Consider the following 55319-nt stretch of genomic DNA (forward strand, 5'->3'; position numbering starts at 1 on the left):
GAATCGCGATCTTCAAGGTTGTTCGCCTCGTCGTCGGGGAATTGAGCAACCAGGATATCAAGTATGGCGCGGTTGCTCAGGGTATACCGCCAAGTACATTGTAAGCTTTGCGCTTCGATGTGCGGCCAGTTGTGGGTGGAGCCATGCAGCGGGAAACCACGATTTTCCTTGTCAACGGCGATCGCCTTTTCCGCGAGGCTATGGGGGCGCTGGTCGCGTCGTGGCCGGGTTATTCGCTTGTGGGCGAAGCCGCCAACGTCAATGATGCACGTACGGCATTGGATGCGATAGATGTCGACGTCGTGCTGCTCGAAATCGATCTTCCCGGCGAGTCAGGCTTCTCGCTCTTGCAACACCTGGCGAACGGTCATTGCACCGAGCGTGTGGCTGTTCTCACCCGTGAACTGCATCCGGACTACATACGGGAGGCCTTGCGGCTGGGTGCCTGTGGATACCTCTCTCATGGTGCCGGTTCGGAGCAGATGCGAACTGCCTTGTGCGCGATTGGTGAGGGCAGGACAGTGATGGATCCGCTCGCGTGCAAGGCGCTGGCGGAAGACCCGATACGCGACTGTGTTACCGATCGGGAGTGTCAGGTGTTGGCGCTGATCGCGGAAGGTGCCTGTAATGCGGAAATTGCTCAGCGTCTTGGCATCACGGAGAAGACCGTGAAAACCCACGTGAGCAGTCTGCTGGACAAGCTGGGCATGTCGAGCCGGGTTCACCTGGCTGTGTACGCTCAGGCCACCTCACTGCTCGAACCGCCCCTCGCGGAGCAGCGCGCCAGCCCCGACGGTTAGTCCCGCCAACACGCAGGGTGGTTTTCTGCATCGGTCTTTGGACCGATGTGTCGACGTTATGGATCCTTCACGCTCCTCCTCGCTACAGCCCGATCGGGGCTGATCGATTGAATTCCATGCGCTACGCGAGGGGGTTCCCGTGTTCTTGTTATTCGGGTTGTTGACTGCGATCAGTTTCGGGGTCGCCGACTTTCTTGCTGGGCTGGTGGGGCGAAAGATGGCCCCGCTGACTTTGGTTTTGTACTCGCAGTCCATTGGCGCTGTGGTCATTACCATAGTCGCGATCTCCCTCGGTGGTCGCCCAAGCGTTGCCGAACTTGCCTGGGGTGGTGCGGCAGGTGTCGTTCTCGGGCTGGGCTTCATTCTCTACTATCGTGCGCTTGCCAACGGCAAGATGGGCATCATCGCGGCCGTCACAGGCGTATGGACGGCGGCGGCGCCGTTTGCGATTGGCTTATCGCTGGGTGAACGGCCCTCGACAATCGCTCTCATTGGAATCGCGCTGGTTGTGGTTGCAATCGCCTTGGTGAGCGGCGGCGCAAAGTCCGTAGAGCAAGGGCCGGCGGAGCAGGGCGGCCGGCGTGGGGGGCGTTCTCCTGGCCGTCGATTTCAGCGCGGATTCCTGGCCTGTGATAGCGGTATCTTCCAGGCCACTGTGGCCGGCCTTTGGTTGGGCCTGTTCTTTGTGTTCCTGGATCAGCCACAGTCCGGCAGCCCGCTGTGGCCGGCAACGGCCGCCACCGTGGCATCGGCGCTTGTTGTGGGTGTCCTGGTCCCGGCGCTGCGGCCACGCCTTCGAGTAGACTTGAGGAGTCTGTGGGTCGTGGGCATTGTCGGTCTGTGCCAGACGCTTGGTACGCTCACCTTTGTGATCGCTGCACGCGAAGGCATGTTGTCGGTTGTCGCCGTGGCCGGTGCGTTGACACCTGTGCCAACCGCAATCCTGGCCTTTCTCATTCTTCGTGAACGGGCCACGCTGTTGCAGCTGGCGGGGATAGCCGCCGCTCTGGCCGGTATCGTGATGATGATGCAAGCCTGACACGGGCATTTGCGCTCTTGCGGCCGGAAAGCGGCAAGAGCGCGTTCCTCAGTCGGGCTCAGCCCAACGCTGCGAGGGCGTTATTCACCAGCTCCCGCCAGTCGTTGCCAGATAGGCGCTGGTGCCCCGCATCGCCGGTAAACGCACTGGAAATCACCACGTCTGGTGACAGGGTGCGCAACATCTGCAGGCTGCTCCGCAGCTGTGAACGATCGCTGTATCCATCAATCATTCCGGCTCGCCATTCGCCGCGCTTGGCCCGATACAGGGTGTCCCCGGTGAAGAGGTAGCGCAATCCACCCTGGCCGACAACCTGAAAGCAGGTGCTGCCGGGGGTATGGCCGGGGCTCGGGATGATTTCCACGCCATCGGGCCGCGGGCCAGGTTCACCGAACAGCAGGTCCGGTTCGCAGAATTCGGCCGCCATCTCACGCTCGCTCTTGTGGATGCCCAGTCGTGCTCCAAAGCGCTCGCGGATCGTCTGTAGCGAACTGCCCACTTCATCCTGATGGCTCAGCAGTTGCCAGGCGAGACCACCCAATTCCTCGATCGCCGGCCATGCACTGGGGCGGCTGGTGTTATAGAACAGGATGTTTCCCTGTGGACGAGTGAACAGGTAGGCATGTGTGGTTAGCCCGGGGAATGGATGTTCAGTCTCGGTTTCCCAAAGATCCGGCAGTATCGGTTGCATGATGCGAGCTCCTTTTCCGCTTAGCGACTTGCCAGCATTCGTGGATGAGTGTGCGACCTCAAGTAAACTTGAGGTCAAGCGTTATTGGGTCGCAATAGGCAGGTGTTACGAGTCACGGAATCGGCAATGGAGAGCGAGAGATGCCGGAATCAACCAAGAGAATCCGTCAGCGGGCTGCGCTCAGTGTGGGCGATGTGGCAAGGCGCAGTGGCGTTGCCGTGTCCACCATTCACTTTTATGAAAAGCAGGGGCTGATACAGGGTTGGCGCAACAGTGGTAATCAACGACGCTTTCATCGCGACGTGCTACGTCGGATCGCGGTCATCAAGGTGGCTCAGCGATTGGGACTACCGCTAACGGCAATCTCTGAAGCACTGGCGACGCTGCCTACCGGGCGGACAGTCACCGCAGCGGACTGGCAGCGACTCTCCGCCACCTGGCACGATGAACTGAGCAACCGCATCACCCTGCTGACCCAACTGAGGGATCAACTAGGTGAGTGTATCGGCTGCGGCTGCTTGTCGCTGGAGGCATGCCAATTGCGTAACCCCGATGACAGACTCGCCCGCAAAGGCCCGGGTGCCCATTTGTGTTAATCGCCTTCTGTGTCCTGCGCTCTTACTTTGGTGTGTGCCTGCACTGACTGTGCCGGAACTAAGGCGCCCGGGTAAACTGAGAGTCGCATTGTCGGTGACTTTATTAACGTCGTGTGCCGTTCGCCGGTCGGCCCGGCCGGCATTTTTGCTGGCGATCCGAACCCGGCGGATTAAGCTGAAGGTGAGGCCGCATATCAGATGGCCATCTGCATCAACGCCGGGAGATTACCATGCCTGCCACAGCCCCGATCACCGACGCGAACCCCACTGTTGCTGAAATGGAAGCGCGCGTCGCCCGCTTCGGGAAACTCACGCCCACGAACGACTATGTCGATGCCGGTATTCCTGGCTGCGAACGAACAACCTATCGAGTGCTTGGTAACCAACCCGACGCACCCCTCCAGGCAGAGAGCTTCCACATGAGCCTGGTGCGCTGTGAACCCGGCAAGGCCGCACCACTGCACAACCATTTAACGCAGGAAGTGTTCGTCGCCCTGACAGGTCGATGGGAAGTATTCTGGGGGCCGGAAGGGCAACGAAGCCTGATACTGGAGCCCTGGGATACCGTGTCGATTCCTCCTGGCGTCTCCCGTGGGTTCAGGAACGTGTCCTCCGAGGTCAGCTACCTCATGGGCATGGCCAGTGGCCACGACCCGGGTAACATTAACTGGCCAGAAGCAGTGCGTTCGGCGGCCAGAGCAGCTGGCGTTGTGCTTCCTGATGCGAAGTCGTAGTGTCGGTCGGCGGCTGGCGCGTAGCTTTTCACCCGGACACCAGTTTGTGTTCCAGGAAGAACCGCAGCATCTCTGCTGACGCATCCGGTCCGCGACCATCGGTGTAGGTGCCGCTGGCGCTGCCACCCGACCAGGCGTGTCCTGCGCCATGGATCAACCAGTGTTCTGCCATCACCTTGCCCGCCGGATCCCGAAAGCTGGACTGGGTGTAGGTATGGCCGTTTGGCACCTGACCATGCTGTCTGCGCACGTCGAGAGCGGCGTCTGCCCCGTTTTCTGAATGTCCGCTGGATCGATGCGTACCCCAGTGCTCCGACACCGTATCGCTTTCGCCGGGGCGCACAGTGTGGTCCTGGTCGCCATGGAACATGATGTTGGGCACGAATGGCCTGCCAGGCCTTGCCGTCCGGCTCGTGGCTCCTTGCCGAAGTCCGAATGTAACGGTGCTGCCGTGCATGGCGGCGAAAGCCGATGGCAGATCGTGAGCGTTGGAATAGTCGGGTCCGGAATGTATGCCTACCGCTGCGAAAAGATCGGGGTAGGTGGCACCCATGATCGCGGCCATGGAGCCACCAGACGACAGACCTGCGACGTAGATCCGGCGTGAGTCCACAGCGTAGACCCTGGCTATCTCACGGGTGATACCGGCGATGACGGCGGGTTCGCCCTGGTCGCGCTGCTGGTCCGAGGGCTTGAACCAGTTCCAGCATCTGGAGATGTTCGCGCTCTGGTTCTGGGCGGGATAGGCCACCAGGCACGGCGTCGTCTCGGCCAAATGGTTCATGCGCGTGCCGGCGGCGAAATCGTCGGGGCTCTGTGTGCAGCCATGGAGCATGATCACCAGCGGCAGGGGTTGCTCGCGGTAGGCGGTGGGCACGTAGAGTTTGTAGTTCAGGGAGCCCCCCTTGTTGGAGAAAGTCCTCGCCAGGAATCGGCCCGGGGCCGGCGCTTCCTGGGGCTTCTGTCGCGGACTGGCCGGCCGCGCGCGAAACGCACAAGGCCCGTCTTTGCGGCCATGCGGTCGCCTGGACCCGTTGGAGCCCACCACATGAAAGCTGCCTTCGATGACATCTTCCTCGCGCCTTGCTGTCGAGTGCCCGGGGGCTGAGCGGCGAGTCTCGGTCGCGTATTCACTGGTGCTGCCGCCGCTTGTCGGCGCGGGATTTCCATTCAGGGCGCGCTGGATCATGGCGGTGGCTTCGGCCAGCTGGCCGGCGTTGGTCAGGCGGGTTGCTTCAAGCATCACTGCGTGCAATGTCTGGTTCATGGGTGTGTTCTCTTGTCCGTGACGTTATCGAATGCGGCCCGCAAGAGCGGCCTTGACCGCTGGGCTGGCCTGCAGGGCGCCGAGTACGTGGATTGACTCAATGGTGGCCAGAGCGAGTTCGGGTGGCACATCCTTGTCGATGCTGGCCAGGCCCAGGACGTGAATGTGCAGGGTCTGGCCAGCGGCCTGAAGCGCTTCCAGATCCTGGCGGCTGTATCGCTGCAGACCGAGCACGAAGGACTTGCGGGCCACCGTTTGCTGAATCACATCGGCATGCTTCGCCAACTGGTTGCGGATGGCGGTGCGAATCAGGTCGGTACGGTTGGAGTAGAAACCCTCCTGCACGAGCAGATCCACCTGGCCCAGATCCACCACCCCCAGGTTGATGGTGATTTTCTCGCTGTCCAGTGCCTTGGCTCTAGTGTCTTGCATACTTTTCACCATCTATCACCATCTAAAGGGAATCCAATTACCATCTGTATGGATGGTAAAACGATAGGCTCAATTGGGGGATATGTCACGCGCCAATGCACTGCCATTGAAAGCCGGGTGTTCGGCGTGAGGCGAGCGTGACGGGCGACGAGCAAGGAATCCGACCAGGCAACCTCCGGCCGTTTGACTGCAATTGTCGTACTGATCTTGATGACGCTGACGAAGAGGAAGCGCAAGAGGCGATCACCGAAGGCACATCCGCGGCCGACTGAGGTGTTAGAGAATCGTTGGGCAGGTCACTGTTGGAGGGGTGGAAGCGCGGCTCCATCAAGTTCGGTGTCGCACAGAAAGAAACAGCGCAGCTCGATAAGAGTGACAGGAAATCCCCCAGGCGTGACTCCTTATCGTGAGACTGCAACTCTTCAAGTACTGGAACCTCGTTCGTTCCAGTTTCTGGTTCGTGCCATCGCTGATGGCCAGCGGGGCAGTGGCGTTGGTCTTCGCGAGCGTCGCCGTTGACGAGCCGTTGACGGACTGGTTGGCTGTCAACCTGGGCTGGACGTTCAGGGGTGAAGCAGAAGCAGCCAGCGCCGTGATGGAGGTTATCGCCGGATCGATGATTACCATCGCTGGTGTGGTTTTCTCGATGACGTTGGTCGCGCTATCGCTCGCATCTTCCCAGCTAGGGCCTCGTCTGCTGCGGACGTTTATGCGAGATACCAGCACCCAGGTTGTTCTCGGCACGTTCATTGCCACTTTCGTCTATTGCTTGCTCGTCCTCCGACTGATCCGCCGCGCGGAAGAGGTCGAGTTCGTACCGAATCTGTCGGTCAGCCTCGGCGTTTTGCTGGCGGTGGCGAGCGTAGGCGTGCTGATCTACTTCATCCATCACGTATCGGTTTCCATCCAGGCCAACGAGATCGCCGGGCGAATCGGCAAGGAATTGATTCAGAAGATCGACCAACTATTCCCGGAGGAAATCGGGCAGGAGGGCCAACCGGGCAAGACTGACCTATCCAATGTGAAATTTATCGAGGCGTTCGATCGGGATGCGAAGCCAGTCGCTGCGGACAAGGATGGCTATCTTCAGAGTATCGACGGCGGCGCCCTGCTCGCGCTGGCGATGGAGAAGGACTTTGTTGTTCGACTGCAGCGAAAGCCTGGAAACTATATCGTCGCCGGTCTTCCGCTGTTGTTGATCTCGCCGGGGAGCCGGGTGACAGACGACCTGGCGAAAGAAGTCAATTCCTACTTCGTTATGGGCGACCAGCGGACCACCGGTCAGGACATCGAGTTCTCGGTGAACCAGCTTGTGGAGATGGCGGTTCGAGCGCAGTCAACTGGACTCAACGATCCGTTCACAGCCATCGCATGTGTGGACCTTCTCGGATCAGCTCTGTGTCGACTTGCAGCGCGAGACATGCCGTCACCATTTCGCCATGACTGCCGGAACCAGCTTCGGCTCATCGCGCGTGCCGATACCTTCGTGGACTTCGTGGATGCGGCGTTCAATCAGATCCGGCAATACAGCCGCTCCAGCGCCGCGGTGACTATCCGCCTGCTGGAGACGATCGCGGTGATCGCGGAATTCGTGCATCGTCCGGAGGATCGCGCCATTCTCCTGCTGCACGCAAGAATGATCGCCCAGGGAGCGAAGGAGGAGCTGCCCGAGAAAGAGGACCGTCGGGTGGTCGAAGAGCTCTGGCAAGCGGTAATCGAGTTGTACAGCGAACCCACAGAGAACCTCCGCTAATACGTAAGCACCTGCCGTCATTATCATTTAAGTAAGCGTTGAAGTATTCACGCCGCCACACACGCAGAGACAGTCCTCGCGAATGTTTCCGCTCCTTCATGTCCCAACGAAACCGTTCACGTTTCGTATGTTGGGCGGCGAACGGTCATCACAAAAAAATGAACATATGGTTCGCAGAGATCACCAATTTCCCCACAAATGAGGAAATTTATGCAAACCACCGCTGGAAACCATTATCCAGGTGTTTCCTGGGGCGCCATCCTGGCAGGTGCCGCGTGCGCTGCGGCGTTCTCTTTTATTTTGCTGATTCTCGGCTTTGGCTTGGGTTTGTCGAGTATTTCACCTTGGTCCAATAGTGGTGTTTCTGCCGCCGTCATTGGTGTTTCCAGCTTTATCTGGGTTGCCTTTACACAGATTACGGCGTCAGGCCTCGGTGGCTATCTGGCCGGACGCTTGCGGGTCAAATGGATCGATGTCGACAACAACGAAGTGTATTTTCGCGACACTGCTCATGGCCTTATCACTTGGGCAGTGGCGACGCTTTTTGCCGCCGCTCTGCTGACATCGACTGTCAGCGGCATACTCAGCGGCGGGGCAAAAGCCGGAGCTGAAATAGCCGGCGGTGCGGCCAGCGCAGCGGGCTCGTTAGTTGAAACGACAAACGGCAGCGCCGATCAGGATTCGAATTATTTCGTCGATTCACTGCTGCGCACCAGCCCGGGCGCCACTGGTGATCAACGCGCCAATGACGATATTCGTAGCGAATTGTCCACCATCATATTTCGGGATCTGATTAATGGTGATCTCAGCACAGAAGACTCTCGCTATGCAGCGCAAGTCGTTGCCAACCACACTGGGCTGACCGAGCAGCAAGCGCAGGAACGGGTTACGACAGTCGTGAATCAGGCGCGGGAATTGGCCACAGAGGCAAGACAGACGGCACTCGATACTGCCGAGGCAACTCGCAAGACTGCCGCCTACTCCTCATTGTGGATGTTTGTGGCACTGCTATGTGGTGCATTTTTCGCCAGCTTCATGGCCACCGTCGGCGGTCGTCAGCGGGACGCGTTGGCGTAGTAAAGGTCTGGATTTGCGCAGGTCTACATAGCGTTATTCTTAATTAATTCAGGAGGTCGACCATGCGATCAATTCTATTGCTTTTTCTCGGAGTCCCCATACCGATTGTGATTTTGCTTGCAATCATTCTTTGACGGTATTTCCGGGCGGCCCATCAGAATCCAGCGCGCTGCCTGACTGAAACCATTCACTGGCTCTTTTCAGGTAACCACCCAATGGCAAAGCGAAAAGTAACTCCTGACACGCAGGCGGAAGATACGCAGGATCTGGTTGCAAAGATCAAGCATAACGCCAATAAGGCACTCGAACATGGCCACGACAACGCCTTGGCGCCGCCTCCAGGCATAACAGCTGATCCGCCGTCGGAGGCCGTGACCGCGAGCACGCTCAGTGAGACCAATATCTCCGCCAAAACGGGGGCGGCGGCTTATCCTGGCAGCAATGAAACCATTGGCACACTCGTGCGGGTTCGGGCAGACGCAAGTGCTCAGCGGTTGACCACCAATCATGGGGTGCCCATAGGCGACAATCAGAACTCCCTGAAAGCCGGTTTGCGCGGTCCTGCGCTGCTGGAAGATTTCATCTTGCGGGAAAAAGTCACCCACTTCGACCATGAGCGCATTCCTGAACGAATTGTTCATGCGCGGGGCTCGGCGGCCCACGGAATTTTTACGGCCTACGACGAGTTGAGTGAGTTTACCCGCGCAGCACCCTTTACTGAAAAGGGAAAAGTAACGCCTGTATTCGTGCGCTTTTCCACCGTGGCTGGTGAGCGGGGCTCTGTTGATACAGCGCGGGATATTCGCGGCTTCGCCGTCAAATTTTATACCGATGAGGGCAACTGGGATCTGGTGGGCAACAACATCCCCGTGTTCTTTATCCAGGATGCCATGAAGTTTCCCGACCTTGTTCATGCCGTCAAACCCGAGCCACACAACGGTATGCCCCAGGCCGGCTCTGCACACGACACCTTCTGGGACTTCGTCTCGCTGATGCCCGAGTCCACCCACACCCTGATGTGGGCCATGTCAGATCGCGGCATTCCGCGCAGTTATCGCATGATGCAGGGCTTCGGCGTGCATACCTTCCGGCTGGTCAACGCGCAGGGGGTCTCACATTTCGTGAAGTTCCACTGGAAGCCATTGCTCGGCACCCACTCCCTGGTCTGGGATGAAGCCGCCAAGATTCAGGGGGCTGACAACGACTTCCACCGCCGTGACCTGTGGGATGCGATTGAAGCCGGTGAATATCCCGAATGGGAGTTGGGCCTGCAGATCTTCACCGAGGAACAGGCCGATGGCTTCAGCTTTGACGTGCTGGATTCCACCAAGATCGTACCCGAGGAGCTGATACCCGTTCGCCCGGTGGGCCGCATGGTGCTGAATCGCAACCCGGACAACTTTTTCGCTGAAACCGAGCAGGTGGCGTTTTGCACAGCCCATGTGGTCCCGGGCATCGATTTCAGCAATGACCCGTTACTGGCTGGGCGAATTCATTCCTATGTGGATACGCAGATCTCGCGCCTGGGTGGCCCCAATTTTCACGAGATACCCATCAATTCTCCCATCGCACCGGTCCACAACAACCAGCGTGACGGCATGCACCGCCAGACCGTGCACAGGGGGAAGGTCGCCTACGAACCAAACTCCCTCGGCGGGGGCTGCCCTTTCCAGACCGGCGAGATGGGTTTCGTTTCATTCCCGCAGCGCGTCAGCGAAGACAAGGTGCGCGGCAAGCCGGAGAAGTTCGCAGATCACTACACCCAGGCAACCCTGTTCTGGGAGAGTCAGACGGACTGGGAAAAAGACCACATCGTCGGCGGATTCCGTTTTGAATTATCGAAAGTGACGGTGCCTGCAATTCGTGAGCGCATGCTGTCCTCCCTGGTGAATGTGTCGAAAGATCTGGCAAAGGAAGTCGCGAAAGGACTGGGGCTTTCCGTGCCCAAAGCCATGCCAAAAGCACTGAGTGAAAAAGTCGATCCAGAGGTCACCCAGTCTCCGGCCTTGTCGCTGACGGCATTGCCGGGTACCGGCGAGGTACGTACACGCAAGGTCGCCATCTTGTTGGCCGATGGCATTGAGGGAGACTCCATCGCCCGATTGCACGCCATGCTGATCAAGGTGGGGGCAGTACCGGTGTTGATCGGCCCGCAACTGGGTGCGGTAAAGGCAGGCAATAAGCAGGCGCTGGAGGCGAAGGCAACCCTGGAAAACTCACCTGGCGTCTTGTTCGATGCCCTGATACTGCCCGACGGCGAGGCGGGCGTTGAGGTGCTGGCTGCACAAAAACAGACCAATGAGTTCATCGCCAATCAATACAACCATGGCAAGACGATTCTGGCTATCGGGGCATCAAGCAAACTGCTTGTGTCAGCCGGAGCCGTCAAATCAGCATCCGGCACCAAGATGGCTGATGGCCTCTTCATGGCAGCAGGCAAGGATCTGGAGAAGGTTGGAGCATCCTTTATCGACGCGCTGAGTAAACATCGTCACCCCCTGCGCGGAGGTGCCTAGTTGGCCGTTACGATCTGATGACGTCCCGGCGCGCCGTGACAAGCGGGTTGAAGGCAAGGCCAGAGGCTTGTGCAAGAAGGTAAGAAAACTCTTCCCTGATCTGTCATTGCGTCCGGCTTTTAGCTGGGGTGGTACCTTTGCTGCCATTGGAAGCACCCACAGAGGGCTGTGACAAGGGACTCGTCATGAACCAACCGTTATCGCGCAATCGTGACCAATTGTCCGACCACCAACGGAAGTTCGGCAGCCTGCAGGAAGACTGCCCGGTGCGGGCGGCCCCATGGCGCAGCTCAATTTTCTCGAGCCGCACCTGACTACCATGCTGGCATTCATTGGGCTGCGCAGCGTGGAATTTGTGCGCGTTGGCTATGAAGAGTTTCAGGATGAACGGTTGAGGAGTGCCGTGGAGGCGGCCGAGCAGGCGGTGGCGAGGAAGGCGGCTGCGGCGATCGGTTATAATCTCCAGTAACGATGTTCTCCAGGCTTGGCCTTATGCAACGGCCCAAAGCACCGTGATGTCATCACGGTGCGGAAGGCCTTTTCCTGCCTGGAGGTGGGTCATGACCATGCCTGTTCAGCAGACCATCAGAAGCCTCGATGTGCGGGCGGTTCAGGTTCCAATGCGGCTTCCGTTACAGACCAGCAGTGGAACCATTCGCATAGCGCCCCTTGCTCTGCTTGATCTGCACACCAATGAAGCGGTGACCGGGCGAACTTATCTGTTCTGCTACACGCCACTTGTCCTGAAACCTGTGTGCAATCTCCTGGCCAATCTGGAGTCGCTTGTCCAGGGAATGTCAGTCGCGCCGCTTGAGATCAATCGTGCACTTCACGCCCGGTTTCGCCTTCTTGGCACAACGGGGATCGTAGGCATGGCGCTGGCAGCTATCGACATGGCGGCCTGGGATGCTGTTGCGCGAATTGAGGGGCAGCCCCTGGCGCGTGCGCTCGGCGCTGAGCTTATTGATATCCCAGCCTACAACAGCTGTGGGCTCGGCTTGATCGGTGCTGACCTTGCGCCCGCGGAGGCGCAATCACTGGTCGCGACAGGCTTCTCCGCCATCAAGGTTCGACTGGGCTACCCGGATCTGAAAACCGACATCAAGGTGGTGAGGGCGGTGAAGTCTGCCATCGGTGATGAGGTTCACCTCATGGCGGACTACAACCAGGCACTGTCTGTTCCGGATGCCATGCATCGGGTGCGCGCACTGGCTGACGAGGGTCTCTACTGGATCGAGGAACCGTGCCTCGCGCACGATTACCAGGGTTACGCGCGTGTGCGGGACGCGTCTCGATGCCCTATCCAGATGGGAGAGAACTGGTGGGGGCCTGCCGAGATGGCCATGAGCCTTGGTTTCGGGGCGTCTGACCTCGGGATGCCCGATGCAATGAAGATCGGGGGCGTTAGCGGATGGTTGCAGGCGGCTGCCCTGGGGGATTCCGCGGGGATGCCTATCTCGACTCATCTTTTCCCTGAAGTAAGCGTGCACCTGATGGCTGCGACGCCCACACGCCACTGGCTGGAGTTTGTCGACTGGGCCTCGCCCATCCTGAACCAGCCCATGCAGGTGAGAAATGGACAGGCGGGTATACCAAATGCGCCGGGAACGGGAATCGACTGGGACGAAGCCGCCGTTGGCCGTTACCTGGTGCATTGATTCCCATGTGTAATCCAGCGCCAATGTTAACGTAGCGGCCTTCGTCAAACAGAAACCGAGGAGTGCATTCATGGAGCAGGTGCAGAGCCCCGCGCCGCCGAGCAAGGGCTGGCTGGATGTCCTGGGCCGATCCGAAATTCCGCTGGCGGTCTATGGGGTCATCTTTTCGACGATGGCGGTACTGTGGGTGTTCCAGAGTCTGCACCCGGACGTCACGCTGGGATTCTTCACCGAGTTGCTCGGTGCCGCCTTTACGCTTTTCATCATCGACACCTTGCTGGTCCGCTCGAAGGTAAAGCGGTGGAAGATCGTCCAGGAACACGTGGATTACCTGATTGCCCGGGATGTGAACCGGTTGCGGGACGGCCTGGCCATGCGGGCCTTCGGGTTCGATCCCGTCATCAAGGCGGGACGCTCGGAGGATCAGCTCCATGCAGTGCGTGAGCAGCGGGCCGCGTTACTGTCAGCCATGGAGGCAAAGTCGCTGGATGAACTGGGTGCGGCTCTCTCGACGAAGAGCCTCTTTACCGAGAACACATATGCCTATCTGGATGAAAAGGCGAATGCGCTCTGGAATATCTTCAACATGCGATATTCGGAGTACATGGATCCGGAGTTGGTGGCGACGCTGATTCGCCTGCACACGCACATCAAGGACCTGTGTGGGCATATCCGGCAGCATGGTCGGGCCGCCGCATTCCCGGAAGACGCCGAGTATTATCAGACAATCGGCCTGCAGGGGGCGCGTCTGAGCGTCCTGGAGATACTGAAGATGGTGAATGATCTCAAGCAGCAGGGTTATTCTAGGGAAGCGCTGAAGTATTGACGCCGCCGCGCTCGAGTCCGGTTTTCGTTCGTGGCTAGAAGCAAGGTGGCGCAGGTAGTGGTTCTACCTGCGGTGGCTTGCGACAACGCCATGGGCGAAAACCGGCCGAGCCCAATGGGGTTACACGCAGATTTTCCGCGCTGCGTTGTTGCGCCGCTTGGCCGTGGAACCACCACGCCGCTGCGCGCCGCGCCTAGCATCACGAAAAATCTGTGTGTAACGCGGCGGCGTGAATACTTCAGCGCTTCCCTAGGACGGCGAGTATCGCGACCGACAGGGATGATGACTGAGCGAGGCTGGCTCAGTCGATCTCAGGAGTGATGCAGTGAAGATTCATTACCTGCAGCATGTTCCTTTCGAGGGGCTGGCCAGCATCGAGTCCTGGGCAATCAAGGGGCGTCACTCCTTGTCGGTCACCCGGCTCTATGCCAACGAGTCATTGCCTGCCGTCAATGAAATTGACTGGCTGATCGTGATGGGCGGGCCGATGAATATCCATGAGGACGACAAGTATCCCTGGTTGACTCATGAGAAACGATTCATCGAAGCGGCCATCAAGGGCGACAAGACAGTCATTGGGGTTTGTCTGGGGGCGCAGTTGATCGCGCACGTCCTGGGCGCGCGGGTTTATCAGGGGCCGTACAAGGAGATTGGCTGGTATCCCATTTCTCTGATCGACGAGGCAAAACACGCGCCTGTCTTCGCCTCGCTACCGCCCGAGTTCATGGTCTTCCACTGGCATGGCGACACGTTTGACCTACCTCCAGGCGCGACGCGACTGGCATACAGTGATGCTTGCCGGAACCAGGCATTCGTCTACAAGCAAAAGGTGTTGGGCCTGCAGTTTCACCTGGAAACAACCAGGGAAAGCGCCCAGCGGATCATCGAGAATTGCGGCGATGAACTGGTGGAAGGGCAGTATATCCAGCGGGCTGATGAGATATTGGCGAGAGACAGCGATTTCGCGGCGATCAACAATGTGATGGTGCGGCTCTTGAATAACCTGTCCGGAAACAACGCAACTTGAGAGGCAAAAAAGGTATGCCGACAAGCCTCGACCTGGACGCCCTGGCCTCGGAGATGAAAGCGGCACAAGACGCAGCACAGCACGTCGAGCCTTTCACGGCGCGTCTTCCCAGCTTCGATCTCGCCACCGGCTATGATGTTGCGCATCTTGTTCATGAGGCGCGCCTGAAAGAGGGCGTCCGGCCTGTTGGCCGGAAGATTGGCTTTACGAACCCCGGTATGTGGTCCAGGTACGGAGTCCGCGAGCCCATTTGGGGATACATGTACGATACGACGGTTTTTCGGCTCGACGACACCCGTGCTGCCTGCAGCCTCGCTGGCCTCGTCGAGCCGAAGATCGAACCTGAAATTGTCTTCGGCTTTCGCAGGGCTCCACGGGCTGGAGCTGATATTTCCGAAGTCCTTGATGCGGTGGAATGGGTGGCGCACGGCTTCGAGATCGTTCAGTCGCATTTCCCCGGGTGGAGCTTTCAGGCCCCGGATACCGTTGCAGACGGGTCGCTTCATGGCTTCCTCCTCGTCGGTCCGGAGCAGCCTGTGTCTCAGCTCGGCGCCGATGTCGTTGGCGCACTTGAGTCCTTCACGCTCGCGCTGGCATGCAACGGTCGACAGGTCGAGACAGGCAAGGGCTCCAACGTACTTGGCAGCCCGCTTTCCGCGGTCGCCCATCTGCTGTCCGTCCTGGCCAGTCGGCTGGATCATGAACCCCTGCGCGCTGGCGAGATCGTGACCACAGGTACAGTTACCGCCGCTTATGCCGTCCAGGAAGGCGAAACCTGGCGATCCGATGTGCAGGGAATCAGCCTTCCCGGGCTTACCGTCGAGTTCTCGGCTCAATTGGCCGCTGGCAGGAGAGTCTCTTGTGAATAATCTCGTTCTCTGGGGGCGTAGCACCTCGTCGAATGTCCAGAAAGTCCTGTGCATGCTCGCCGAGCTTGAGCTTCCGTTCGAGCAGAAGATCGTCGGGGCGGAACACGGCGGGCTCGACACGCCCCAGTTTCTCGCCTTGAACCCCTGGGGCCGAATTCCCGTTCTCGTCGATGGCGACCTGGTGATCCGGGAATCCACAGCCATCCTCCGCTATCTGGCCGCGCAGTATGGGGCCGAACGGTTCTGGCCGGATTCGCCAGCCGAGAGGGCGCGGGTCGATATGTGGTTGGACTGGGTCATCTCAACCCTGCAACCAGACTTCACGAGGCTGTTTATCAGTTACTACCGGACCCCGGAGGCGCGGCGAAAGGAGCAGGTGGTTTCAACGGCAAGGGCGGCCTGCGAGAAGCATTTTTCGGGTCTCGATCGTCACCTGGCGAATTCTGACTTCCTTGCGGGTGACACCCTGAGCCTGGCGGACTTTCCCATCGCTCCTGCCGTATACAGATATTTCCGCCTGGGGCTCGAGTTGCCGGATTTGCCGCATCTGCGAGCCTATCAGGACCGGTTGGCCGATCGACCGGCATTCCGAACCCATGCGATGGTGCCATTCGAGTTCATGTACGGAGAATTGTCGGGTGGCTGATCCGCGTCGGCATGCATCGCAAGTAATGGCAAGGGTTCTATCTTTAGGGCAGCGCCGACTATCGCACTAAAGACATGGGGCAGTGCAGAACAAAGCCAAGGAGGTGGCGAATGCTGAGATTCGTGAAGTTCGCAGTAGCGGCTGCTAATAACCGGGATCGATTCATCCGTTTTCGTTCACACCAAGCCTGCCTCCAGATCGTAAAGGATTCAGCGTACCAGGAAGATGGGGGGCGAATTACGCAGATCCTCCAGGAGTCTTCGCTCAATGCCTCGCAATAGGCGATTTCCGGGCTGGCTTATTGCGCTGGTCTTGCTGGTTAGCTTTGTGCCATGCACGGCGTCGGCGGAGGGCTTGTTCTCGGCAACGGTCGACCGGCTAAGCAGCAGCGACATGGAGTTTCAGCGCCGTGTGTCCAACGCGCCCTTTACGCCGATCGCCTACTTGGGCGCGAGGCGTTACGGGAACGCACGTCTGGTTGATGATCGCAGTGGTGAGACGCTGAATTTCCAGCAGACCAACCTCTCCGCCTATGCTGCGCTGCCCGGGTGGGTGGGGCAGCGCGATGGGGTATTTGCCGGGGGCTGGCTGAGCCACAGCCGATTTTCTGCGGATGAGCCAAGCGCAGAGGATTTTACAGTCGACTCGGTGGGTGTTGCTGTCGGTTGGCTTCGCCAGGTCCAGCCGCGGTGGCAGGCGGCGGCCTTTATGCTGCCAATCGGGCACCGCAGTTCACTCGGTGATTCGGATTGGAGTCTGCAGACGATGGGCGGGGCTTCTGCCCGGTACATTCAGCGAGACGATCTCTGGTGGGCTTTCGGCGTTTTTGCCAATGCAGGTCCTTACGAACGCTATGTGTTGCCCTACGTCGGCGCGTCCTGGGTTATCAACCCGCGCTGGACCTTGAGCGCCGTCATGCCGTGGCCAGCCTTGCTCTATGCGCCAAGCGGTGATTGGTTTTTCCGCCTTGGCGCATCTCCATCGGGTGCCAGCTGGACGGTCAACTCGCGGTCTGAAGAGGTTGCCGTCAGTCTTGAGTCCTGGAACTTCGGTGTAACCGCTGAGCGTCGCCTTGCAGGGCCCCTCTGGGGCGCGCTTGAAGGTGGCGTGAGGGGCTTGCGTGGGCTGCGTTTGGATACGCGCGATGCGACCGTCGACACGCCGGATTTCAGAGGCGGTAGAAGTGGCTATGTGGCGCTCTCCTTGCGGTTGCGACTTCGCTAGCGCCGAGAGGTCATGAGCCACATGCTATGTTCCGGTTACAAGGGAATGAGAAGGGGAGTGCTATGTGTACGCGAGTGGTTTGGCCGGATGCCAACGGGTCGGTGATCGTCGGCCGCAACATGGACTTTCACAAGGACCTGCTGACGAACCTGTGGACGCAGCCGAAAGGCATCACACGTGACGACGGGGTGCAGGGAAAGCTGACATGGACGTCGAAGTATGGAAGCGTGGTTGCCACTGCCTTCGACATGATCTCGGTTGATGGCCTGAATGAGGCCGGCCTGGCCGGTCACGTGCTGTGGCTGGCGGAGTCGGACTACGGCACGCCGGACGACAGTCGCGCACAGTTGAGTCAGGCCATCTGGATGCAGTACTTCCTCGACAACTACTCCACCGTGGCGGAAGCCGTCGAGTGGATCGAGAAGTCTGGCGTTCAAGTGGTCCAGATGATGGACCCGACGGGTGGGAAGCCGCCGGCGATCCACCTGGCTCTCGATGACGCCACGGGGGATTCGTGCATCATCGAGTACAGCGATGGGAGGCCCAGGGTCTACCACAGCCGCGAGCACCGGGTGATGACGAACTCACCCACTTACGACCAGCAGCTCGAGCTGGTGAAGACCATCAGCGGGCTTGGCGGCGACCGACCCCTGCCCGGTTCCACTCTGGCAAGCGATCGATTCGCCCGTGCCGCATACTACGTGAGCCGTCTGGACCAGCCGCAGACACAGCTGCAGGCTGTTGCCGCCATGTTCAGCGTCATCCGCAACGTCGCGCAGCCGTTCCGTGTCCCGGATCCGGGCAAGCCCGATGCATCCCAGACGCTCTGGCAGACTGTCATCGACCTGACCAACAGGCGCTACGTCTTCGAGTCGACCACCCGCCCCAATATCGTCTGGGTCGACCTGAGTGATCTCGACCTCGGTGAGGGCGCAACCCAGCTGAAGCTTGATTTGGTGAACGAACTGACCGTCGAGCACGGAATCGCAGGCGAAGTCAGCGACAAGTTCGCCGACACCGGCACGCTGAACTTCCTGACTCTCGAGCGCGAAAGTCAACTGCTTGCAGCCGCGTCGAAGGGCAGACTTTGACCTTCAAGGGGTAGCCTGGCAATGCGAATAGAGGGAATTGACCATCTTGTGCTGACGGTCCGGAGCATCGAGGCCACCTGCGCCTTCTATTCTCGGGTGCTCGGCATGGAGGTCATTACGTTCGGGGCAGGGCGTAAAGCCCTGGTGTTTGGAACGCAGAAGCTCAACCTCCACTAGGTTAGGCGCGAGCTCGAGCCCAAGGTCGGCCACACGCTACGCCTGGAGCGATTGATCTTTGCCTGATCTTCCGCACGCCGATCTCGGAATGCTTGCTCACCTGAACTACCAGACCAGTTCCCCATCCAGGTCGATCACCTCGAAGCCCCGGCGGGGTCTGACTGTTGATGGCGTCGAAGGTGCCACCCAGATAGCACACACCGTCTCAAGGCGCGCTTTGCGCTACGAGTGCACTAATTCGGATTCCTTCTAAAGCCGCTCCGGCAGGTGGCTGCGGATGTCGGCGCTTGGCAGCGTGACCAGATCCTTGTCTAGGCTGTGGACCACCAACCGCATCAGCCGCTCTGGCAGGGCGTCGCGCAGCAGCCCGAGAAAGCGGGGCGGGGCAACGAGTATCAATGCGGTGTAGGCATGGTCGTTTGCGCCGGTAGTGAGTCGCTCGGCAATGGTCTCGGCAAAGCGCACGGCGGCGCGTTCCCTCAGTGACTCCCGCTTCTCGAGGGAATGGCCGCGTCCGGCTGCGCCAACGGTATGGCCGCGGCGATCAGACTCCAGTTCGCCATCGCGCAGCCGCAACTCGGGGGCTGCGAGGCCCTCCAGTTCCTGCAAGGTCCCCAGGGGATTGCTCACGCCGAACAAGCGCGCCCTGGACTGATCGGCTACCACCACCCACAACGTCTTCATGACAGTTATCCTGCGCTGGTTAGCAAACAAAGTGGACGCGGCTATTACGCGGCTCGGTGGCGCCCGGAGTCTTGATGCGCGTCAACTCTCCGCGGCGGCGGGGCGGGTCTTTTGGCGTGCCCAAGTCCAAGCTAAGCCGCCGGTTGGCCTTGCTGGAGCAGTGCCTGGGGGTGCGGCTCGTGAATCGGCCCACCCGTCGCCTCGTACTCACTGAAGTGGGGGAATGCTATTTCCGGCACTGTCGTGCCATGCTGGTGGAGGCGTATGCGGTCGAGGCCCTCACGGCGGAACCCAGCGGCACCATCAGGCTGACGTGCCCCATCGGACTGCTCAATTTTCACGTTGGGGACATGCTGGCCTTGCGCTCGGCAGCGCTGGCTGCCTTCGGTTCGGGCGTTGATCGAGTTTCTGGCCGAGCGCTACCGGGTGTTGGAAGAAGACTGATCACCAGGCGCTGATTACGGCGGCAGCGGCCATGGGTGTAGAATCGTTGACCATTCATTAGTGGCGCCAACTTGCTTTGCTGCTCATGCTTCCGTTAACCGACACCTGCGAGGCACTCCGATGCTAGTGCTCTGGGGGCGTAGCACTTCGTCGAACATGCAAAAGGTGCTCTTTGCGGGTCTGGGCCGGCATCTTGCGCAGTCCGACTTCCTGGCCGGAGATACGCTCAGCCTGTCGGACTTCCCCATAGGTCCGGCGGTTCATCGCTACCTGAGGTTTGGCCTGGAGATATCGGACATACCCCACATGCGGGCGTACTACGACCGCTAGGCCGCACGGCCAGCGTCTTGAGGCAACGCGATGGTCCCGTTCGAGTTCATGTACGGGAACCTGTCCGGCGACTGACGCCGATCCGGCTGAAGCGGTGCAACCAGCCATTCATGGGAATCAGGAGGACGCAGTGAATTCGGAAGAGTTGAAGGCGCTGCAGGCGCCCCTGAAGGACAAGTACCAACAACAGCCCGATGCGGCAGTCGTTACCCTGCGGGCGGAAGGCAACCTCGGCGAGGGAATCGCCTGCAGCGTCGATACGGGGCGTGCCCTGGTGGAGGCGGGGCTCCACCCCGCCACCGGTGGTGACGGCTCCCAGGCCTGTTCCGGCGACATGCTGCTGGAGGCCCTGGCTGCTTGCGCCGGAGTCACCTTGCGGGCGGTGGCGATGGCCTTTGGTGTGGACATCCGCTCGGGCAAGGTCATTGCGGAAGGCGATCTCGACTTCCGCGGCACCCTCGGTGTGGCGAAGGATGCGCCGGTCGGGTTCCGGGAAATCCGGCTGACGTTCAAGGCCGACACGGACGCGGATCAGGCCACCATGGACAAGATCATCACGGTGACCGAGCGCTACTGCGTGGTGTTGCAGACCATCCGCAATGCGCCGCCCGTGGTGGTAAAGCGTCGCGACTAGGTCCTTACTCCAGGCGTTCCCGCAGACCGTTCGCGAGCACGTCGGTCACTGCACGAATGCGCGCGGTGCCGCTCATGTCCGGGTGGATCAGCAGCCAGAGGTCGCTCGCCAGCGCTGGAATCGGATCGCCGATCCGGACCAATGCCGGGTCGGGGTCCCCGAGGTAAGTCGGAAGCACCCCCGCGCCGCTACCATCCCGAATTGCCGCGTACATGGCGAGGCCCGAATCGGTGCGGTAGCGGCAACAGGCATCCAGGCCCTGCTTGGTCATCCAGTCATCCAGCAGACGATAGCCCATGACCGCGCTCGCCCCGATCCAGTCAGCGCTGGCGAACGCTTGTCCGGTCTTCAGCCGCTGGGCAAGCTCGGGCGCGGCGTAGATGGCCTGTTGGATTCTCCCCACCCGTCGGCCGGCCAGTATTTCGGGAGGATTCGACACCGGGCGGATGGCACTATCGGCCTCGCGCCCAGCCAGGTTGAAGGACTGGCTTGACATGGGTTTCAGCGCCCTGCCTCACCAGCTGTCCCCAGGTGTGCAGGGACACCGATACGCCTGTCAATCCGACTCCGGCCTTCACCAGCACCTGGCCCGGTTGCAGTCTTCGTGGATTCAGCGGCTCGAAAACCTTGAGGCGGACGAGCCGCTAGATTTCCCAGGGTGGGCAGACTGGGAGGAGCCAGGCACCGGTCGTCACGTCGGACCAACCGTGCTAGAACAGAATGACGAGGCGTGAACGGCGTCAACGACGGGGAGGTCTCCGGTGAAGACAATCGGGCTGATCGGCGGCATGAGCTGGGAATCGACCCAGATCTACTACCGGCTGATCAACCAGACCGTGCGGGAACAGCTCGGTGGGCTGCATTCCGCCAGGCTCGTGCTCTACAGTGTCGATTTTGCCGAGATCGAAGCGCTGCAGCATCAGGGCGACTGGGAGGCGGCAGCGGAGATTCTGGCCGCGGCGGCCCATGCGCTGGAGCGGGCTGGCGCAGAGTTCCTCGTCCTCTGTACCAATACCATGCACAAGGTGGCCTCGCGCATCGAGGCGGCAGTCAGCGTTCCGTTGCTTCACATTGCCGACGCCACGGCAGACGTACTCCTTAGGGATTCCGTAACCACGGTAGGCTTGCTCGGGACGCGATTCACGATGGAGCAGGCATTCTATCGCGAGCGCCTGGAAGCGCGCGGTGTCCGGGTGCTGACCCCTGACGAGGCGCAGCGGGCGATGATTCATACCGCCATCTTCGAGGAACTCTGCCTTGGCATCATCAAGCCGGAATCCAGGGCCGCCTATCTGGATGTTGTCTCAACCCTGGCGGGGCGAGGGGCGCAGGGCGTGATTCTCGGCTGCACGGAGATCGGACTGTTGATCGGGGAGTCCGATACGCACTTCAAGCTGTATGACACCACTGCAATTCATGCGCGCCAGGCTGTAGAGATGGCACTGGGCCAAACATGACACCGGACCAGATCACCCTCGCGTTGATCCTGCTCGCCACGGTGGTGCTTTTCCTGTGGGGGCGTTGGCGGCACGACATCGTGGCTGCGACCGCCTTGCTGGCCTGCGTCGTCGCCGGAATCTTGCCGGCGGACGCTGCCTTCTCCGGTTTTGGTCATCCGGCGGTGATCACTGTCGCCTGCGTACTCATCCTCAGCGCCGGTTTGCAACAATCCGGCGCAGTGGACAGCCTGACTAGGCGGTTCGTGCCGGCGGATGGGGGCCCATTGCTGACCATGGCCGCGTTGACCGGGCTGGCGGCAGTGCTGTCCGCCTTCATGAACAACGTTGGTGCACTGGCATTGCTGATGCCGGTGGCTATCCAGGCCGCCGGGCGGCAGGGTATTCCTCCCGGTCGGCTGCTGATGCCCATGGCTTTCGGTTCCATTCTAGGCGGCATGACCACGCTCATCGGCACGCCGCCCAATCTGATCGTCTCCGGTTTCCGGGCCGACACCGGGCTTGGCACCTTCGGCATGTTCGATTTCGCACCAGTAGGGCTCGCCGTGGCCGGGGTCGGTGTCGGTTTTCTGCTCCTGCTGGGCTGGCGGTTGGTGCCTGCTCGTGAGCGCGCCGACGCGGAGGGCTTCGAGACCAGTAGCTATGTCACCGAAGCGCGAGTCCCCGAAAAGGCACGGGCGGTGGGTATGCGTCTGGACGAAGTGGAAGCCGCGCTGGAGGACGCCGACGCCCAGGTTCTGGGCATTGTGCGTAACGAGGTGCGGGTGCGGGCACCGGATGCGGCGCGCAAGCTGCGGGCGGGCGACATTCTGGTCATCGAAGCGGAGCCGGAGAGCCTTGCCACGGCGTTGTCCAGTGTCGGGCTCACGCTGGAGGAGGATGTTCGCGACGATAAGGATGACACGCCGGCGAAGGACGGTGATGACAACGGCGGTGACGACGATGAAGCGACGCTGCTGGAGCTGACGGTGCTGCCCGATTCCAGTCTCAGCGGCCGTTCTGCCACCGACGTGCGCCTGCGCGACCGTTTCGGCGTCAACCTGCTGGCGATCTCACGCCAGGGTGAGCGATCCGTGGCGCGGCTTCGCTCGACCCCGCTGCGCGCGGGCGACGTGCTGCTGATGCACGGTGCGCCGGATGCGCTGCGCGATTTCGCCGCACTTCACGGCTGCGTGCCGCTGGCAGAGCGGGCTCTGCGCATCCCCGATCCGCGCAAGGCCTTGATCGCGTCTACGATCATGGCGGCGGCAATAGCTGGTGCGGTGCTCGGCCTGGTCCCTGCCGCCGTCGCCTTTGCTGGCGGTGTGCTGGCTACCATGGTCTTCCGCGTGGTGCCCCCGAGAACGATCTACGATGCCGTGGACTGGCCTGTCATCGTGCTGCTGGCGGCGTTGATCCCAGTGGCCGGCGCCATGGCCACCACCGGGACTGCCGATTTGCTGGCCGATGGTCTGTTGACCCATGTGGCGCGGGAGCACGCCGTAGTCTCGCTGGTGCTGATTCTCATGGTGACCATGACGCTGTCGGACTTCATGAATAATGCTGCCACCGCGGCGGTCATGTGTCCTATTGCCATAGGTACCGCGCAGCAGCTGGGCGTCAGCCCTGACCCGTTCCTCATGGCGGTGGCGGTGGGGGCTTCATGCGCGTTTCTCACACCCATCGGTCACCAGAACAACACCCTGATTCTGGGGCCGGGGGGCTTTCGCTTCAGTGACTACTGGCGGCTGGGCTTGCCCATGGAGCTGCTGGTGATTGCGGTGGCGGTACCCATGTTGCTGCTGGTCTGGCCGCTGTAGGGGGGTGGGGCATCGGTAAGTAGACAGAACGAGGATGATGACTTGAACGAGACTGATATCAAACATTTACGCCGCTGCGTGGAACTCGCCGGCGAGGCGCTAGATGCCGGTGACGAGCCGTTTGGATCTGTGCTGGTGGATGGCGAGGGCAGGGTGCTGGCTGAAGACCGCAACCGCATTGCCGATGGCGATAGTACGCGCCATCCGGAGTTCGCGCTGGCACGTTGGGCGGCCGAGAACATGGCACCCGAGCAGCGCCGCAAGGCCACCGTGTATACCTCCGGCGAGCACTGCCCCATGTGTGCGGCGGCCCATGGCTGGGTTGGGTTGGGGCGTATCGTCTACGCCAGTTCCTCCGAGCAGCTTTCCGCGTGGTTGTCCGAACTGGGCCTGGCTCCGCCGCCCGTGGCAACGCTGCCCATCAACACCGTGGTGCCGGGTTTGCCGGTGGAAGGCCCGGTGCCCGAGCTGGCGGAGCAGGTCCACGCCTTGCATCGGCGGTTGCATGCGTCAACGTGACTGCCGCGTGCCGTGGCGCTGGTGCCTTATGCTGTTGCCCGCGCTGTTTTTGTGTGGGCCGGCAAAGGCGGGCAACACGAGCGAAGAGCTGATCGAAGCCTTGAGGGCCGGAGGTCTGGTGGTGTACCTGCGCCATGCAGACACCACCGGAGAGCCGCGGGATGCCACCATGGATCTGGCGGATCGATCCCGACAACGGAATCTCTCGGCGGCCGGCCGCGACCAGGCCAGGCGTATCGGCGAGGCCGTCGAGCGACTGGGCGTGCCCGTGGCCACGGTGGAGACCAGCCCGGTTTTCCGGGCTCGCGATACCGCTGAACTGGCGTTCGGAGAAGCGCGAACCCAAGTCAACGAGATGCTCACTGCGGATGACTACGTCCGTGGTTCCTACGCTGCATATGCAGCCTACCTGCGCGAGCGGTTCTCCACGCCGCCCGAGGAGGGCAATACCTGGCTGGTCGGCCACATTGTTCCGCTATCCATCGCGCTGGGCGAGGGCATTACCCGTCAGACCTTCGGTGAGGGCGCGGCCGCGGTGTTCGACCCATTGGGGGAGCAGGAGGGTTACAGGCTGATCGGCATCCTGGCTGCCGGTTGGGAGGAGGCCGACTAGGGGCGCGCAATGCCCGCAGGCAGGCGGGTGGTTGATGGCTACAGGCTTTCTATACTGGAGGTAGGTGTTCCCACCGGCGGCGGCCGGGCCCCGTCCGGGAAGTGCCCGGAACCAGGGAGGGTGTATGCAGGCGAGCCGGCCCGGCAAACTTGGTGCCCTGGCTGTGGTGGCTATGCTGTTCATGGCATCGGTCCCACGGCCCGTGGCGGCATCTCAGCCTGAGGCTGATCCCGTTCGCTGCAACAGCGTTAACGTGGTGGTGGTGGCGCGGGCCATGCAGGATGTGGAATCGGCCTGTGCAGGTGCCGAGAAGGCCATGCGATTTCTCGGTTCGCTGGGTCTGGATGTGAGTGGCGAGGTGAGCATCCAGGTCCTGCCGGAGTTGCCGAAGAGCATGTGGCAGAGCGCCGCCGGCTATTACATCCCATCGGAACGCCGCATCGTCATTCTCACCTACTCGGCTTTTCGCGAGTTCGAGACCTGGTTTGAAGTGACCATCGACGCCGCCCTGTATCGCAGCCTGATTGCCCATGAAGTTGCCCACCTGTTCGCCGATGATAATTTCTGGATGGACGCGCCAACGCTGCATGCCCATGAGTACATCGCCTATGTAACCCAGCTTGTGACCATGCCGGCAGAACTGCGGGAACGGGTGCTTGAGGCGATGCCGGGGCAGGCCTACGAGCGGGACGCGCACATGAACACCATGGTGTACATGCTGAACCCCATGCGCTTCGGCGTGGGGGTCTACCGGCATTACCTGGAGCGGCGCGACGGTGCCGACTATATCCGCGCAGTGCTGCGGGGTGAGGTCCTGCACGAATGACGGAGCTCTGGTCGTCCGGGCCCGTCATGATGCACAGTAGGTGGAGGCGTGCCTCCGCGGCATCGTGATCCCCCCTGTTCCGGGAGCAAGGCATGAGTATCTGCAACGGCTTTGCCGGCGCCATCGGCAACACTCCCCTGATTCGCCTGCGCCATCTGTCGGACGAGACCGGCTGCGAAATCCTCGGCAAGGCGGAATTCATGAACCCAGGTGGTTCCGTCAAGGACCGGGCGGCGCTGTTCATTATCGAGGATGCCGAACGGCGCGGTGCGCTGCGCCCGGGTGGCGTGGTGGTGGAAGGGACGGCGGGCAATACCGGCATCGGGCTCGCCCACATCTGTAATGCCCGCGGCTATCGCTGCGTGATCGTGATTCCAGAGACCCAGAGCCAGGAGAAAATCGATCTGCTGCGAACCCTGGGCGCCGAGGTCCACACGGTGCCGGCGAAGCCCTACAAGGACCCGAACAATTACCAGAAGATCGCCGGACGCATGGCCGGGGAGATGGACAACGCCATCTGGGCCAACCAGTTCGACAATGTTGCCAACCGACAGGCCCATGCCGAGACCACCGGGCCGGAGTTATGGCGGGACACCGACGGCGGGCTGAGTGCGTTTACCTGTGCCACCGGCACCGGCGGCACGTTGGCCGGGGTTGCGCGTTATCTCAAGGCGCAATCGGAACACGTGCGCTGTGTGCTGGCTGACCCAAGCGGCAGCGCCCTGTTCCGTTACGTGAAAACGGGCACGCCCGAGGTGGAGGGCAGTGGCTCCATCACCGAGGGCATCGGCAGTACGCGGGTCACCTCCAATCTGGAGGGGACCCCGCTGGATGATGCCTACAGCATTCCCGATCAGGAGGCGGTAAGCATGGTCTACCGGCTACTGCACGAGGAGGGGTTGTTCCTGGGCAGTTCCTCCGGCGTGAATGTGGTAGCGGCGGTGCGCCTCGCGCGGGACCTGGGGCCGGGACACACCATCGCCACCATCCTCTGCGACGGCGGTAGCCGGTATTACTCGCGGCTGTTCAACGCCGAGTGGCTGGCCGGCAAGGGCTTGCGCGCCGGCGCGTAAGGCTCAATCCACGGTGCGGATGACACGACAGGGGTTGCCTGCGGCAAACACGTCAGCTGGTACGTCCCGTGTGACCACGCTGCCTGCGCCGATGACTGAGCCGGCACCGATGCTGACGCCGGGGCAGATGATTGCACCACCTCCCACCCAGACGTCGTCACCGATCACCACAGGCGCGCCGAACTCCAGCCCACTTCGGCGTTCCGCCGCGCTCATGGGGTGTGAGGCTGTGTAGATCTGCACCGCAGGGCCAAACAGCACACGATCGCCGATGGTTATTCGGCAGACGTCCAGCACCACGCAATTGAAATTGAAGTACACGCCGGAGCCGAGGGAGATGTTGCGGCCGTAATCGCACTGGAACGGGGGCATGATGACGACATCCGTGGCGCTGCCGAATAACCCGCCCAGCAGACCACGTCGCTGCGCCTCGGGCCCCGCCGGCGGCAGTGCATTGAGTTGCTGGCAAAGCACCCGGGCCCGCTGTCCATCCGCCACCAGTTCCGGATCGCTTGCGTCGTAGAGCTCGCCAGCGAGCATTTTTTCCTTTTCTGTGGGCATGGGTCGGTTTGCCCTCAGTCCATCAGGCTCATCAGATCATCCAGTTGGTCCAATGGAGCCTTGCCATCATTGCATGACATCTTCTTCTGCCAATTGATGGCCTTGACGGTCGCACTCCGTTGAATGTTGGGTGAGAAGTCAAAGGTTACGGAATGCTCGAGGTCATGCAGCAGTGACCACAGTTCGGCGGGAGACGTGCAACCATCAATGAAGCCGAGAATCTCCCCGTGGATCCGGTTGCGCTCCAGGGTGATATCGCCACCGCTGTTGTCCAGGGGAAATGTTGTCCGGGCCAGTTGCCTGTAGCTATCCATCCGTTTTCTGTTGTCATCGTGGCAATCCGCCGCAAATTCCGGCGTGGATAACTGCTGCTTGTATTTGCGGATGTAGCCTCGCACCGCCTCGATTGCCTTGTTGGTGTCTGCCCGATCAGGGATGAGGTTGTCGGGTGCGCTGTTGAGTTCGGTGACCAAGCGCTCGAATAGCTTGTCCGGGTTCTTCGGCAAACGCTTTACATGCCGCTGCTGCATTCGCTTGCTGATCAATGCCGCCGTGCGGTGCTTGTCCTGGCCCTGGCTTACGTAAAGCGCGCTGATTACCCGCTCTGCCATAGGCTTGATGACCTCGTCGTAGTGGAGGATATGTCTGCGGTCTTCCACGTGACCTTTCGATTTGTCCTGGTTGACCACGATTTTTTTCGCCTTGGAGCCAAACGGCGAGCGCCCGACGATGACGAATTTCTTGCCCTCGAATTTGGTGCTGAACGAATGAGGCTGCTTCTTGATTTTCGATTGCGGCTTGCTGAGGCGTTTTCTGCTCTTGACTAGACCCACGGTAACTCCTTGTCGCGTAGCGCGAGTTTTTCCTTGTGCCCGCACATTGCCGATTTTTCGATCTGGCAATGTCACCGTTGCCAACCGTGTGGTTGCCTCGATAAACCATGGCAGAGATTGCCGCTGAAGCCAACGCGTATGGCAGGCATCAAGCGCGCTTGTTTGGTACGCAGGATTTTCGCGCATACTATCGGGCTATGCGCAAAACTACGTTTCTATGCATGCTCTGGCTGATCGGGATTCTGGCCGCCTTCTTTCCGCTGTCCTTGGCCCTGGCCGACGAGTTTGCCGGAGGGTCGGGGGGTATAAGCGCCTGGTTCAATCGCTCCACGGCCTTGATGGCGCTGCTGTTGGGTTCACTGTTCTGGTCCGCCAAGGTACATGATGGCGTGGCGGACAAACGTATCTATGCCGGTGTGCTCGGTGCCATCGCAGTTGCCCTGATCCTGTTTCCCGGGTGGGTGTTTGGTCGGGTCGTGGGTGTACTGCTGCTCGCGCAGATCGCAATCTTTCTCCGTCTGACCCACCTTCGCGAAAAGCGGGGCTACTGAGATGACGGATTCCTCCGCCGCCGCCAATTTTTCCGTGTTGCCGCTGCCTCCAGCCCTGCTGAACAATCTGGAGTCCCTGGGTTACCGGAAGATGACCCCGATCCAGGCCGAGAGCCTGCCATCGTTGCTCGCCGGTCGGGATGTCATCGGGCAGGCCAGGACCGGCTCCGGCAAGACCGCCGCCTTCGGCCTTGCCCTCCTTGCAGGCCTTGATGCGGCTGCCCGGCAGGTGCAGGGGCTGGTTTTGTGCCCCACCCGCGAACTGGCCGATCAGGTGGCGGGCGAGTTGCGTCGGCTTGCCAGGAGTCTGCCCAACATCAAGGTGCTGACACTCTGCGGTGGCGCCCCCTTCGGCCCGCAGCTCGCTTCACTCAGCCATGGCGCGCATCTGGTTGTCGGCACCCCGGGGCGCATCGATGAACATCTGCGCAAGGGCGGGCTGCAGCTCGATGGGCTCGGCATGCTGGTGCTGGACGAGGCTGATCGCATGCTGGACATGGGCTTTCGCGAGGCGATTGAAGGGATCGTTGCGCAGACTCCGTCGACGCGACAGACCATGCTGTTCAGCGCCACCTTCGACGAAGTCGTCCGTGCGATTGCCGCTGGCCTGATGCGCGATCCGCTGACCGTCACCGTGGCCGAGGGCCATGACCAGCGGACGATCCGGGAGCATTTTCATGAAGTGGCCGACGAGCAGGCCCGATTCCAGGCCTTGCGGCGCTTGCTGTTGCAGTATCAGCCTGAATCCAGTGTTGTGTTCTGCAATACCCGCCGCGAGGTCGAGGAAGTCGCCAACGCGTTGAGCTCCATGGGGTTCAGTGCGCTTGCCCTGCATGGCGAACTGGAGCAGAAGGATCGCGATCGCCGCCTGATCCTGTTTGCCAACCGAAGCGCATCGATCCTGGTGGCGACGGACGTGGCAGCGCGAGGGCTGGACGTCGATGCCCTGGACGCGGTGTTCAACTACCGGATCGCCAACGATCTCGAGGTGCACATACACCGTGTCGGCCGCACCGGGCGCGCGGGTTCGACGGGTCGGGCGTTCACCTTGTTCACACCAGGTGAGGCCGAGCGCATGCTGCGCCTGTCGGAACTATTGGGTCGCGCCTTGACTGAGGAGCCCCTGCCGACGCCCGATGCGCTGGACGCCAAGCCCGCAGGACCACCCATGGTGACCCTGCAGATTGGCGCGGGTAAACGACAGAAGTTGCGACCGGGGGATATACTTGGCGCCCTGACTGGAGATGGCGGCCTCGCCGGTGCCCAGATCGGCAAGATCAACGTCCTGGACCAGAGCAGCTATGTCGCCGTGAACCGCCAGGTCGCACAACAGGCGCTGGCTCAGCTTGGTCGGGGCAAGATCAAGGGCCGGTCGTTCCGGGCCCGCAAAGTGTCTTCGTAATGCAACGGGCCGGGCCGGCCCATGGAGTGGCATGAAAGTACCGAAGCGATTGCAGCCCCTGCTGGACGACGGCCTGATCGATGCCGTGGTCGAGCAGTTGATGAGCGGCAAGGAAGCGCAGGTCTACGTGGTGCGCTGCGGTGATGAGCTGCGTTGCGCCAAGGTGTTCAAGGAAGCGCAGCAGCGCAGTTTCAAGCAGGCTGTGCAGTACCAGGAAGGCCGCAAGGTGCGCAATACCCGGCAGGGGCGGGCCATGGCGAAAAAGACACGCTATGGCCAGCGAGAACAGGAGCAGGCCTGGCTCACGGCCGAGGTCGATGCACTCTACCGCCTGGTGGACGCCGGTGTGCGAGTGCCGAAGCCCTATGGCTTCGTGGATGGCGTGCTGCTGATGGAGCGTATCGTCGATGCCGATGGCGAGACCGCGCCGCGGCTGGATGATGTCGCCCTGACTGCCGAAGAGGCACGCATCTACCATCACCGTATCGTCACCGACGTGGTGCGCATGCTGAGCGAGGGGCTGGTGCACGGCGACCTCTCCGAGTTCAACGTGCTGCTCGCCGCCGACGGACCCGTCATCATCGATCTGCCCCAGGCCGTGGAAGCCGCAGTCAACAACAGTGCTTCCATGATGTTCGCCCGGGACGTAAACAACATGCGTGCCTATTTCGGCCGTTTTGCCCCTGAGCTGCTAGAGACGAACTACGCCCGGGAGATCTGGGCCCTGTACGAGAGCGGTGGTCTGCACCCCGAGGTCGAGCTGACCGGTCACTTCGCCGAAGACACCCGCAAGGCGGATGTGCGTGGCGTGATGACGGTGATTGAAGACGCCCGCCGGGAACATGCCGAGCGGATGGAGGCGCTGGCGAGGCGCGAGGAAGAGGATACCGGCCGGTACTGACGCTCCGCCGTCAGTGGATTCCCCTCATCACATCATGAGGCGGGCACTTTGCCGCCCAGCAGCCGTTCGTACCGTTGCAGATCCGTGTCGCTGAACAGCACGAACCGCACATGGCGAATGAACTTCAGTTTTGGCAGGGCGGCGAGCACAGCCTGGACAGCCACACGGGCCGCATCATCCGGTGGATAGCCGAAGGCGCCGGACGATATCGCCGGGAAAGCGATCGAGCTGAGTCTTGTATCGTCCGCCAGCTGCAGGGCCCGCCGGTAGCAGGACGTCAGCAGCGATTCCTCCGGAATATCGCGGCCGTAGACCGGCCCCAGACAGTGCACCACGTAGCGGTTGGGTAAGCCATGGGCGCTGGTGATCACCGCCTCGCCGGGCTTGATGGGCCCGAGTTCGCCGCATTCTTCTTCCAGCCCCGGTCCCGCCGCGCGATGCAGGGCGCCGGCGACGCCACCGCCGGTGCCCAACTCCGCATTGGCCGCATTGACCACGATATCCATATCCGGCTGGTTGGCGATGTCGCCGGTCAGCCACTCAACGGTGATACCCCGGATACTCTGCTTGCCCATGGCTGCAACCTCCCGGATTCTGCGGCTGACTGGAAGTCTCTCTATCGAAAGGGTAGTAAAGTTCCTGTCATTCGCTCGTAACCGGAGAGTGTTGAGCCTCATGAAAAACGTCTGTGTCTACTGTGGTTCCAGCCCTGGCCGGCAGCCTACTTACGCGGATGCGGCGAATAGCCTTGGGCGATTGCTGGCCGAGCGGGAGATCGGGTTGATCTATGGTGGTGCCCGGGTTGGCATCATGGGCATGGTGGCTGATGCAGTCCTCGCCCATGGGGGACGCGCAGTGGGCGTGATCCCGGAATCACTGATGCAAAAGGAGCTGGCCCACCAGGGGTTGGCCGAACTCCATGTGACCACCTCAATGCATGAGCGAAAGATGATGATGGCCGACCTGTCCGACGGGTTCATAGCCATGCCGGGTGGGGTGGGTACGCTCGAGGAGATATTCGAGGCCTGGACCTGGGCGCAGCTTGGCTTTCACCGTAAACCCTGCGGTCTGCTGAACGTGGCCGGCTACTATGATCACCTGTCGGTGTTTCTCGACCATACGGTGACCGAGCAGTTCGTGCGGGAACGTCATCGCGGCCAGCTGATGGTTGAGACTGACCCGGCGACACTGCTCGACCGCTTCATTGGCTATAAGCCCACAGCCATGCCGAAATGGATCGACCGCGATCAGACCTGAGCAGCTTGCAGGAAGCCCGTGATGCGCTCGGCGACGGCGTCGCTGGCAAGTATGCGGCCGTGGCCGAGGCCAGTGGTGGCCAGCAACTCTGCCTGATTGGCGCCGTGCACCAGCCGTTCTGCGTCGCGGAACGGGATCTGCCGGTCACCGTGATCGTGGACGACGAGCAACGGGGAGTTGATGCGGGTGAGCAGCGTCTCGGCCCGGAGGTCGCTGTATTTAAGCCCGACACGGCGCTGCATGCGCTGCAGAAAGCGCCGATGGACCGACGCGGGCAGACCGAGTTCCAGCGAGGCGCGGCGGAGTATGCCCCGAAAGTCCGCCGGCCCGGCGATCAGGACGGCCTTGTCTGCGGCCAGCCCCGCTGCCATTGCGATCAGTGTCGCCCCGGCGCCCATGGAGTGCCCGATAATTCCCGCCGGTGTGCCTATTTCTCGGCTGGCCTCGCCGAGATAATCGGCAAAGGCGCCCACATGGGTGCGCCGGTTGGCATCCTTGCCATGGGCCGGCGCGTTGAGGGAAAACACCTGGTAGCCGGCTGCCGCCAGCCGGTTGGCCAGTGGGGTGAATTGCCCCGGATGGCCCTCCCAGCCGTGCAGCGCAACCACCGCGGGCCCATCCTGGCCCCAGCGCAGCGCATGAATATGACCGCCGAGCGTGATCCACTCCCCAGGGTGTAAGCCAGTGGCGGACTGAGCGACTGCCACTTGCCGGCGGCGGGGACGCGTGACCATGTCCTCTGCGAACTTTGCCGTGGCGTCCGGGCACAGCCGCCCGAAGACCTGGCTTGCAGCGCGGACCATGGTTGCCATGCTCATGAGCCTATCTCCATCAGGATCAGTTTCATTTGGAAACCAAAATCTACCTGCTTAAGTTTCGAATCGCAACCTACCAGTTTGCTGTTGCCAGGAGTAGGATGGCGTCATGAAGGCGAATGACCCCCTCAAGAGCAACTGCCCGCTTGCCCGCGCCATGGAAATACTTGGCGAGGGATGGACCTTGCTAGTGCTGCGTGAAGCCTTCCTGGGCACTCGCCGGTTCAACGATTTCGAGCGCGAACTGGGCATTGCCCGCAATGTACTCACGGTACGGCTGCGCAAACTGGTGGACGCCGGAATTTTTGACCGTGTTCCCTCCGCGGAGGACCGTCGCGTGGTGGAGTACCGGTTGAGCCGGGCGGGCAGGGAACTGGTTCCGGTTCTGGTATCAATCAGCCAGTGGTCCATGACCTGGCTCTGCGACCAGCAGGTCCCCGTAAGATTCGTTGATCGGGCCAGTGGCGAGGAAATCCCGCCGGTGCAGGTGAGGAATCGCCTCGGGGAGGTGCTTGGCGCCCGGGACATCGTGATGCTGCCGGGGCCGGGGGCAGACGCCGCCGTGAAACGGCGCTATGGGAGCCTGCTGGAATCGCTGTCCTCACAGGGCACGGAAGGCTAGTGCGTCTGCTGATCCCGCCTCCGGTCATACTCGCCATTGCGGCGTTGCTCATGTGGCTGGTTGCCCGGCTGTTCGACGGCTTGAACGCCGCTTTCCCCCTGCAGCAGACGCTGGTGCTTCTTTTGGTGGCGCTTGGCGTTGGCCTCATGGCTGCCTCGGCGCACGCGTTCTACCGGGCGCGAACCACCATCAACCCCATGACGCCGGACAAGGCCTCGGCGCTGATCACCAGCGGGGTCTACCGTCTCAGCCGCAATCCCATCTATCTGGCTGATGCCTTGCTGTTGGCGGCCTTTGCCGTCTGGTTGGGCAATGGTCTCTGCGTACCGATTCTGGCTGGGTTTATCTGGTACATCGATCGTTTCCAGATCCGTGTGGAAGAGCACGCCCTGGTCAATCGCTTTGGCGCGGAGTACCAGGCCTACCGTGAGGCGGTACGCCGCTGGATCTGACCGCCAGCGGCCGGGAAACGCCGGGCGCGGTCGCCATGACCACGCCCGGCACTCTCGGATTTCCTACTCCGGGATCCGCAACTGGTTGTTCTCGAACAGGATCACATCACCCTCGCCCGGGCTGCTGCTGATGGCTGGCAGATTGGCCAGGGTCAGGGGTGGAGCACCCGGTCCGCGCGGCTCGGTGCGAACCACCTGGCTCGGTGCCAGCGGCCTGCCGCCCCTGAGGTGGTCATAGAGCTTGTCCAGTGCCTGGAAGTAGTAGTGGTGCAGCGGGATGTACTGGGCGTCCAGCCCTGGAAGGTTATTCAGGATATCCAGATGCTGGGCGTTCAGTACCTCGTAGTAGCGCAGGCCTGTCTGCTTGCCTTCCACCAGTCGGTTCAGCCCCACGTAGGGTCTTGAGGTGTGATTGATCGGCAGGATCTGGTCGGCACGCGGTGTGACGAAGATTGCCGGCCGACGCTGCAGATCACCGCTGGCCCGGATCTCGTCGATGCCATCGGCAACGCGGGCAGCGTATTCGTTATCGCTGTCCACCAGAGCCCGCAGGCAGAGAAAGGCGTCCAGAGAATAGTCCGGGTTTCCGGTGGTCGGTGATAATGCCTGGCTGATCTCCGTGGGCACGCCCTGAGCGGCATTCCCGTCGATCAGGTTCACGCCGCCGGTGGGGGGAATGCCGTTGCCCGTGCTGAAGATGGCCCGCTCCGCTACCTCCGGCAGCGGTATGACGCCGCCGCCAGCATCCGAAGCCGCGAAGGTGACTCCGCAGAGCTTGTCTTCGACCCCGAAGCGGCCATAGGCGTTGGCGTAGGTCACCGCGATCCCGGTGGACACATTGGCCCACCATGTTACGGGCTGAATCAGCGCCTGCTCCGGCTGCAGGCCGAATGTTTCGATGAGTGCCAACAGGGCGGATTCTGCCCGCTCTGCAGTGTCCTCACCTGTCACCAGCCCCAGGGATTCCAATCTGGCACAGGCATTGGCGGCGATGGCCTCTCTGCCCGGGGTGACGAGATTGAATAGCGCATCTGAAACCGACGGCGCCGCATTGGCGCAGCCCTGGTAAACCGCCAGAGCGGTCTGGTAATCCAGCAGTGAGCGGCTGTGCTCGGAGATCACCGGCCCGGCCCCCTGACGGATCGTGAAATCCCGCCTGACAGTGGGGTTTACATTGGGTTCGGATGCAGCGAGCCCGTCAATGAGCCGTTCTGTATCCTGCTCCAGGGCCAGCACCGCAGCACCACCGCCATTGGATACACCCGAGGCGATGACCAGGGTGTTGCCCGGGCGAATCGTTGGAATGCGCCGCCCCTGTGCATCCTGCTGACCATACAGCTCGTTCACCACGTAAAAGCCGAATCGAATGGAGTCGAGCACGTTCTGACCCCATTCGCTTTCCGGGTTGGCGCGGGAATGGGCGTGCTTGAAGGCGATACGGTTCGGATCGTCGGCCGTGAAGGTATCGAGATCGGTGGCTGAAATGGGCGCGGTGAATACGGCATCGTCGCTGCCGGCCTCCACCAGCGTGCCGTCAATACCGGTGACGGTTCCGTTATCGAGATTGTGCACCCCCATACCGGTGCCCTTGTCGGTGTACACCACCGCACAGCCGCGCTTCAGCCCCCACTCACCACCTGTGCCGATGGCGCCGTACACCCCACGGGAGCCGGAGGAGGGCGCGGTGACCATGCAGGGGCGTCGGCTGTCGAAGCTGTCCGGCACCTGCACCATCACCGTGTGACGGTTTTGTTCGCCGGATGACATGAGCGTGAGCCATTCATGGCCGGAGATCCTGCCGTCTGGCGTGCTGCTCCCCACGGCTGGGCCGAAGAACTCGCCATAGCCCCCGCCGGGGGCCACTGGCACCAGCGCGCGGTAGTTGTTGTAGATCGCCAGTCGTCGCAACTCCGCCGCCGTTGGATTGGCCGGGTCGGCAAAGGCTGGCGCACCGCCGGCAAGACCGCTCTGGCCCAGGCCGGCTGTCAGAAGATCATCGCTCGAGCCGTCATAGTACTGCTGGCGGATCTCACCGATCAGCCCTGCGGGAGGCAGGTTGAGAATCGGTGGGCCACCGCGCCCCTTGTCGACGTCCGGCCCTGCTCCCGCCCCAGGACCAGCACCTTGGCCGGGGTTCGCGGCGAGGGTCGTGGATAGGGCCATGGCGGGCAGGGCAAGCAGGTATAGCCAGGTATGGCGTCTGGTATGCATCGCTTCCTCCTCGTTTTTCTCTGGTTATAGACGGAACACGGTCTCTATGCCGGTCCGCTGGGGAAGATGGTTAACAAGATTCGCGCCATCCTGGTGCATTGTCTGAAGCGATTGAAATCAATGACAATTAATATGGTAGCCAGCTAGTGGCAAGACATCTGTCCGGAATGTCGGTCAGTTTTGGGAGATTCGGATGAAATAACGTCCGGAAAAACAGTCATCTGTCCGGAGAACAGGACGTCGTCCATGGAAGGACACGGCGGGCCGATTCGCCCGCCGTGGGTGTCGGGATCCTTCAGAAGCCGCGCACGGGCCGCTGGTTGCCGTTGTCGATGAGCTGGAAGCTCACCACGCGCAGGGAATCAGCCTCCCTGGTATTAACCAGGATGACTTCATGGCTGGGGTTGTCCGTAGGCTCGCCGATGACAGTCTGCAGCAGGCGGTAGGGCCCCGGTGCCAGCCCGAACATGCGTGCGTCGGATGCCGAGTTGGGCAGCTCCCCAAGGGTGACGGCACCGTCACCTGGCGTGCCCGCGCTCACCGCCGCCAGTTCGCCGCTGTCGCGGAGCAGGAATACCTCGCTCAGTTCCAGGGCATCGAGCTGTTCGGCGGTGGCCGCGCGGCCACTGGTTGATGCCCCCACCCAGCGCGCATTGACCAGTTCAATCTTGTCACTGCCATTGGCCCTGACCGCCACTGCCACATTGATGCGGTTGCCACTGCTGCCCTGTTCGCGATTGAAGTAGACCCAGCCGTTGGCATCACCGCGTGCTACCGGGGAGATGCTCGCGCTCTGAACCAGGTCGATCACCTGCCGATCGCCGCCATTCATGTTGATGGAGACAACAATGGCGCTACTTGCAATGTGGTAGACCAGCCGGTTACCGGCGCTGAGCATGAAGGCAACGGTGCTCACGTCCTCCTCGATGAGTGACGTCCAACCCGTCGGCGATGCCCGGATAATCTCGAAGCCGCTGGCGAAAAGGAACTGACCCTGCGTCGGAAAATAGAGCGAGTCCCCAATGGCAACCACAGTGGCCGGAGAAGGCGTTGCCAGTTCGTCCTGATTGAACAGGTTCACGGGGAACCGCAGCGCATCGCCTGCGCCGTTGGTGAGCCGCGTCAGCGTACCCGGCGTGCCGGGATCGGGTGTGTAGAGCCAGAGTTCTCCGGGTGGTGTGCTGTCGTCGCCGTCCGTGTCGTCGAACGAAAGGGCGATGTACTGCAGACCCAGGCCCAGGGTTGGTCCCACCACCGTGGCCCGGGTGACGCCTGATACTGGCTCGCCGTCGGCAAGCACGTTGCCGGGCAGCAGTTCCAGGTCGGTGCCTACCATGCGGATCGTGTCGCCGTTAGTCTCGTCTATCACCAGATAGCCCGCGTGTCTGGCCTGATCTGGATCGAAGACGCCGGCCACCGCCCGCAAGTCGCCTGATATCTCCAGAGGCGCGGTATCGCCGTCATCGCCTACCAGAAATTGCTCACCGGAGATGCGATTGAAGATGGCTGTTCCAAGCGCGTCTGTCAGGTCATTCTGAATGAAGGCGCTCAATAGCGGTGCGCCAAGGTTCTGACTGGACACCGGACTAGGGGTGGCCGTCGAGCCCCTGGCCGTGGGCGCCCGTTGATATCCATTTGGGTCCTCCGTGGCGAAACCCTCGCCATAGAGCACCTGCGCGACGCGGAAATCGGAGATAGCGCCGTCTTCCTCGAGGGTCGCCTCCGTTATCGGGAGCAGGAAACGATCATATTCGCCAGGCTGAATGCCGAGGAAGATCGGCGTGCCAGCGATCATGGTTGGCAGCAGGCTGGATCCGAGATCGCTATCCACCAGTTCCGGTGTCCCCGGGTTCAGCGGGTCAACCCGGTAGAGCCCCGCCGCGCCCTCGAACGCAGACGTGAAATACAGATATTCCTCGTTACCGGCGTCGCCTGTGAGCCCGGTGAGTTCGGCGAGGGTATCTCCACTCGGTGATGAACCGCTTCCTCCGCCACTACTGCTGCCACCCCCACCTCCGCCCCCGCCCCCGATACAGCCGGCCAGCAGCAGCGCGCTGGCGCTTGAGATTAAAAGGGTATGTATGGCGCGTTGCAGGCGCGAGGATTCCACCATGATGATGCTCCCGATTGGTTATTCTAAGATGCCCAACAAAAACCCATTGGGTTGAGTCATGGTGATAAACGTTTGCGGTGAGCCGACCAATCCCCTGAACGGGGTACTCTAAATGGGTTACGTTGGGCCGGATTTGCCGGGGCAGTTCCCAACGCGCGCGTGCGAACTGATCCGAGTCTCCCTAGAATGCGCCGCATGGATACGGGCGCGCGGCAGGTGGATGTGGCGATTATCGGGGCCGGGGCCGCCGGGCTGATGTGCGCCATTGCCGCCGGCCGACGCGGCCGGCGGGTGCTGGTGATGGATCACGCCAACAAGGTTGGCAAGAAAATACTCATGTCCGGCGGTGGTCGGTGCAATTTCACCAACCTGCACACGACACCGGAACACTTCATTTCCGCTAATCCGCACTTTGTGAAATCGGCGCTCAGTCGGTATTCACCATGGGACTTCATCGGCCTGGTGGAGAAGCATCAGGTGCCCTACCACGAGAAAAAGCTGGGACAGCTTTTCTGTGATCGCTCATCGAAGGACATCGTGCGTATTCTGCTGGCGGAGTGCGCGGCGGCAGGCGTGGAGGTGTTGACCGACTGCCCCGTAACGGTGGAACAACTGGGCCCGCCGCACCGTCTACACACGGGGCACGGGCAGGTGCAATGCGAGTCCCTGGTGATTGCCACCGGGGGTTACTCCATCCCCCGGATGGGTGCCACCGGCTACGGCTTCGATTTTGCGCGGCAGCTTGGTCTCGCCGTGCAGCCGACCCGGGCCGCGCTGGTGCCCGTCACACTTGAGGGGCGGAAGCTCCGCCAGCTCGCCGATCTGTCCGGGGTGTCTCTGGATACCGAAACCAGCGCTGACGGAGTCGCATTCCGCGAGAACATTCTGTTCACCCACAAGGGGCTTAGCGGGCCGGCGATCCTGCAGGCTTCGTCCTACTGGGAGGCTGGCAAGCCGATGGATATCGATCTTTTCCCCGATCTGGACATAGCCGAGCACTTGCGAGAGGCGCGGCGGGAACGCCCCCGGGTGGAGTTGAAGACAGTATTGAGCGACTTGCTGACCCGCCGGGTGGCACAACGGCTTTGTGAGCTGTGGCTGGAGAGCAAGCCGCTGGACCAGATGAGCGCAGCCGACATCGACCAGGTGGAGCGAACCTGCAAACCCTGGCGGATCTGGCCCTCGGGTACCGAGGGATACCGCACCGCCGAGGTCACCCTGGGTGGGGTGGACACGGGCGGATTGTCATCCAGGACCATGGAATGCCGTGACCACCCGGGCTTGTATTTCATCGGCGAGGTGGTGGACGTCACCGGCCATCTGGGTGGACACAACTTCCAGTGGGCGTGGGCCTCGGGGCACGCGGCAGGTCAGCATGTCTAGCCCGCACGGTATATCCCGCCCGCAAGCCCTCATGGACTTGCTCCTGGTGCTGCTGCTCACCGTGGGCGCGGGCATCATCGCCGCCTTGTTCGCGGCTCGCGGCGGCGGGGCGTCCCTGCTCCCCATGATCGTGCTCCAGGGTGGTCTTATCCTGCTCGGCATGCAGCTGCTGTTGTGGCGACGGGGTCAGCGCTGGCGAAGCCTGGGCCTCGTCAACTTTCGCCTCCAGGATGTGCCGCTAGGGCTGCTGGCGCTGGGCATCGTCTTTGTCGTCAATCTGCTGCTGTCGGGGCTGTTGCTGCTGACATCCCCCGACGTGCTCTCCGGGCACCAGCAGGAACTCGCCGGGGTTGCCGATTGGCTGGTGGGCGGGCACAGCCTTTGGACCCTGCTTGCCATCACCTTCTTCATCGGCTTCTACGAAGAGGTTCTGGCCCGGGGGTTCATTCTCAACCGGTGCCAAGTGCTGTTTCCCGGAGTCTGGGCACCGGTGATTCTGTCATCAGTGCTTTTCGGCCTCGGGCACCTGTATCAGGGCTGGTTCGGTGTGGTCCAGACCGCTGTCATCGGCCTGGTTTTCGCCCGCCTGATGGTGCGCTGGGGCAGCCTCTGGCCACTGATTCTCGCCCACACCGGTCTCAATTTCGCGTCGCTGTCCGTGTTTCGTCTGCTCGGCGCGGAGTGAGACCTTGGCTACATGTAGACAGCTCTTGGCAGCCACAGGCTGATGGCCGGTATGTAGGTCACCAGCAGCAAGGCCGCGAGCGCGATCAGGATCAGCGGCAGTGCGCCCACTACGGCATCGCCGTAGCGTACGTTCCCGACACTGCTGGCGACGAACAGATTGAGCCCGAAGGGCGGCGTAAACATGCCCACCGCCGCGTTGACTGCGAGAATGGCGCCCAGATGCACCGGGTCGACACCGAACTGCATGGCGACGCTGTAGAGAATCGGCGCGAGGATGACGATGATCGACGTGGGGTCAAGCAGCATCCCGGCTATCAGCACGATGATATTGATCAGCACCAGTACCATGATGGGATTGTCGCTGATGGCAATCATGGCGCCGGCCAGTTCCCGGGTGATACCGCTGGTGGAGATGAACCACGAGAACGCGGCTGCACCGGCCAGGATGATCATCACCTGCGCTGTCATGGTGGCGGATTCGGTGAGCACACGGTATAGCTCGGCGACGCTCAACTCCCGGTAGACCACCATGGAGACGAAGGCCGCGTAGATGACCGCAACACCGGACGCTTCCGTGGGCGTGAACACCCCGCCGTAGATGCCGCCGAGAATGATGAACGGGATGGCGAGCCCCCAGATAGCGCCCCGAATGGCGTCCCACACTTCCCGAAGCGGCACCCGTGGTTGTACCGGCAAACCGACAACCCGGGCATGCACATAGCAATAGGCGAGAAAGCAGATCCCGTAGACCAGTCCGGCGCCGACGCCGGCAAGGAACAGCGCGCCAATGGAGGTGCCGGTGACGGCCCCGTAGACGATCATGAAGATGCTCGGCGGAATGACGATTCCAAGGGACCCTGAGCTCATCAGCAGACCGATGGTCGAGCGCGGCGTGTAGCCGGCATTGATCATGGCCGGATACATCAGCTTGCCGACGGCGACCACCGTCGCCGGGCTCGATCCGGAGATCGACGAGAAGAACATACTCCCGGAAACGGTGGTCATGCCCAACCCCCCGGGGAGGGAGCCCACCAGCGCCTTGGCGACGCGGATGAGGCGCTTCGACAGCCCCCCCGTGCTCATCAGGTTGCCGGCCAGTATGAAAAAAGGGATGGCCATCAGGGGGAAGCTGTCGACCCCGGAGAACATGCGCTGAATGACGACGCCCAGGTTCGGCGCGCCGTTCAGCGTCATGAACAGCATCACCGCCATCAACAGGGCGATGAAGATGGGGAACCCCACCGCCAGCAGCGTGAACAGAAAAGTGATGAAAGCGCCCATATCAACCTGCCAGGTCGGTGCTGAAGCCAGGGCGATGGCCGCGCGCCATGCGGGCCACGGTGACCGCGCGCTCGGCGAAACGCAGGCACATCAGGCTGCAGCCAATGGGGATGGCCATGATGACCCACCAAAGCGGAATCCGCATGGAGGATGTCAGCTGACCGAAGCGCGCGCTTTGCTGCACAAAGCCCACAGCCTCGTAGGCGAGATAGGCGCAAAACACGGATGAAATGGCGAGGATCGCCGCGGTAAGCCAGCGCGCGGCATTGGCGGGCAGGGCGGACTGCAGTGCATCGATACTGATGTGCACCCCCCGCCGTGCCGCGACGCTGCCACCAATGAAGACCATCCAGATGATGCTATAGCGCACGAACTCCGGCCCCCAGCCAAGGGAGCTGCTGAAAACGAATCGGGCGACGATATCCACGACGATGACCACCGCCGCCACGCCGAGCAGCAGCGCGATCAGTGCGTCCTCGATCCAGCGCAGGACTGCATCGAACGCCGCCCAGACTCGTGCAAACAGGCCGGGGGTAGAGTCAGCCGCCGCGTGCGGCGGCTGACCTTCTCCGGCTTTGGTTATGGATGATGCCTCAGCCATGGCTTCAGAGCTGCTCGCTCAGTCGCTCGAGCTCTTCATAAGCCATGTCCATGAGATCGCCACCGATCTCATCGCGGAAAGAATCGTGCACGGGCCGCATGGCCGCCTCGAAGGCCTCCCGCTGCTCGTCCGTGAGGGTGTAGATTTCCACCGAGCCGTAGTCACGGATCTCTTCCAGGTAGCGATCCTGCTCGCTGGCCGAGACTTCGCGCTGGTAGGCACCTGCCTCGAGGGCAGTTTCCCGGAAGATTTCCTGGTGTTCCGGCGGCAGGGTTTCGAACCAGACCTGGCTATACAGGAAAGCCGTACCCAGGTAGCCGTGGTCGCTCAGCACCATGTAATCCTGCACCTCATGGAAGCGCATCTTGGCGATGGAGACGATCGGGTTCTCCTGGCAGTCCGCGACGCCCTGCTGCAGTGCCGAGTAGGTCTCGGAGAATGCAATGGGGATGGCGTTTGCGCCCAGTGCCCGGAATTGCTCGATCAACAGACGGCTTTCCATCACCCGCACGTCCTTGCCCCTGAAATCGTCGGGCTCTTCGATGCGGGCGTTACAGGTCATCTGCTTGAAGCCGCTCTCCCAGAATCCGACGCCGTAGAAGCCACGGGCACTCATCATTTCCAGCAGTCTGTCGCCGACCTCACCGTCAAGAAACTCGTAGGTCACTTCTGGCGATGGAAACAGGAATGGCAGATCTGCAAGCTGCATAGCCGGTTCCACGCCACTGAGCTTTGCCGTGGGAATGGGGGCCATGTGGACCGACCCACCCTGCATCTGTTGGATCACTTCGGTGTCGTCACCGAGTTCGTTGTTGGGGTAGATGTCCACCACGTAGGCGCCGTCCGTGCGCTCCTCGATCAGTTCCTTGAAGTGGAGGGCACCCTGGTGCTGGGCGCTGTCCTCAGGCAGGTCGTGATGGAAGATCAACGTCGTTTGCGCAGACGCGACGCCTGTGCTGGCGAGGGCGAGCACAGCGGCGCTGGCGGCCAGGGCACGCACTCTTGGCATGGTCAACATCATGATCTCCTTCCAGTTCAACATGGGTAGCACGTTGTAGAACGGGGCTTAAAAGCAAACCCTGTGCCAGGAAAGAGCCGTGAGAGTTCCGAAATGCACTGGAGTGCCTGCGACCAGCTATTCTGCGGATTTCCTCCGCGTGGCAGGAACGGACGTTTATCGAGGGATGGATGTACTCATCCGGATGGTTTATGCACCAAAATAGGGCGCATGAACCATCCGGGTGCATGGCTGGCTCGAGGTGCCTCCGGCGTTCTTAAAGGGTGGCGCCGCCACCACTTGCCGGGGGATGGTAACGAGCAGTTGCCGCAGAGCTGGGTATACGAGTCTGGTAGTGATACGCGCCAGTGAGCACCATGCCGAACAGCAGATGGTTGACCAGTGTGGCCATGCCCCGCATGCCCTCGAACCACGTGAAGCCCATGGTGAGCACATGGAAGTTGACCAGATAGATCACCAGGCCGGCGGCAGCGCCGGTGCCCAGCATGACTGTCAGTGGATTTCTATGGATCAGGGGGATCAGTATCCATGCCGTCATGATGGACAGGCCGAAGTGCAGGAGAAAGGCGACCAGCATCACACCCATGATGGAGTCGGTCTCCACGAGTGCCCCGGTTCCCAGGGCGATTGCACCAATCATGCGCAGCGGAAGCAGGGGACTTTCGCCCCAGAATAGGGCGGCAATCATCATTTGCAGGACAAGGAAAATGACTGCTGCGAGACAGGCGGCGTAGACCGCCTTGAACCACTCCGCGTCATCGAAGTGACGGGCGTAAGCGCGAAAGAGCTGTTCCACGGCTATAACCTCCCACCGCAAGCACGGTAACAAAGCGCTTATTCGGAGTATGGACCGCCGTGTGAATTCTGCCGACGAAAAAAAACCGCCGACCAAAAGGCCGACGGTTTACCGTCAAGGGAGTCGCCTGCTTAGCTGGCAGCCTTGGCGGTGGCTTTGCGCACGTTGCTCTTCGCAGCCTTGTTCAGGTTGCCAGCGCTTTCTTCCGACAGGCTCCGTGCCTTCTGCACGAATTCCTGGTTCAGGGAAACCAGCTTCTCGGCGTCGCTCTTGACCCGCTCGCCGATCTCGCGACCGACTTCCTGCTGATCTTTGATATACGCCTGCACGTCTTCCGGCGTACGCAGCTCAAGGGCGGCGCGGGCACGCTTGATGCCGATGTCGCTGTGTGCGCGGGCGGCCTCAAGCTGGATGTTGAAGATCGTTTCGGCGTGGCTCAGGGCCAGCGCGCCATAGGCGCGGGCAGTGCCGCCGAAAATCTTGTCGAACTGTTCGCTGTAGTCTTTGAAGATCTGCTCGTTCATGGTTTAACACCTCTGTCAGTTTGAAAATCGACCAAGGTGTGGAACCGTTCTCCAACCTTGTTGCGTTGCAGCATAGCAAAGGAATTGGTGCATTGCAACATCGCAATGTCATGTCAGGCTGATTCCGGCTGTCTTTCGGTATCGGGGACGGGAAGACTGAACATTCTCCGATAGTTACCCGGAGTAAGCCCCACCCGGCGCCGGAACAAGCGGCGAAAAAACGAGGTATCGCTGTACCCCACGTCGCTGGCGATCTGCTCTACAGGGAGTCCGGATTGCTCAAGCAGGCGCTTGGCCCGCTCGATGCGGATGTCCTGCAGCCGGTCGGTGACCGAGCAACCCGTGGCTGCAAGAAAGCGCCGCTTCAAAGTGCGCTCCGGAATGCCGGATTGCGCAAACATCGCACTCACGGCGTCACCATCCTGGTAGTGATTCTGCAGCCAGTCCTCGCAGCGGCGAACCACCGCATCGCCATGGGGAATGCGCCGGACCAGCGCGGTATAAGGCAACTGCCCCTCCGCATGCCATTTCAACAGGTAGACGCGGGCAATATGCAGTGCCTCCGCCGGGCTGCCGTGGCGGGCGATGATGTGGAGTGCCAGGTCATGCCACGAGGTTGTGCCGCCGGCGGTGACGATGCGACCGGCGGGGTCGGCGAAAGCAAGACTGGGCTCGGGGCGGAACCGCACGCGGGGGTATTGGGTCCGGAACAGATCCCGATAACCCCAATGTGATGTTGCCTCGCAGTTGTCCAGCAGGCCGGTCTCCGCCAGCAGGATTGCGCCGGAGCAGGCTGAATGCAGCGTGGCGCCTGCCCGATGCTTGTCGCGAATCCATCGAACCAGCCTTGGATGCCGTTCGGCAAGGCTTTCGTTCGGCCCGAGCCAGATCTCGGGAATGATGATCAGGTCCGCCGGCGGGTCATCGGCGATGGCATGGGCCGGTGTCACAGGGATGCCATTACCGCAGGCGAAGGCTGTTCGTTCGGTGGCAATGATCTCAACACTGAACAGGCGCTGGCCCTGGCCGCCTGTCAATTCGTGCCAGAGCGTGCCCGCGGCGGAGAGCACGTCCACCATCCCATAGAGTGCCGATCCGGCCGTTTCCGGCACGGCGACGAGCAAGGCCCTCACCCGCTGCCGGTGGACGCTCGCCATGGTGTCATCCGTCCGCGAAAAGTGGCCCGGAAGGACCGTTCCCGGCCTCCTGACAGCTTTTGCCAGATTCGTCCTGATTCCAGACTACAGCCATCGTCACACGGCCCTGCCTAGACGATGAAACCAACTAACGAGGATGATCAGCATGAACACGCAGACTGACAACGCAGTGCACCGCAATAACGTCAATGGCGTCGACGTGAACGCACTGTTCGACACCATCAACGCCGTGAAGGCGAATACCACACTGGCGGATTCCCAGTTCCGAGCGACAAACCGCTGGATGGATGGTGGCCACAACCGATCCACCATCCAGTCGTTCCGTAGTTGTGGCCAGGAGGACACAAGCCGCAATCGCCCGTTCATCATGGATGCCGACGAACCGGAGGTGCTGCTTGGCAGCGACCAGGGAGCGAATCCGGTGGAGTACGTACTTCACGCTCTGGCAGCCTGCATGACGACGACGGTGATCTATCACGCCGCGGCTCGCGGAATCGCCATTCGCGGCATGCATTCGGCCCTGGAGGGCGATCTGGACTTGCGGGGTTTTCTCGGCCTGTCGGATGAGGTACGCCGGGGTTACCAGGTGATCCGGGTCCGCATGACCGTGGATTGTGATGCCGAACCCGAGGCTCTTGCGGAGCTGGTGCGCTACTCGCCGGTATACGACATGGTCTCCCGTTCCTTGCCCGTGGAGGTGCGCTTCTGTCGGGCCTGACGTCGACACACCCCGCCATGGCCAGGCCGTGGCGGGGTGTACTGGCTCGCTGCCAGCCTAGCGTCGGACGACCAGCAACAGGACTCCGCCCACCGCCGCGCCGATACCACCGATGAGGTACCACATGGTGCTGTCGGTGAATCGGCCCATCATGGTTTCGTGAAGTTGCTCGCCCACGGACTGGCTTGCCTGCCAGCCTGCAAAGAGCAGGATCACGCCAACGACCAGAAGGATGATGCCCATAATCTGTTGTGCCGACATACGGTTACTCCTCGCGGCTCATGGTAGGCCAAGCATAGTCAGGATTGCCGCGATGGCGATCGCCGTCTGCTCCCTGGCGCACATACGCAAACCCGAAACGGGCATGGCGCCGAGCGCAACGGCGTGAATACTTCAGCGCTTCCCTATGCCTTGAGCTTGTAGCCGGTGCGGAAAATCCACCAGATCAGTAGCAGGCACGTGCCAAGAAACAGCAGAATCATCGAGAAGCTGGCCAGCAGGCTGACGTCGGCAATGCCGTAGAAGCTCCAGCGAAAGCCGCTCACCAGATAGAGCACGGGATTGAACAGTGTCACCGTCTGCCACACCGGCGGCAGCATGTTCACCGAGTAGAAGGTGCCGCCAAGGAAAGTCAGCGGCGTGATGATGAGCAGGGGCACGAGCTGCAGCTTCTCGAAGCCGTCCGCCCAGATCCCGATCAGAAAACCGAGCAGGCTGAAGGTGATGGCGGTCAGCAGCAGAAACAGCAGCATCCAGAAAGGATGTGCGATCTCCAGTGGCACGAACAGGCCCGCCGTCGCAAGAATGATGAGCCCGAGGACCACTGCCTTGGTCACTGCTGCGCCGACATAGCCGAGCACGATCTCGAACGACGAGACGGGGGCCGACAGCAACTCGTAGATCGTTCCCGTGAATTTCGGAAAATAGATGCCGAACGAAGCGTTGGACACGCTCTGGGTGAGTAGCATCAGCATGATCAGCCCGGGCACGATGAAAGCGCCGTAGGAAACCCCATCCACCTCGGTGATACGCGAACCGATGGCGGCGCCGAATACCACGAAATAGAGTGATGTCGAGATCACCGGGGAGACCACGCTTTGCAGCATGGTGCGCCTGGTGCGTGCCATCTCGAAGCGATAAATGGCGCGTACTGCATGCAGGTTCATGAGCGATCCTGAACAAGGCTGACGAAGATATCTTCCAGCGAACTCTGTCTCGTGCGCAGGTCGCGGAAGCGGATGCCGGCGGCGGTGAGATCAGTGAGCAGGGCGTCGATGCCGGTCTGGTCACTCTGGCCGTCGTAGCTGTAGACGAGTTCGTGGCCGTCCGCTGCGAGTTCCAGACTGTGCTGCGTCAGCGATTCGGGTATGACCGATAACGGCTCGGCGAGTTGCAGCGTCAGTTGCTTGCTGCCGAGCTTCCGCATGAGCTCCTGCTTTTCTTCCACCAGCACCAGTTCGCCGCGGTGGATAACGCCGATACGGTCGGCCATCTCCTCGGCTTCCTCGATGTAGTGGGTGGTGAGGATGATGGTGACCCCACGATCCCGCAGTGACCGCACCAGGTTCCACATGTCCCGCCGCAGTTCCACGTCCACCCCGGCGGTGGGCTCATCCAGGAACAGGATGTCCGGCTCGTGGGACAGGGCCTTGGCGATCAGCACCCGCCGCTTCATGCCACCCGACAGGGTGATCATCTGGCTGTTGCGCTTCTCCCACAGTGACAGGTCACGGAGTACCTGCTCCAGATAGACGTCGTTTGGTGGTTTGCCAAACAAACCCCGGCTGAAGCTGATTGTGCCCCACACCGTCTCGAACGCATCCCGGGTGATCTCCTGGGGCACCAGGCCGATGATGGACCGGGCGGAGCGATAATCCTTCACCACATCGAAACCGGCAGCGGTGACGGTCCCGCTACTGGCGTTGACAATGCCGCAGATCACGCTGATCAGCGTCGTCTTGCCTGCTCCGTTGGGTCCCAGCAAGGCAAAGATCTCGCCCTTGCTGATCTCCAGGTTGATGTCCTTAAGCGCGATATGGCCGGAATCATAGGTCTTGCAAAGGCCACTGACGGACAGGGCGGGCGCGGCGACCGCAGAGGCACGTTCGCGGACTGATGAAGTCTCAACGGGTGAGTCGTGGCGCTCGAAGGCAAGGCCGGTCTGTTCGTTCACGGGGGTGCATCCATCGACAGCGAGTGACTGGAACGGCAGTGTAGTGGTTTGGCGGCAGATGCGCACGGCGACGATGGAGGAATCCTGTGCAGTCACGAAAAGTCACCCTCGCAGCGATCGGTTTCTCTATCTGGATGCTGTTCTGGATACCCGTGATTCTGTGGAGCTACGGGCCCCAGAACTTCCTCTGGATGTGTAATCTGGCCCAGTTCGTCATTCTCTATGCTCTGTGGACCGGTAACCGCCTGCTTTTGTCCAGCCAGGTGGGTACCGTATTGCTGGTCGGCCTGATCTGGACGCCAGACTTTCTGCTGGGGCTCGCCAGTGGTGGAGAGTGGGCGAACTTCACCGGCTACATGTTCAACCCCGAGAATCCGCTGCTGGCGCGCGCGACCTCGCTGTATCACATCGGCTTGCCGCTGATGCTGGTCTGGCTGATCGCCCATGTGGGTTATGACCGCCGTGGCCCCTGGCTGCAGACCGGTTTTGCCGTGGTCATTCTGCCCCTGACCTGGCTGCTTACCGAAGCGGATCGCAACATCAACTGGCTCAATGAGCCCCTGGGTGTGGAACAGGTCTGGTTCCCGGAGCCGGTGTTCGTCCTGGTAATGATGGTGCTCTATCCGGCGTTGCTGTTCTGGCCTGGACACGGCTTGGCGCTGTTCGTCAGGCGGCTTGGGCGGCGCGAAGTGGTCCTGCAATGAGGTCGGTGCAAGACAATTGTCGCTGGACACCCGGGGAAAACTCGACTGAGATGGAAGGTCGAGAACGTATAACAGGGAGGCTCATCATGAGCACATTAGGAAAGAAAATACCGGGTGTGGGTGTCGCGGCGATCATGGCTGCCGGCATGCTGGTGGGGACGGCGGCTGCATCGGACCTCAACGTGAACCCCGGTCTCTGGGAGTTCCGGACGGTGATGTCCACCGAAGGCCCCATGGACATGCCTGAGCAACGCTCCCAGGAAACCGAATGCCTGACCCAGGAAGACATCGATCAGGGGCCGCTATTCGACATGGATGACATGGGCGACGGCTGTGAAGTGCTGGACAGCAACATCAGCAGTAATCGGGTGACCTACACCATGGCCTGCGATGCCGGCGATGGCTCTACCTTCGACACCGAATACAGCATGGACCTCATGGGCGACCGCATCGAAGGCGTCATGACCGGCGATATCAACACGCCCATGGGTGACATGAAGTTGCGGATGGATTTCGAGGGTGAGCGCGTCGGCGACAGCTGCTGACGGTCTCCCTAGCCAAACAGCCCCTGGATATTCCCTCCATCGTGGCTGATCACCTGTCCGGTGATATAGCCACTGTGGGGGGAGAGTAGCCAGGCGGCCAGGCAGCCGAATTCCTCTGCCGCGCCGAAACGGCCGACGGGGATCGCTGCCTGCATCCGCTCCCGGGTGGCATCCCGATCAAGTTCCCAGGCCTGTTGTCGCGCCTGGGTCACCCGCTCAAGTGCTGCAGTGTCGTGTGCTCCGGGTGCGAGCACGTTGACAGTGATTCCCGTGGTTGCCAGTTCCTGGGACAGGGTTTTTGCATAGCCCACCACGGCGCTGCGCATGGCATTGCTCTGGGCGAGGCCCGGAATCGGTTGCTTGACGCCCTGACTCTCGACGAAAAGGATGCGGCCGGGTGTTGCCTTGCGCATAGCCGGCAGTAGCCCGGTCACCAGTTCAGCCTTCCAGCGAAAGACCAATCGGTAGGCTGCGTCCCATTCAGCCCCGGTGGTCTCCGCCGCCAGTCCCACCGGTGGCCCGCCGGCGTTGAGCACGACCCCGCTGGGGGCCTTTCCGGCCAACGCTGCCAATACCTGGGCCGGGCCATCATCTGCGGTCAGGTCGAGGGCAAGGGTCTGGCAGCGATCACTGGAGTCACCGGCCAGTGCGGCCAGCTTCTCCGGGCTGCGACCCACTGCCAGCACCCGTGCGCCTTCCGCCAGCAGCGCCTGACAGATGCCACGCCCAAGGCCATCGGATGCGCCGCAGACGATGAAAAGCCGATCGGACAGTTGTAGATCCATGCAGTCGCATCCTCGTTGCTGGAAGAGCCGAAGTCCGGCAAAGCTTCCACAACGGGGCGCAGGGTGCAAGCCTGTCCGCGGTCACTTGGGTTCGCGGGTCCCTTCGGAGACCAGATCCCGATAGGCATGCCAGCTGGCATGGCCCAGCAGGGGGAGGGCGACAGCAAGTCCGACGAAACCGACGGCGAGGCCGGCAAATGTCACCACGCTCAGCAAGAAGCCCCAGAGCAGCATGGGTTTGAAATTCTGCTGTACCACGGCGAGGCTGGTGATTACCGCCTCAAGCACGCTGGTGTTGGGCTGATCCAGCAGACGGGGAATGGACACCACGCTGAGGGCAAAGGCAACGAAGGCCAGTATGGCGCCGATCACGGTGCCGGTGAGAACCAGGGAAACGCCAGTGCCGGACAGCAGCAGATCGGTGTAGATGGTCGTGGTTTCCACCGTCGGGATATGAACGCCGAAGAACAGCGCGAACAGGATTGTCGCGAAACGTATCCATGCCAGCAGAAAGACCATGAGCAGCACGCCCATGAGTGCGATCTGGGTGGGGTTGCTGCGCCAGGCGAGCAGCACGGGCGGCAGGCTAACCTCCATGCCTTGCTGCAGGCGGCGGCTGATTTCGTAATTGCCCACGGCCACCAGGGGACCCATGAGCATGAAGCCGGCAATGAGCGGCAGCAGCCAGGACCCCTGGTCGATCAGCCACAAGCCGCCGACAAGCATCAGGCTCAGCACCACCCAGATCAGGCCGTAGCCCACGCTTACGCCCGGGCAGCGGCCGATATCCCGCCAGCCAGCCGCTAGCCAGCGCCACGGCTCTTCCATGCTCACGCGATGGATTATGACCGGATGATCCGCCCCCAGATCGAGCTTTGCCGCAACACTGCCTGCCATGTTCCCGCCCCTTCTCCCATCGGCATGCTTGGCATGCCGCTATCCAGAATTATTGACCATAAGCGTGTGTGATACAGCGGAAGAGGGTGTTACGGTCATGACGTATATCAAGGAGGCAACGATTTGAGTGAAACAACGACTGCCGTCCACGTGCCCGAGCACGGTGATGATGGCATCGCCACGCTTACGCTGGACATTCCCGGGACAAACTCCAACAACTTTTCTCTGGCGCTGATCAACGCCCTGCATGGCGCTCTGGACGAACTGCAGGCGCGTGAGGGGCTGGTGGGGCTGATTCTGCGTTCGACCAAGAACACCGGCTTTGCCGTGGGTGCGGATTCCGCCGAGCTTGAGCGTATGCTTGACCCTGCCTATGCGGCCACCTACATCCGCCGAGGCCAGGCGTTGACCTGCCGGATTGCCGCTCTGCCAGTGCCAACGGTGGCGTTACTGCATGGGAGCTGCCGTGGGGTGGGGCTGGAACTGGCCATTGCCTGCCGCTATCGCCTGGCGGCAGATGCAGCGAGCACGGCACTGTGTCTGCCCGACGTCATGCTGGACCAGCATTGCGGATTCGGCGGTTCGGCGCGACTGGCTGATCTGATCGGGGGCACTCCGGCGTTGGCCGTCATGGAGACCGGTCGGGTGGTCACGCCGGAGGAAGCACGCCAGATGGGGCTGGTAGATGGCGTGCATGCCGGTGAGGAGCTGGACGCCGCGGCTCGTAGCCTGCTGCAGAGCGACCCCGGACCGCATCGTCCAAAGGGGACGCAGAAACTGCTCTCCACCCGCCCGGTCTGGTGGCTACTCGATCGTATTCGCCAGGCGGATGATCTGGGCGACACCGCACCGGAGGCCCGTGTTGGCGCTGACGCCCTGCGTACGCTCTGGCGGGACCACGGCGGCGGCAGTCTGCATCGGCGGCTGCGCGCCGAGCGCTCCTCGGTGCTGCGCCTGCTGAGCCAGCCGCCTGCCCGCAATCGCATCCGACTCTATGCCATGACCGACCGTTACATGGCCGAGAGTCGCAGGATCGAGGCAACCATTCCGGGGCGCGTTCATGTGATCGGCGCTGGCGCTCTGGGCTCGGAGCTGGTGTCCCTGTTGGTTGCCAACGGTTTTCGCGTGTCGGTGCAGGATCTGCTGTCTGATCGGCTCGACGCCTTGCGCACCAGACTCCTCGGCGTGCAGCCATCCAACGTGGCAGACGGGGAGGCGGAAAGCGTAGGTGAGCCATTTCTCGCCGGAGAACCGGATGATCTCGCATCGGTGGATCTGGTTGTCGAGGCAATCGACGAGAATGCCGACCTGAAGCGCGCGCTGTTCGAGGAACTCGAAGGAAAGCTGGGCCCGGAGGCGGTCATCGCCTCCACCACGTCCACCGTGCCCCTGGCCTCGCTGGCAGGCCAGCTCGTCCATCCCACGCGGCTGGTGGGCCTGCGCATGATCCGCGAGCTGACTGGTGCCGGCATCGGGCCGGTGGTTGAGGTCGCAGTGGCGGCGGACGGCGGCGACGCTGCCGCTCGAACCGCAGCCGCGCTGGTGGCGGCGCTGGACCGCATGCCGCTGTATGTGAAGGATTGCCCCGGCGGCCTGCTGCATCGCCTGTTGCTGCCCTATGTGCTGGCTGGGGCGGCGCTCTACAGCCGTTCGGACCGGGAGCTGGTTGATGGTGCGGGACGCTATGCCGGCATGACCCTCGGGCCGCTGGAGCTCGCGGACTGGATCGGCCTCGATACCTCCGTGGCGCTGGCGGAGCAACTCGAAAAAGAGGTGCCGGCGCAATTGCGCGACCTGGTGGATGCCGGGCATCTCGGTCAGCGCACTGGTCACGGCTTCCATGACTGGCGTGGCAGCAAACGGGTGACCGCAAGTCCACCCCAGGGCCGCTCGCGATTTCCCGAAATTGCCGACTTGCTGATGGCGACGCTACGCGAACAGGCTCTGGCCTGCAGCGCGGCGGGCCTGGTCGCGGAAGATGACCTCATCGACGTGGTCGCCACCCTTGCCGCGGGCGTACCCGGCTACACCGGTGGGCCGCTGAACTGGGCACGGCAGCACCAGCAAGGGAGCAAAGACGACTAGAACGTGCCGAACACGGTCCCCACGGTAATCAGGAAAACCAGGGCGATGATGGGCACCAGCATCGCCACCACCGCGATATCCAGATAGGCCTGCCGGTGGGTAAGCCCGCAAATCGACAGCAGCGTGATGACAGCGCCATTGTGGGGCAGGGCATCAAGCCCGCCGGTGGCCACCGCCGTAACCCGATGCATCAGCTCAGGCGATATCCCCGCTGCCTGCCCCATGGCGAGATAGGTATCCCCCAGGGTGGAGAGCGCGATGCTCATTCCGCCGGAGGCAGAGCCCGTCATGCCGGCCAGCAGGTTGACGGCGATAGCCAGGGAGATCAGCGGGTTGTCGCCACCCATGCCGGTGACCCAGCCGCTGATGGTGTCAAAGGCCGCCAGCGAGGCCACCACCGAGCCAAAACCGACCAGGCTTGCCGTGTTGAAGATGGGCAGCACCGAGGCGTTGGCGCCGCTGTCCAGGGTGCCCGTTAGCCTGGGCAGGCGCTTGAGGTTGGTGAAGACCAGCACCAGGATGGAAATCACCAGGGCACCGATGATCGACCACACACCGCGCAGTGAATCGATGCTGGTGGCGCCATACTGGGGTTCGGCCAGGTAGTCGGTGTCCATGGCGGGAATGATCACTGCCGTGAACAACAGGTTGAGCGCAATGACCAGCACAATGGGCAGTACGGCCAGTGCCAGCGGCGGGCGATCCCGGGGCGTCTCCTCGGTGGGTAGCTCCATGAGATCGAAGCCTTCGCCGGAGGAACGCTCGCGCAAGTCCTTGTCCACCTGGGGCGCGTCGTCGGGATGATCGCCGTAGCCTTCGCCGGCTGACTTTGCCTGCTTCACCCGGTAATTGAGCCACGCCTGCCCCAGGATCAGCATGACCAGTCCAGTGAGGATGCCGAGTCCGGGTGCGGCAAAGGCCGAGGTGCCGAAGTAGGGCATGGGAATGGCGTTCTGGATGGCCGGTGTGCCGGGCAGGGCCGTCATGGTGAAGGTGAAGGCCCCCAGCGCAATGGTGCCCGGGATCAGCCGCTTGGGCAGATCGGCCTGACGGAACAGCGCAGCGGCGATGGGGTAGACGGCGAACGCCACCACGAACAGGGACACCCCGCCATAGGTCATCACCCCGCAGGAAAGCACCACCGCAAGCACGGCCTTTGCGTCGCCAAGACGCGCGACAATGGCCTGGGCAAGCACGTCGGCGCAGCCGGAGTCTTCCATGAGCTTGCCGAAGATTGCACCCAGCAGAAACAGTGGGAAAAAGCGCACGATGAAGTCGCCCGCCGAACCCATGAATACCTGGGTGTAACTGGCGAACAGCGGTGCTTCCACCGACACCAGCGCAACCAGGGCGGCCAGCGCCGGCGCGAGTATCAGCAGGCTCAGGCCGCGGTAGGCCAGATAGATGAGCAGCGCCAGTGCGATGAGTATGGCGATGATGCCGGT

61 protein-coding genes (2 of these 61 running past the window's edge) are annotated in these 55319 nt (G+C 61.7%); 37 read left to right on the forward strand and 24 right to left on the reverse strand.

The window, feature by feature from the left end:
• On the reverse strand, positions 1 to 16 hold the 5' end (the start) of the coding sequence (locus J2T57_RS20895) for a glutaredoxin family protein (protein ID WP_253485046.1). It extends 389 nt beyond the left edge of the window; the window shows 16 of its 405 coding nt (coding positions 1-16); the start codon lies at positions 14 to 16; the stop codon falls past the left edge of the window.
• A gap of 127 nt (positions 17 to 143) precedes the next feature.
• On the opposite strand from J2T57_RS20895, the gene J2T57_RS20900 reads away from it, so the two are divergent.
• Positions 144 to 800, forward strand: a complete 657-nt coding sequence (locus J2T57_RS20900) for a LuxR C-terminal-related transcriptional regulator (RefSeq protein ID WP_253485049.1) — start codon at positions 144 to 146, stop codon at positions 798 to 800.
• Between the two features lie 139 nt (positions 801 to 939).
• Positions 940 to 1839 carry an EamA family transporter gene (locus J2T57_RS20905; RefSeq protein ID WP_253485052.1) on the forward strand — a complete coding sequence of 300 codons (900 nt, stop codon included), beginning with the start codon at positions 940 to 942 and terminating at the stop codon, positions 1837 to 1839.
• Between the two features lie 58 nt (positions 1840 to 1897).
• On the opposite strand, the gene J2T57_RS20910 is transcribed toward J2T57_RS20905, so the two are convergent.
• Complete coding sequence (locus J2T57_RS20910) at positions 1898 to 2530, reverse strand: MBL fold metallo-hydrolase (protein WP_253485056.1); 633 nt, start codon at positions 2528 to 2530, stop codon at positions 1898 to 1900.
• A gap of 140 nt (positions 2531 to 2670) precedes the next feature.
• Here J2T57_RS20910 and soxR point away from each other — a divergent pair, with 140 nt between their 5' ends.
• Both soxR and J2T57_RS20920 read left to right on the forward strand, forming a co-directional pair.
• Positions 2671 to 3126 (forward strand): redox-sensitive transcriptional activator SoxR, encoded by a 456-nt coding sequence (gene soxR, locus J2T57_RS20915; RefSeq protein WP_253485060.1) that lies wholly within the window; start codon positions 2671 to 2673, stop codon positions 3124 to 3126.
• 230 nt (positions 3127 to 3356) lie between these two features.
• On the forward strand, positions 3357 to 3860 hold the full coding sequence (locus J2T57_RS20920; RefSeq protein WP_253485063.1) for a cupin domain-containing protein: 504 nt from the start codon (positions 3357 to 3359) through the stop codon (positions 3858 to 3860).
• Between the two features lie 28 nt (positions 3861 to 3888).
• On the opposite strand, the gene J2T57_RS20925 is transcribed toward J2T57_RS20920, so the two are convergent.
• The gene (locus J2T57_RS20925) at positions 3889 to 5127 is read right to left on the reverse strand and encodes an extracellular catalytic domain type 1 short-chain-length polyhydroxyalkanoate depolymerase (RefSeq protein ID WP_253485066.1); all 1239 of its coding nucleotides are present in this window, start codon (positions 5125 to 5127) and stop codon (positions 3889 to 3891) included.
• A 24-nt stretch (positions 5128 to 5151) separates the two neighbouring features.
• On the reverse strand, positions 5152 to 5559 hold the full coding sequence (locus J2T57_RS20930; protein WP_253485069.1) for a CopG family transcriptional regulator: 408 nt from the start codon (positions 5557 to 5559) through the stop codon (positions 5152 to 5154).
• 406 nt (positions 5560 to 5965) lie between these two features.
• Here J2T57_RS20930 and J2T57_RS20935 point away from each other — a divergent pair, with 406 nt between their 5' ends.
• From J2T57_RS20935 to J2T57_RS20990, 12 genes are all read left to right on the forward strand, one after another.
• Positions 5966 to 7312, forward strand: a complete 1347-nt coding sequence (locus tag J2T57_RS20935) for a DUF2254 domain-containing protein (protein ID WP_366519138.1) — start codon at positions 5966 to 5968, stop codon at positions 7310 to 7312.
• A gap of 210 nt (positions 7313 to 7522) precedes the next feature.
• On the forward strand, positions 7523 to 8389 hold the full coding sequence (locus J2T57_RS20940; RefSeq protein ID WP_253485074.1) for a hypothetical protein: 867 nt from the start codon (positions 7523 to 7525) through the stop codon (positions 8387 to 8389).
• 215 nt (positions 8390 to 8604) lie between these two features.
• Complete coding sequence (locus J2T57_RS20945; RefSeq protein ID WP_253485077.1) at positions 8605 to 10905, forward strand: catalase; 2301 nt, start codon at positions 8605 to 8607, stop codon at positions 10903 to 10905.
• Between the two features lie 280 nt (positions 10906 to 11185).
• Positions 11186 to 11374 (forward strand): hypothetical protein, encoded by a 189-nt coding sequence (locus J2T57_RS20950; RefSeq protein WP_253485080.1) that lies wholly within the window; start codon positions 11186 to 11188, stop codon positions 11372 to 11374.
• A gap of 91 nt (positions 11375 to 11465) precedes the next feature.
• Positions 11466 to 12563: an enolase C-terminal domain-like protein gene (locus J2T57_RS20955; protein ID WP_253485083.1), complete on the forward strand. Its 1098-nt coding sequence runs from the start codon at positions 11466 to 11468 to the stop codon at positions 12561 to 12563.
• Between the two features lie 70 nt (positions 12564 to 12633).
• Positions 12634 to 13389, forward strand: coding sequence for a hypothetical protein (locus J2T57_RS20960; RefSeq protein WP_253485086.1), 756 nt, complete (start codon positions 12634 to 12636; stop codon positions 13387 to 13389).
• 325 nt (positions 13390 to 13714) lie between these two features.
• The gene (locus tag J2T57_RS20965; protein WP_253485089.1) at positions 13715 to 14416 is read left to right on the forward strand and encodes a type 1 glutamine amidotransferase; all 702 of its coding nucleotides are present in this window, start codon (positions 13715 to 13717) and stop codon (positions 14414 to 14416) included.
• 14 nt (positions 14417 to 14430) lie between these two features.
• The gene (locus J2T57_RS20970; protein WP_253485092.1) at positions 14431 to 15285 is read left to right on the forward strand and encodes a 2-keto-4-pentenoate hydratase; all 855 of its coding nucleotides are present in this window, start codon (positions 14431 to 14433) and stop codon (positions 15283 to 15285) included.
• Positions 15278 to 15931, forward strand: a complete 654-nt coding sequence (locus J2T57_RS20975; protein WP_253485095.1) for a glutathione S-transferase family protein — start codon at positions 15278 to 15280, stop codon at positions 15929 to 15931. The genes J2T57_RS20970 and J2T57_RS20975 overlap by 8 nt, the downstream gene beginning before the upstream one ends.
• 267 nt (positions 15932 to 16198) lie before the next feature.
• The gene (locus J2T57_RS20980) at positions 16199 to 17155 is read left to right on the forward strand and encodes a hypothetical protein (RefSeq protein ID WP_253485099.1); all 957 of its coding nucleotides are present in this window, start codon (positions 16199 to 16201) and stop codon (positions 17153 to 17155) included.
• 62 nt (positions 17156 to 17217) lie between these two features.
• Positions 17218 to 18246: a linear amide C-N hydrolase gene (locus J2T57_RS20985; protein ID WP_253485102.1), complete on the forward strand. Its 1029-nt coding sequence runs from the start codon at positions 17218 to 17220 to the stop codon at positions 18244 to 18246.
• A 21-nt stretch (positions 18247 to 18267) separates the two neighbouring features.
• Positions 18268 to 18423 (forward strand): VOC family protein, encoded by a 156-nt coding sequence (locus J2T57_RS20990; protein ID WP_253485104.1) that lies wholly within the window; start codon positions 18268 to 18270, stop codon positions 18421 to 18423.
• 249 nt (positions 18424 to 18672) lie between these two features.
• On the opposite strand, the gene J2T57_RS20995 is transcribed toward J2T57_RS20990, so the two are convergent.
• A complete protein-coding gene (locus J2T57_RS20995; RefSeq protein WP_253485107.1) occupies positions 18673 to 19107 on the reverse strand; it encodes a host attachment protein in 435 nt (144 codons plus the stop codon).
• Between the two features lie 74 nt (positions 19108 to 19181).
• Between J2T57_RS20995 and J2T57_RS21000 the strand changes: the two genes are divergently transcribed.
• The 3 genes from J2T57_RS21000 (at position 19182) to J2T57_RS21010 (ending at position 20515) form a co-directional block, all read left to right on the forward strand.
• Positions 19182 to 19565, forward strand: coding sequence for a LysR family transcriptional regulator (locus tag J2T57_RS21000; protein ID WP_253485110.1), 384 nt, complete (start codon positions 19182 to 19184; stop codon positions 19563 to 19565).
• Between the two features lie 106 nt (positions 19566 to 19671).
• Positions 19672 to 19881 carry a glutathione S-transferase C-terminal domain-containing protein gene (locus J2T57_RS21005; RefSeq protein WP_253485113.1) on the forward strand — a complete coding sequence of 70 codons (210 nt, stop codon included), beginning with the start codon at positions 19672 to 19674 and terminating at the stop codon, positions 19879 to 19881.
• A gap of 130 nt (positions 19882 to 20011) precedes the next feature.
• Positions 20012 to 20515 carry an OsmC family protein gene (locus J2T57_RS21010; RefSeq protein WP_253485116.1) on the forward strand — a complete coding sequence of 168 codons (504 nt, stop codon included), beginning with the start codon at positions 20012 to 20014 and terminating at the stop codon, positions 20513 to 20515.
• Positions 20516 to 20519: 4 nt separating this feature from the next.
• On the opposite strand, the gene J2T57_RS21015 is transcribed toward J2T57_RS21010, so the two are convergent.
• Positions 20520 to 21011, reverse strand: coding sequence for a LysR substrate-binding domain-containing protein (locus J2T57_RS21015; RefSeq protein WP_253485119.1), 492 nt, complete (start codon positions 21009 to 21011; stop codon positions 20520 to 20522).
• A gap of 265 nt (positions 21012 to 21276) precedes the next feature.
• On the opposite strand from J2T57_RS21015, the gene J2T57_RS21020 reads away from it, so the two are divergent.
• The 6 genes from J2T57_RS21020 (at position 21277) to J2T57_RS21045 (ending at position 26802) form a co-directional block, all read left to right on the forward strand.
• The gene (locus tag J2T57_RS21020; protein WP_253485122.1) at positions 21277 to 21972 is read left to right on the forward strand and encodes an aspartate/glutamate racemase family protein; all 696 of its coding nucleotides are present in this window, start codon (positions 21277 to 21279) and stop codon (positions 21970 to 21972) included.
• A complete protein-coding gene (locus tag J2T57_RS21025) occupies positions 21969 to 23771 on the forward strand; it encodes an SLC13 family permease (protein WP_253485125.1) in 1803 nt (600 codons plus the stop codon). Before J2T57_RS21020 ends, J2T57_RS21025 begins: the two co-directional genes overlap by 4 nt.
• Positions 23772 to 23813: 42 nt before the next feature.
• Positions 23814 to 24290 carry a nucleoside deaminase gene (locus tag J2T57_RS21030; RefSeq protein WP_253485128.1) on the forward strand — a complete coding sequence of 159 codons (477 nt, stop codon included), beginning with the start codon at positions 23814 to 23816 and terminating at the stop codon, positions 24288 to 24290.
• Entirely contained in the window at positions 24277 to 24903 is a 627-nt protein-coding gene (locus J2T57_RS21035) for a histidine phosphatase family protein (protein WP_253485144.1), read from the forward strand. Before J2T57_RS21030 ends, J2T57_RS21035 begins: the two co-directional genes overlap by 14 nt.
• Before the next feature lie 124 nt (positions 24904 to 25027).
• Positions 25028 to 25729, forward strand: coding sequence for a DUF6639 family protein (locus J2T57_RS21040; protein WP_253485147.1), 702 nt, complete (start codon positions 25028 to 25030; stop codon positions 25727 to 25729).
• A gap of 92 nt (positions 25730 to 25821) precedes the next feature.
• A complete protein-coding gene (locus J2T57_RS21045) occupies positions 25822 to 26802 on the forward strand; it encodes a cysteine synthase A (protein ID WP_253485150.1) in 981 nt (326 codons plus the stop codon).
• 3 nt (positions 26803 to 26805) lie between these two features.
• On the opposite strand, the gene J2T57_RS21050 is transcribed toward J2T57_RS21045, so the two are convergent.
• The gene (locus tag J2T57_RS21050) at positions 26806 to 27363 is read right to left on the reverse strand and encodes a sugar O-acetyltransferase (RefSeq protein ID WP_253485166.1); all 558 of its coding nucleotides are present in this window, start codon (positions 27361 to 27363) and stop codon (positions 26806 to 26808) included.
• A gap of 14 nt (positions 27364 to 27377) precedes the next feature.
• Positions 27378 to 28382: a hypothetical protein gene (locus J2T57_RS21055; protein ID WP_253485177.1), complete on the reverse strand. Its 1005-nt coding sequence runs from the start codon at positions 28380 to 28382 to the stop codon at positions 27378 to 27380.
• An 11-nt stretch (positions 28383 to 28393) separates the two neighbouring features.
• Between J2T57_RS21055 and J2T57_RS21060 the strand changes: the two genes are divergently transcribed.
• From J2T57_RS21060 to J2T57_RS21070, 3 genes are read left to right on the forward strand one after another with little or no spacing between them, the layout of a single operon-like run.
• Positions 28394 to 28747, forward strand: coding sequence for a hypothetical protein (locus J2T57_RS21060; RefSeq protein ID WP_253485178.1), 354 nt, complete (start codon positions 28394 to 28396; stop codon positions 28745 to 28747).
• Between the two features lies 1 nt (position 28748).
• Positions 28749 to 30149, forward strand: a complete 1401-nt coding sequence (gene dbpA, locus J2T57_RS21065; protein WP_253485180.1) for an ATP-dependent RNA helicase DbpA — start codon at positions 28749 to 28751, stop codon at positions 30147 to 30149.
• 31 nt (positions 30150 to 30180) lie between these two features.
• Complete coding sequence (locus tag J2T57_RS21070; RefSeq protein ID WP_253485182.1) at positions 30181 to 31050, forward strand: PA4780 family RIO1-like protein kinase; 870 nt, start codon at positions 30181 to 30183, stop codon at positions 31048 to 31050.
• A gap of 32 nt (positions 31051 to 31082) precedes the next feature.
• Here J2T57_RS21070 and J2T57_RS21075 read toward each other — a convergent pair whose 3' ends face one another.
• Positions 31083 to 31625: a macro domain-containing protein gene (locus tag J2T57_RS21075; protein WP_253485184.1), complete on the reverse strand. Its 543-nt coding sequence runs from the start codon at positions 31623 to 31625 to the stop codon at positions 31083 to 31085.
• A 100-nt stretch (positions 31626 to 31725) separates the two neighbouring features.
• On the opposite strand from J2T57_RS21075, the gene J2T57_RS21080 reads away from it, so the two are divergent.
• Positions 31726 to 32307, forward strand: a complete 582-nt coding sequence (locus J2T57_RS21080) for an LOG family protein (RefSeq protein ID WP_253485186.1) — start codon at positions 31726 to 31728, stop codon at positions 32305 to 32307.
• Here the strand turns inward: J2T57_RS21080 and J2T57_RS21085 are convergent.
• Positions 32298 to 33125 carry an alpha/beta hydrolase gene (locus J2T57_RS21085; RefSeq protein WP_253485188.1) on the reverse strand — a complete coding sequence of 276 codons (828 nt, stop codon included), beginning with the start codon at positions 33123 to 33125 and terminating at the stop codon, positions 32298 to 32300. The two genes, J2T57_RS21080 and J2T57_RS21085, sit on opposite strands and share 10 nt — an antisense overlap.
• 106 nt (positions 33126 to 33231) lie before the next feature.
• On the opposite strand from J2T57_RS21085, the gene J2T57_RS21090 reads away from it, so the two are divergent.
• A complete protein-coding gene (locus J2T57_RS21090; protein WP_253485190.1) occupies positions 33232 to 33744 on the forward strand; it encodes a winged helix-turn-helix transcriptional regulator in 513 nt (170 codons plus the stop codon).
• On the forward strand, positions 33744 to 34196 hold the full coding sequence (locus tag J2T57_RS21095) for a methyltransferase family protein (RefSeq protein ID WP_253485198.1): 453 nt from the start codon (positions 33744 to 33746) through the stop codon (positions 34194 to 34196). Before J2T57_RS21090 ends, J2T57_RS21095 begins: the two co-directional genes overlap by 1 nt.
• Positions 34197 to 34259: 63 nt before the next feature.
• Here the strand turns inward: J2T57_RS21095 and J2T57_RS21100 are convergent, their stop codons facing one another.
• Entirely contained in the window at positions 34260 to 36407 is a 2148-nt protein-coding gene (locus tag J2T57_RS21100; RefSeq protein ID WP_253485201.1) for a D-(-)-3-hydroxybutyrate oligomer hydrolase, read from the reverse strand.
• Between the two features lie 295 nt (positions 36408 to 36702).
• Positions 36703 to 38520: a hypothetical protein gene (locus tag J2T57_RS21105; protein ID WP_253485202.1), complete on the reverse strand. Its 1818-nt coding sequence runs from the start codon at positions 38518 to 38520 to the stop codon at positions 36703 to 36705.
• A 195-nt stretch (positions 38521 to 38715) separates the two neighbouring features.
• Here J2T57_RS21105 and J2T57_RS21110 point away from each other — a divergent pair, with 195 nt between their 5' ends.
• Together J2T57_RS21110 and J2T57_RS21115 are read left to right on the forward strand one after the other, a co-directional pair.
• Positions 38716 to 39903: a BaiN/RdsA family NAD(P)/FAD-dependent oxidoreductase gene (locus J2T57_RS21110; protein ID WP_253485204.1), complete on the forward strand. Its 1188-nt coding sequence runs from the start codon at positions 38716 to 38718 to the stop codon at positions 39901 to 39903.
• Between the two features lie 31 nt (positions 39904 to 39934).
• A complete protein-coding gene (locus tag J2T57_RS21115; protein WP_253485206.1) occupies positions 39935 to 40588 on the forward strand; it encodes a CPBP family intramembrane glutamic endopeptidase in 654 nt (217 codons plus the stop codon).
• Positions 40589 to 40596: 8 nt separating this feature from the next.
• On the opposite strand, the gene J2T57_RS21120 is transcribed toward J2T57_RS21115, so the two are convergent.
• From J2T57_RS21120 to J2T57_RS21145, 6 genes are all read right to left on the reverse strand, one after another.
• Positions 40597 to 41871, reverse strand: coding sequence for a TRAP transporter large permease (locus tag J2T57_RS21120; protein ID WP_253485208.1), 1275 nt, complete (start codon positions 41869 to 41871; stop codon positions 40597 to 40599).
• 1 nt (position 41872) lies between these two features.
• Entirely contained in the window at positions 41873 to 42472 is a 600-nt protein-coding gene (locus J2T57_RS21125; protein ID WP_253485217.1) for a TRAP transporter small permease, read from the reverse strand.
• A 4-nt stretch (positions 42473 to 42476) separates the two neighbouring features.
• Complete coding sequence (locus J2T57_RS21130; RefSeq protein ID WP_253485219.1) at positions 42477 to 43514, reverse strand: TRAP transporter substrate-binding protein; 1038 nt, start codon at positions 43512 to 43514, stop codon at positions 42477 to 42479.
• Positions 43515 to 43746: 232 nt separating this feature from the next.
• Positions 43747 to 44286 carry a hypothetical protein gene (locus J2T57_RS21135; protein ID WP_253485221.1) on the reverse strand — a complete coding sequence of 180 codons (540 nt, stop codon included), beginning with the start codon at positions 44284 to 44286 and terminating at the stop codon, positions 43747 to 43749.
• A gap of 131 nt (positions 44287 to 44417) precedes the next feature.
• Complete coding sequence (locus J2T57_RS21140; RefSeq protein ID WP_253485223.1) at positions 44418 to 44810, reverse strand: phasin family protein; 393 nt, start codon at positions 44808 to 44810, stop codon at positions 44418 to 44420.
• Between the two features lie 113 nt (positions 44811 to 44923).
• Positions 44924 to 45967 carry a GlxA family transcriptional regulator gene (locus J2T57_RS21145; protein WP_253485230.1) on the reverse strand — a complete coding sequence of 348 codons (1044 nt, stop codon included), beginning with the start codon at positions 45965 to 45967 and terminating at the stop codon, positions 44924 to 44926.
• A gap of 145 nt (positions 45968 to 46112) precedes the next feature.
• Here J2T57_RS21145 and J2T57_RS21150 point away from each other — a divergent pair, with 145 nt between their 5' ends.
• A complete protein-coding gene (locus J2T57_RS21150) occupies positions 46113 to 46685 on the forward strand; it encodes an OsmC family protein (RefSeq protein ID WP_253485232.1) in 573 nt (190 codons plus the stop codon).
• Between the two features lie 57 nt (positions 46686 to 46742).
• Here J2T57_RS21150 and J2T57_RS21155 read toward each other — a convergent pair whose 3' ends face one another.
• From J2T57_RS21155 to J2T57_RS21165, 3 genes are all read right to left on the reverse strand, one after another.
• Positions 46743 to 46946 carry a DUF3185 family protein gene (locus J2T57_RS21155; RefSeq protein ID WP_253485234.1) on the reverse strand — a complete coding sequence of 68 codons (204 nt, stop codon included), beginning with the start codon at positions 46944 to 46946 and terminating at the stop codon, positions 46743 to 46745.
• Positions 46947 to 47089: 143 nt separating this feature from the next.
• Positions 47090 to 47851 carry an ABC transporter permease gene (locus J2T57_RS21160; RefSeq protein WP_253485236.1) on the reverse strand — a complete coding sequence of 254 codons (762 nt, stop codon included), beginning with the start codon at positions 47849 to 47851 and terminating at the stop codon, positions 47090 to 47092.
• Positions 47848 to 48858, reverse strand: coding sequence for an ABC transporter ATP-binding protein (locus J2T57_RS21165; protein ID WP_253485238.1), 1011 nt, complete (start codon positions 48856 to 48858; stop codon positions 47848 to 47850). The genes J2T57_RS21160 and J2T57_RS21165 overlap by 4 nt, the downstream gene beginning before the upstream one ends.
• An 86-nt stretch (positions 48859 to 48944) precedes the next feature.
• Between J2T57_RS21165 and J2T57_RS21170 the strand changes: the two genes are divergently transcribed.
• Entirely contained in the window at positions 48945 to 49562 is a 618-nt protein-coding gene (locus tag J2T57_RS21170; RefSeq protein ID WP_253485240.1) for a hypothetical protein, read from the forward strand.
• Positions 49563 to 49648: 86 nt separating this feature from the next.
• Entirely contained in the window at positions 49649 to 50107 is a 459-nt protein-coding gene (locus tag J2T57_RS21175) for a DUF3617 domain-containing protein (protein ID WP_253485242.1), read from the forward strand.
• Positions 50108 to 50115: 8 nt separating this feature from the next.
• Here J2T57_RS21175 and J2T57_RS21180 read toward each other — a convergent pair whose 3' ends face one another.
• Positions 50116 to 50892, reverse strand: a complete 777-nt coding sequence (locus J2T57_RS21180; protein ID WP_253485244.1) for an SDR family oxidoreductase — start codon at positions 50890 to 50892, stop codon at positions 50116 to 50118.
• 81 nt (positions 50893 to 50973) lie between these two features.
• Positions 50974 to 51789: a DUF2189 domain-containing protein gene (locus J2T57_RS21185; protein ID WP_253485246.1), complete on the reverse strand. Its 816-nt coding sequence runs from the start codon at positions 51787 to 51789 to the stop codon at positions 50974 to 50976.
• Between the two features lie 123 nt (positions 51790 to 51912).
• On the opposite strand from J2T57_RS21185, the gene J2T57_RS21190 reads away from it, so the two are divergent.
• On the forward strand, positions 51913 to 53874 hold the full coding sequence (locus J2T57_RS21190) for an enoyl-CoA hydratase-related protein (RefSeq protein ID WP_253485248.1): 1962 nt from the start codon (positions 51913 to 51915) through the stop codon (positions 53872 to 53874).
• On the opposite strand, the gene J2T57_RS21195 is transcribed toward J2T57_RS21190, so the two are convergent.
• Positions 53871 to 55319 carry the 3' portion of a GntP family permease gene (locus J2T57_RS21195; protein WP_253485250.1) on the reverse strand. The gene runs 3 nt beyond the window's last position, so only the last 1449 of its 1452 coding nucleotides appear in the window; its start codon lies beyond the right edge, outside the window; the stop codon is at positions 53871 to 53873. The two genes, J2T57_RS21190 and J2T57_RS21195, sit on opposite strands and share 4 nt — an antisense overlap.

It is taken from the genome of Natronocella acetinitrilica, from assembly GCF_024170285.1.
In the GTDB taxonomy this organism is placed as follows: Bacteria; Pseudomonadota; Gammaproteobacteria; order Nitrococcales; family Aquisalimonadaceae; genus Natronocella; species Natronocella acetinitrilica.

Coding starts and splice junctions, on each gene's coding strand:
- J2T57_RS21110 (WP_253485204.1), top strand. CDS start 38,716: ATGGATACGGGCGCGCGGCAGGTGGATGTGGCGATTATCGGGGCCGGG.
- J2T57_RS21050 (WP_253485166.1), bottom strand. CDS start 27,363: ATGCCCACAGAAAAGGAAAAAATGCTCGCTGGCGAGCTCTACGACGCA.
- J2T57_RS21060 (WP_253485178.1), top strand. CDS start 28,394: ATGCGCAAAACTACGTTTCTATGCATGCTCTGGCTGATCGGGATTCTG.
- J2T57_RS21075 (WP_253485184.1), bottom strand. CDS start 31,625: ATGGGCAAGCAGAGTATCCGGGGTATCACCGTTGAGTGGCTGACCGGC.
- J2T57_RS21160 (WP_253485236.1), bottom strand. CDS start 47,851: ATGAACCTGCATGCAGTACGCGCCATTTATCGCTTCGAGATGGCACGC.
- J2T57_RS20925 (WP_253485066.1), bottom strand. CDS start 5,127: ATGAACCAGACATTGCACGCAGTGATGCTTGAAGCAACCCGCCTGACC.
- J2T57_RS21045 (WP_253485150.1), top strand. CDS start 25,822: ATGAGTATCTGCAACGGCTTTGCCGGCGCCATCGGCAACACTCCCCTG.
- J2T57_RS21000 (WP_253485110.1), top strand. CDS start 19,182: ATGCGCGTCAACTCTCCGCGGCGGCGGGGCGGGTCTTTTGGCGTGCCC.
- J2T57_RS21005 (WP_253485113.1), top strand. CDS start 19,672: ATGCTAGTGCTCTGGGGGCGTAGCACTTCGTCGAACATGCAAAAGGTG.
- J2T57_RS20960 (WP_253485086.1), top strand. CDS start 12,634: ATGGAGCAGGTGCAGAGCCCCGCGCCGCCGAGCAAGGGCTGGCTGGAT.
- J2T57_RS21080 (WP_253485186.1), top strand. CDS start 31,726: ATGAAAAACGTCTGTGTCTACTGTGGTTCCAGCCCTGGCCGGCAGCCT.
- J2T57_RS21140 (WP_253485223.1), bottom strand. CDS start 44,810: ATGAACGAGCAGATCTTCAAAGACTACAGCGAACAGTTCGACAAGATT.
- J2T57_RS21155 (WP_253485234.1), bottom strand. CDS start 46,946: ATGTCGGCACAACAGATTATGGGCATCATCCTTCTGGTCGTTGGCGTG.
- soxR (WP_253485060.1), top strand. CDS start 2,671: ATGCCGGAATCAACCAAGAGAATCCGTCAGCGGGCTGCGCTCAGTGTG.
- J2T57_RS20920 (WP_253485063.1), top strand. CDS start 3,357: ATGCCTGCCACAGCCCCGATCACCGACGCGAACCCCACTGTTGCTGAA.
- J2T57_RS21015 (WP_253485119.1), bottom strand. CDS start 21,011: ATGTCAAGCCAGTCCTTCAACCTGGCTGGGCGCGAGGCCGATAGTGCC.
- J2T57_RS21125 (WP_253485217.1), bottom strand. CDS start 42,472: ATGGCTGAGGCATCATCCATAACCAAAGCCGGAGAAGGTCAGCCGCCG.
- J2T57_RS21035 (WP_253485144.1), top strand. CDS start 24,277: ATGCGTCAACGTGACTGCCGCGTGCCGTGGCGCTGGTGCCTTATGCTG.
- J2T57_RS20985 (WP_253485102.1), top strand. CDS start 17,218: ATGTGTACGCGAGTGGTTTGGCCGGATGCCAACGGGTCGGTGATCGTC.
- J2T57_RS20950 (WP_253485080.1), top strand. CDS start 11,186: ATGGCGCAGCTCAATTTTCTCGAGCCGCACCTGACTACCATGCTGGCA.
- J2T57_RS21185 (WP_253485246.1), bottom strand. CDS start 51,789: ATGGCAGGCAGTGTTGCGGCAAAGCTCGATCTGGGGGCGGATCATCCG.
- J2T57_RS21025 (WP_253485125.1), top strand. CDS start 21,969: ATGACACCGGACCAGATCACCCTCGCGTTGATCCTGCTCGCCACGGTG.
- J2T57_RS21085 (WP_253485188.1), bottom strand. CDS start 33,125: ATGAGCATGGCAACCATGGTCCGCGCTGCAAGCCAGGTCTTCGGGCGG.
- J2T57_RS20910 (WP_253485056.1), bottom strand. CDS start 2,530: ATGCAACCGATACTGCCGGATCTTTGGGAAACCGAGACTGAACATCCA.
- J2T57_RS21100 (WP_253485201.1), bottom strand. CDS start 36,407: ATGCATACCAGACGCCATACCTGGCTATACCTGCTTGCCCTGCCCGCC.
- dbpA (WP_253485180.1), top strand. CDS start 28,749: ATGACGGATTCCTCCGCCGCCGCCAATTTTTCCGTGTTGCCGCTGCCT.
- J2T57_RS21055 (WP_253485177.1), bottom strand. CDS start 28,382: ATGCGCGAAAATCCTGCGTACCAAACAAGCGCGCTTGATGCCTGCCAT.
- J2T57_RS20940 (WP_253485074.1), top strand. CDS start 7,523: ATGCAAACCACCGCTGGAAACCATTATCCAGGTGTTTCCTGGGGCGCC.
- J2T57_RS21040 (WP_253485147.1), top strand. CDS start 25,028: ATGCAGGCGAGCCGGCCCGGCAAACTTGGTGCCCTGGCTGTGGTGGCT.
- J2T57_RS20930 (WP_253485069.1), bottom strand. CDS start 5,559: ATGCAAGACACTAGAGCCAAGGCACTGGACAGCGAGAAAATCACCATC.
- J2T57_RS20995 (WP_253485107.1), bottom strand. CDS start 19,107: ATGAAGACGTTGTGGGTGGTGGTAGCCGATCAGTCCAGGGCGCGCTTG.
- J2T57_RS20945 (WP_253485077.1), top strand. CDS start 8,605: ATGGCAAAGCGAAAAGTAACTCCTGACACGCAGGCGGAAGATACGCAG.
- J2T57_RS21115 (WP_253485206.1), top strand. CDS start 39,935: ATGGACTTGCTCCTGGTGCTGCTGCTCACCGTGGGCGCGGGCATCATC.
- J2T57_RS21070 (WP_253485182.1), top strand. CDS start 30,181: ATGAAAGTACCGAAGCGATTGCAGCCCCTGCTGGACGACGGCCTGATC.
- J2T57_RS20980 (WP_253485099.1), top strand. CDS start 16,199: ATGCCTCGCAATAGGCGATTTCCGGGCTGGCTTATTGCGCTGGTCTTG.
- J2T57_RS21145 (WP_253485230.1), bottom strand. CDS start 45,967: ATGGCGAGCGTCCACCGGCAGCGGGTGAGGGCCTTGCTCGTCGCCGTG.
- J2T57_RS21120 (WP_253485208.1), bottom strand. CDS start 41,871: ATGGGCGCTTTCATCACTTTTCTGTTCACGCTGCTGGCGGTGGGGTTC.
- J2T57_RS21130 (WP_253485219.1), bottom strand. CDS start 43,514: ATGTTGAACTGGAAGGAGATCATGATGTTGACCATGCCAAGAGTGCGT.
- J2T57_RS20955 (WP_253485083.1), top strand. CDS start 11,466: ATGACCATGCCTGTTCAGCAGACCATCAGAAGCCTCGATGTGCGGGCG.
- J2T57_RS21175 (WP_253485242.1), top strand. CDS start 49,649: ATGAGCACATTAGGAAAGAAAATACCGGGTGTGGGTGTCGCGGCGATC.
- J2T57_RS21090 (WP_253485190.1), top strand. CDS start 33,232: ATGAAGGCGAATGACCCCCTCAAGAGCAACTGCCCGCTTGCCCGCGCC.
- J2T57_RS21150 (WP_253485232.1), top strand. CDS start 46,113: ATGAACACGCAGACTGACAACGCAGTGCACCGCAATAACGTCAATGGC.
- J2T57_RS20900 (WP_253485049.1), top strand. CDS start 144: ATGCAGCGGGAAACCACGATTTTCCTTGTCAACGGCGATCGCCTTTTC.
- J2T57_RS20990 (WP_253485104.1), top strand. CDS start 18,268: ATGCGAATAGAGGGAATTGACCATCTTGTGCTGACGGTCCGGAGCATC.
- J2T57_RS21105 (WP_253485202.1), bottom strand. CDS start 38,520: ATGGTGGAATCCTCGCGCCTGCAACGCGCCATACATACCCTTTTAATC.
- J2T57_RS20970 (WP_253485092.1), top strand. CDS start 14,431: ATGCCGACAAGCCTCGACCTGGACGCCCTGGCCTCGGAGATGAAAGCG.
- J2T57_RS21180 (WP_253485244.1), bottom strand. CDS start 50,892: ATGGATCTACAACTGTCCGATCGGCTTTTCATCGTCTGCGGCGCATCC.